53 protein-coding genes (1 of these 53 cut by a window edge) are annotated in these 56,148 nt (G+C 62.5%); 26 read left to right on the plus strand and 27 right to left on the minus strand.

The genetic code is table 11. The annotated features are described in order from the left end of the window. Window positions 1–260, minus strand: the beginning of a protein-coding gene (locus ACKLNI_RS05365; RefSeq protein ID WP_413718014.1) for a rod shape-determining protein. 775 nt of this gene lie to the left of the window's left edge; 260 of the gene's 1,035 nt are visible here — the first part of the coding sequence; the start codon lies at window positions 258–260; the stop codon falls past the left edge of the window. 290 nt (window positions 261–550) lie between these two features. Here ACKLNI_RS05365 and ACKLNI_RS05370 point away from each other — a divergent pair, with 290 nt between their 5' ends. From ACKLNI_RS05370 to ACKLNI_RS05385, 4 genes are all read left to right on the plus strand, one after another. Then, window positions 551–2,413, plus strand: coding sequence for a sensor histidine kinase (locus tag ACKLNI_RS05370; protein ID WP_413718015.1), 1,863 nt, complete (start codon window positions 551–553; stop codon window positions 2,411–2,413). Then, window positions 2,410–3,759: a sigma-54-dependent transcriptional regulator gene (locus ACKLNI_RS05375; protein WP_413718016.1), complete on the plus strand. Its 1,350-nt coding sequence runs from the start codon at window positions 2,410–2,412 to the stop codon at window positions 3,757–3,759. The genes ACKLNI_RS05370 and ACKLNI_RS05375 overlap by 4 nt, the downstream gene beginning before the upstream one ends. A gap of 223 nt (window positions 3,760–3,982) precedes the next feature. Next, window positions 3,983–4,969, plus strand: a complete 987-nt coding sequence (locus ACKLNI_RS05380; protein WP_413718017.1) for a TAXI family TRAP transporter solute-binding subunit — start codon at window positions 3,983–3,985, stop codon at window positions 4,967–4,969. Window positions 4,970–5,110: 141 nt separating this feature from the next. Next, on the plus strand, window positions 5,111–7,375 hold the full coding sequence (locus ACKLNI_RS05385) for a TRAP transporter permease (protein ID WP_413718018.1): 2,265 nt from the start codon (window positions 5,111–5,113) through the stop codon (window positions 7,373–7,375). Window positions 7,376–7,400: 25 nt separating this feature from the next. Here the strand turns inward: ACKLNI_RS05385 and ACKLNI_RS05390 are convergent, their stop codons facing one another. The 8 genes from ACKLNI_RS05390 to ACKLNI_RS05425 form a co-directional block, all read right to left on the minus strand. Continuing rightward, on the minus strand, window positions 7,401–8,210 hold the full coding sequence (locus ACKLNI_RS05390; RefSeq protein ID WP_413718019.1) for a hypothetical protein: 810 nt from the start codon (window positions 8,208–8,210) through the stop codon (window positions 7,401–7,403). A 15-nt stretch (window positions 8,211–8,225) separates the two neighbouring features. Continuing rightward, entirely contained in the window at window positions 8,226–8,615 is a 390-nt protein-coding gene (locus ACKLNI_RS05395) for a hypothetical protein (RefSeq protein ID WP_413718020.1), read from the minus strand. A gap of 107 nt (window positions 8,616–8,722) precedes the next feature. Further along, a complete protein-coding gene (locus tag ACKLNI_RS05400; RefSeq protein ID WP_413718021.1) occupies window positions 8,723–9,694 on the minus strand; it encodes a dynamin family protein in 972 nt (323 codons plus the stop codon). A 20-nt stretch (window positions 9,695–9,714) separates the two neighbouring features. Continuing rightward, complete coding sequence (locus ACKLNI_RS05405; RefSeq protein WP_413718022.1) at window positions 9,715–11,784, minus strand: dynamin family protein; 2,070 nt, start codon at window positions 11,782–11,784, stop codon at window positions 9,715–9,717. A 150-nt stretch (window positions 11,785–11,934) separates the two neighbouring features. Then, window positions 11,935–13,233, minus strand: a complete 1,299-nt coding sequence (locus ACKLNI_RS05410; protein WP_413718023.1) for a hypothetical protein — start codon at window positions 13,231–13,233, stop codon at window positions 11,935–11,937. Next, window positions 13,230–14,282 (minus strand): PP2C family protein-serine/threonine phosphatase, encoded by a 1,053-nt coding sequence (locus ACKLNI_RS05415; protein ID WP_413718024.1) that lies wholly within the window; start codon window positions 14,280–14,282, stop codon window positions 13,230–13,232. The genes ACKLNI_RS05410 and ACKLNI_RS05415 overlap by 4 nt, the downstream gene beginning before the upstream one ends. Continuing rightward, the gene (locus ACKLNI_RS05420) at window positions 14,275–16,092 is read right to left on the minus strand and encodes an FHA domain-containing protein (protein WP_413718025.1); all 1,818 of its coding nucleotides are present in this window, start codon (window positions 16,090–16,092) and stop codon (window positions 14,275–14,277) included. Before ACKLNI_RS05420 ends, ACKLNI_RS05415 begins: the two co-directional genes overlap by 8 nt. Window positions 16,093–16,121: 29 nt before the next feature. Continuing rightward, window positions 16,122–17,471, minus strand: a complete 1,350-nt coding sequence (locus ACKLNI_RS05425) for a serine/threonine protein kinase (protein ID WP_413718026.1) — start codon at window positions 17,469–17,471, stop codon at window positions 16,122–16,124. Window positions 17,472–17,822: 351 nt separating this feature from the next. Between ACKLNI_RS05425 and ACKLNI_RS05430 the strand changes: the two genes are divergently transcribed. The 5 genes from ACKLNI_RS05430 to ACKLNI_RS05450 all read left to right on the plus strand — a co-directional run bounded on the left by ACKLNI_RS05430 (window position 17,823) and on the right by ACKLNI_RS05450 (window position 23,391). Beyond that, complete coding sequence (locus ACKLNI_RS05430) at window positions 17,823–18,305, plus strand: (2Fe-2S)-binding protein (RefSeq protein WP_413718027.1); 483 nt, start codon at window positions 17,823–17,825, stop codon at window positions 18,303–18,305. A 13-nt stretch (window positions 18,306–18,318) separates the two neighbouring features. Next, window positions 18,319–20,688 carry a xanthine dehydrogenase family protein molybdopterin-binding subunit gene (locus ACKLNI_RS05435; RefSeq protein ID WP_413718028.1) on the plus strand — a complete coding sequence of 790 codons (2,370 nt, stop codon included), beginning with the start codon at window positions 18,319–18,321 and terminating at the stop codon, window positions 20,686–20,688. A gap of 10 nt (window positions 20,689–20,698) precedes the next feature. Next, the gene (locus tag ACKLNI_RS05440; RefSeq protein ID WP_413718029.1) at window positions 20,699–21,487 is read left to right on the plus strand and encodes an FAD binding domain-containing protein; all 789 of its coding nucleotides are present in this window, start codon (window positions 20,699–20,701) and stop codon (window positions 21,485–21,487) included. A gap of 183 nt (window positions 21,488–21,670) precedes the next feature. Further along, the gene (locus tag ACKLNI_RS05445; RefSeq protein ID WP_413718030.1) at window positions 21,671–22,258 is read left to right on the plus strand and encodes a thymidine kinase; all 588 of its coding nucleotides are present in this window, start codon (window positions 21,671–21,673) and stop codon (window positions 22,256–22,258) included. Then, on the plus strand, window positions 22,255–23,391 hold the full coding sequence (locus ACKLNI_RS05450; protein WP_413718031.1) for an MFS transporter: 1,137 nt from the start codon (window positions 22,255–22,257) through the stop codon (window positions 23,389–23,391). Before ACKLNI_RS05445 ends, ACKLNI_RS05450 begins: the two co-directional genes overlap by 4 nt. On the opposite strand, the gene ACKLNI_RS05455 is transcribed toward ACKLNI_RS05450, so the two are convergent. From ACKLNI_RS05455 to ACKLNI_RS05470, 4 genes are all read right to left on the minus strand, one after another. Next, a complete protein-coding gene (locus ACKLNI_RS05455) occupies window positions 23,388–24,344 on the minus strand; it encodes a 2-hydroxyacid dehydrogenase (protein ID WP_413718032.1) in 957 nt (318 codons plus the stop codon). The genes ACKLNI_RS05450 and ACKLNI_RS05455 overlap by 4 nt on opposite strands. Then, entirely contained in the window at window positions 24,344–24,679 is a 336-nt protein-coding gene (locus tag ACKLNI_RS05460; RefSeq protein ID WP_413718033.1) for a tRNA-binding protein, read from the minus strand. Before ACKLNI_RS05460 ends, ACKLNI_RS05455 begins: the two co-directional genes overlap by 1 nt. Further along, complete coding sequence (gene proC, locus ACKLNI_RS05465) at window positions 24,676–25,488, minus strand: pyrroline-5-carboxylate reductase (protein ID WP_413718034.1); 813 nt, start codon at window positions 25,486–25,488, stop codon at window positions 24,676–24,678. Before proC ends, ACKLNI_RS05460 begins: the two co-directional genes overlap by 4 nt. A gap of 63 nt (window positions 25,489–25,551) precedes the next feature. Then, on the minus strand, window positions 25,552–26,007 hold the full coding sequence (locus ACKLNI_RS05470; RefSeq protein WP_413718035.1) for an Lrp/AsnC family transcriptional regulator: 456 nt from the start codon (window positions 26,005–26,007) through the stop codon (window positions 25,552–25,554). 150 nt (window positions 26,008–26,157) lie between these two features. Here ACKLNI_RS05470 and ACKLNI_RS05475 point away from each other — a divergent pair, with 150 nt between their 5' ends. Both ACKLNI_RS05475 and ACKLNI_RS05480 read left to right on the plus strand, forming a co-directional pair. Next, window positions 26,158–26,592, plus strand: a complete 435-nt coding sequence (locus tag ACKLNI_RS05475) for a universal stress protein (protein WP_413718036.1) — start codon at window positions 26,158–26,160, stop codon at window positions 26,590–26,592. 26 nt (window positions 26,593–26,618) lie between these two features. Then, window positions 26,619–28,166, plus strand: a complete 1,548-nt coding sequence (locus ACKLNI_RS05480; RefSeq protein WP_413718037.1) for an alanine/glycine:cation symporter family protein — start codon at window positions 26,619–26,621, stop codon at window positions 28,164–28,166. A 254-nt stretch (window positions 28,167–28,420) separates the two neighbouring features. Here ACKLNI_RS05480 and ACKLNI_RS05485 read toward each other — a convergent pair whose 3' ends face one another. Both ACKLNI_RS05485 and ACKLNI_RS05490 read right to left on the minus strand, forming a co-directional pair. Next, entirely contained in the window at window positions 28,421–28,924 is a 504-nt protein-coding gene (locus ACKLNI_RS05485) for a type III secretion system chaperone family protein (protein ID WP_413718038.1), read from the minus strand. Window positions 28,925–29,146: 222 nt separating this feature from the next. After that, the gene (locus ACKLNI_RS05490; protein ID WP_413718039.1) at window positions 29,147–29,401 is read right to left on the minus strand and encodes an accessory factor UbiK family protein; all 255 of its coding nucleotides are present in this window, start codon (window positions 29,399–29,401) and stop codon (window positions 29,147–29,149) included. Window positions 29,402–29,495: 94 nt separating this feature from the next. On the opposite strand from ACKLNI_RS05490, the gene lgt reads away from it, so the two are divergent. From lgt to ACKLNI_RS05510, 4 genes are all read left to right on the plus strand, one after another. After that, on the plus strand, window positions 29,496–30,383 hold the full coding sequence (gene lgt, locus ACKLNI_RS05495; RefSeq protein WP_413718040.1) for a prolipoprotein diacylglyceryl transferase: 888 nt from the start codon (window positions 29,496–29,498) through the stop codon (window positions 30,381–30,383). Then, complete coding sequence (locus tag ACKLNI_RS05500) at window positions 30,383–31,441, plus strand: class I SAM-dependent methyltransferase (protein WP_413718041.1); 1,059 nt, start codon at window positions 30,383–30,385, stop codon at window positions 31,439–31,441. Before lgt ends, ACKLNI_RS05500 begins: the two co-directional genes overlap by 1 nt. Next, complete coding sequence (gene pgeF / locus ACKLNI_RS05505) at window positions 31,438–32,196, plus strand: peptidoglycan editing factor PgeF (protein WP_413718042.1); 759 nt, start codon at window positions 31,438–31,440, stop codon at window positions 32,194–32,196. Before ACKLNI_RS05500 ends, pgeF begins: the two co-directional genes overlap by 4 nt. A 386-nt stretch (window positions 32,197–32,582) precedes the next feature. After that, a complete protein-coding gene (locus tag ACKLNI_RS05510; RefSeq protein ID WP_413718043.1) occupies window positions 32,583–33,383 on the plus strand; it encodes a Hint domain-containing protein in 801 nt (266 codons plus the stop codon). A gap of 6 nt (window positions 33,384–33,389) precedes the next feature. Here ACKLNI_RS05510 and ACKLNI_RS05515 read toward each other — a convergent pair whose 3' ends face one another. After that, window positions 33,390–33,890 (minus strand): Lrp/AsnC family transcriptional regulator, encoded by a 501-nt coding sequence (locus ACKLNI_RS05515; RefSeq protein ID WP_413718044.1) that lies wholly within the window; start codon window positions 33,888–33,890, stop codon window positions 33,390–33,392. A gap of 121 nt (window positions 33,891–34,011) precedes the next feature. Next, the gene (locus ACKLNI_RS05520; RefSeq protein WP_413718045.1) at window positions 34,012–35,073 is read right to left on the minus strand and encodes a transporter substrate-binding domain-containing protein; all 1,062 of its coding nucleotides are present in this window, start codon (window positions 35,071–35,073) and stop codon (window positions 34,012–34,014) included. A gap of 137 nt (window positions 35,074–35,210) precedes the next feature. Between ACKLNI_RS05520 and trxB the strand changes: the two genes are divergently transcribed. The 3 genes from trxB (at window position 35,211) to ACKLNI_RS05535 (ending at window position 38,834) form a co-directional block, all read left to right on the plus strand. After that, a complete protein-coding gene (gene trxB / locus ACKLNI_RS05525) occupies window positions 35,211–36,182 on the plus strand; it encodes a thioredoxin-disulfide reductase (RefSeq protein ID WP_413718046.1) in 972 nt (323 codons plus the stop codon). Beyond that, the gene (locus ACKLNI_RS05530; protein ID WP_413718047.1) at window positions 36,179–36,919 is read left to right on the plus strand and encodes an FkbM family methyltransferase; all 741 of its coding nucleotides are present in this window, start codon (window positions 36,179–36,181) and stop codon (window positions 36,917–36,919) included. The genes trxB and ACKLNI_RS05530 overlap by 4 nt, the downstream gene beginning before the upstream one ends. Window positions 36,920–37,127: 208 nt before the next feature. Next, on the plus strand, window positions 37,128–38,834 hold the full coding sequence (locus ACKLNI_RS05535) for a bifunctional sulfate adenylyltransferase/adenylylsulfate kinase (protein ID WP_413718048.1): 1,707 nt from the start codon (window positions 37,128–37,130) through the stop codon (window positions 38,832–38,834). A 275-nt stretch (window positions 38,835–39,109) separates the two neighbouring features. Here ACKLNI_RS05535 and ACKLNI_RS05540 read toward each other — a convergent pair whose 3' ends face one another. Together ACKLNI_RS05540 and ACKLNI_RS05545 are read right to left on the minus strand one after the other, a co-directional pair. Next, the gene (locus tag ACKLNI_RS05540) at window positions 39,110–40,429 is read right to left on the minus strand and encodes an ammonium transporter (protein WP_413718070.1); all 1,320 of its coding nucleotides are present in this window, start codon (window positions 40,427–40,429) and stop codon (window positions 39,110–39,112) included. A gap of 25 nt (window positions 40,430–40,454) precedes the next feature. After that, on the minus strand, window positions 40,455–40,793 hold the full coding sequence (locus ACKLNI_RS05545; RefSeq protein ID WP_413718049.1) for a P-II family nitrogen regulator: 339 nt from the start codon (window positions 40,791–40,793) through the stop codon (window positions 40,455–40,457). Window positions 40,794–41,059: 266 nt separating this feature from the next. On the opposite strand from ACKLNI_RS05545, the gene ACKLNI_RS05550 reads away from it, so the two are divergent. Further along, a complete protein-coding gene (locus ACKLNI_RS05550; RefSeq protein WP_413718050.1) occupies window positions 41,060–43,210 on the plus strand; it encodes a transglycosylase domain-containing protein in 2,151 nt (716 codons plus the stop codon). Window positions 43,211–43,215: 5 nt separating this feature from the next. On the opposite strand, the gene ACKLNI_RS05555 is transcribed toward ACKLNI_RS05550, so the two are convergent. The 4 genes from ACKLNI_RS05555 to ACKLNI_RS05570 all read right to left on the minus strand — a co-directional run bounded on the left by ACKLNI_RS05555 (window position 43,216) and on the right by ACKLNI_RS05570 (window position 45,581). Further along, on the minus strand, window positions 43,216–43,869 hold the full coding sequence (locus ACKLNI_RS05555) for a phosphoribosylanthranilate isomerase (protein WP_413718051.1): 654 nt from the start codon (window positions 43,867–43,869) through the stop codon (window positions 43,216–43,218). 21 nt (window positions 43,870–43,890) lie between these two features. After that, window positions 43,891–44,238, minus strand: coding sequence for a lipopolysaccharide assembly protein LapA domain-containing protein (locus ACKLNI_RS05560; protein WP_413718052.1), 348 nt, complete (start codon window positions 44,236–44,238; stop codon window positions 43,891–43,893). Between the two features lie 6 nt (window positions 44,239–44,244). Then, window positions 44,245–44,532 carry an integration host factor subunit beta gene (gene ihfB, locus ACKLNI_RS05565; protein ID WP_413718053.1) on the minus strand — a complete coding sequence of 96 codons (288 nt, stop codon included), beginning with the start codon at window positions 44,530–44,532 and terminating at the stop codon, window positions 44,245–44,247. Window positions 44,533–44,777: 245 nt separating this feature from the next. After that, window positions 44,778–45,581, minus strand: a complete 804-nt coding sequence (locus ACKLNI_RS05570) for a sulfotransferase family protein (RefSeq protein ID WP_413718054.1) — start codon at window positions 45,579–45,581, stop codon at window positions 44,778–44,780. A 145-nt stretch (window positions 45,582–45,726) separates the two neighbouring features. Here ACKLNI_RS05570 and ACKLNI_RS05575 point away from each other — a divergent pair, with 145 nt between their 5' ends. The 4 genes from ACKLNI_RS05575 to ACKLNI_RS05590 all read left to right on the plus strand — a co-directional run bounded on the left by ACKLNI_RS05575 (window position 45,727) and on the right by ACKLNI_RS05590 (window position 48,767). After that, the gene (locus ACKLNI_RS05575; RefSeq protein ID WP_413718055.1) at window positions 45,727–47,301 is read left to right on the plus strand and encodes a DUF5928 domain-containing protein; all 1,575 of its coding nucleotides are present in this window, start codon (window positions 45,727–45,729) and stop codon (window positions 47,299–47,301) included. Window positions 47,302–47,309: 8 nt separating this feature from the next. Continuing rightward, a complete protein-coding gene (locus ACKLNI_RS05580) occupies window positions 47,310–47,690 on the plus strand; it encodes a histidine triad nucleotide-binding protein (RefSeq protein WP_413718056.1) in 381 nt (126 codons plus the stop codon). Between the two features lie 100 nt (window positions 47,691–47,790). After that, entirely contained in the window at window positions 47,791–47,988 is a 198-nt protein-coding gene (locus tag ACKLNI_RS05585) for a zinc-finger domain-containing protein (RefSeq protein ID WP_413718057.1), read from the plus strand. Between the two features lie 212 nt (window positions 47,989–48,200). Further along, window positions 48,201–48,767 (plus strand): GAF domain-containing protein, encoded by a 567-nt coding sequence (locus ACKLNI_RS05590; protein ID WP_413718058.1) that lies wholly within the window; start codon window positions 48,201–48,203, stop codon window positions 48,765–48,767. Window positions 48,768–48,775: 8 nt separating this feature from the next. On the opposite strand, the gene ACKLNI_RS05595 is transcribed toward ACKLNI_RS05590, so the two are convergent. The 4 genes from ACKLNI_RS05595 to ilvD all read right to left on the minus strand — a co-directional run bounded on the left by ACKLNI_RS05595 (window position 48,776) and on the right by ilvD (window position 52,333). Further along, the gene (locus tag ACKLNI_RS05595; protein ID WP_413718059.1) at window positions 48,776–49,147 is read right to left on the minus strand and encodes a hypothetical protein; all 372 of its coding nucleotides are present in this window, start codon (window positions 49,145–49,147) and stop codon (window positions 48,776–48,778) included. Between the two features lie 11 nt (window positions 49,148–49,158). Beyond that, complete coding sequence (locus ACKLNI_RS05600; RefSeq protein ID WP_413718060.1) at window positions 49,159–49,890, minus strand: DUF6478 family protein; 732 nt, start codon at window positions 49,888–49,890, stop codon at window positions 49,159–49,161. 108 nt (window positions 49,891–49,998) lie between these two features. Next, window positions 49,999–50,628, minus strand: coding sequence for a hypothetical protein (locus ACKLNI_RS05605; RefSeq protein ID WP_413718061.1), 630 nt, complete (start codon window positions 50,626–50,628; stop codon window positions 49,999–50,001). Further along, complete coding sequence (ilvD, locus tag ACKLNI_RS05610) at window positions 50,609–52,333, minus strand: dihydroxy-acid dehydratase (RefSeq protein ID WP_413718062.1); 1,725 nt, start codon at window positions 52,331–52,333, stop codon at window positions 50,609–50,611. The genes ACKLNI_RS05605 and ilvD overlap by 20 nt, the downstream gene beginning before the upstream one ends. 149 nt (window positions 52,334–52,482) lie before the next feature. On the opposite strand from ilvD, the gene ACKLNI_RS05615 reads away from it, so the two are divergent. The 3 genes from ACKLNI_RS05615 to ACKLNI_RS05625 are packed head-to-tail and all read left to right on the plus strand — an operon-like array spanning window position 52,483 to window position 55,685. Continuing rightward, the gene (locus ACKLNI_RS05615; RefSeq protein ID WP_413718063.1) at window positions 52,483–53,373 is read left to right on the plus strand and encodes a CPBP family intramembrane glutamic endopeptidase; all 891 of its coding nucleotides are present in this window, start codon (window positions 52,483–52,485) and stop codon (window positions 53,371–53,373) included. A 59-nt stretch (window positions 53,374–53,432) separates the two neighbouring features. After that, window positions 53,433–54,371 (plus strand): acetyl-CoA carboxylase, carboxyltransferase subunit beta, encoded by a 939-nt coding sequence (accD, locus tag ACKLNI_RS05620; RefSeq protein ID WP_413718064.1) that lies wholly within the window; start codon window positions 53,433–53,435, stop codon window positions 54,369–54,371. Window positions 54,372–54,407: 36 nt separating this feature from the next. Continuing rightward, window positions 54,408–55,685 (plus strand): bifunctional folylpolyglutamate synthase/dihydrofolate synthase, encoded by a 1,278-nt coding sequence (locus ACKLNI_RS05625; protein ID WP_413718065.1) that lies wholly within the window; start codon window positions 54,408–54,410, stop codon window positions 55,683–55,685. Window positions 55,686–56,148 lie beyond the last annotated feature (463 nt).

Raw genomic sequence — 56,148 nt, forward strand, 5'->3', positions numbered from 1 at the left:
ATCATGGCCTCGGCCACGTCGAAGTCGGCAATCACGCCTTCGCGCATGGGCCGAATCGCCTGGATGCTTCCGGGCGTGCGGCCCAGCATCAGCTTGGCATCCTCGCCCACGGCCAGAACCTTCTTCTGGCCGTCTTTCACGTGATAGGCCACGACCGAAGGCTCGTTCAGGATGATTCCCTTGCCTTTTACGTAGACGAGCGTGTTCGCCGTCCCGAGGTCGATCGCCATATCTGTAGAGAACAATCCGCCGAAGGCCATTTTCTGTCGCCCCAATCTCACTTCGGGTCCGCCAAACCTGCCCAAGACGAACCAGTTGTCTATATATGCCTCCGCCGCGCGGTCCGAAAGAGACGTCGCCACGGAATCAGGCGCTATTCTGCCGTAGTTGCGCAAAGGCATTAACTACGATTCTCTATCAAACCCTAAAACACGGCGTCATTGTGGCCTAATAGGGAACAATAGGCGGCCCTGAGGCAAATCCGCATCCGATGCTTGAGCAACGCCTTCCCTCTGGGCAAGATAAGGAAAACCCGTCATTGGGTGGTGGCATGACGCTCGAAGGCCGAAAAACCCCCTTCTTTCACAGCATCCTTTTCAGGGTCGCGCTGGCTTGCGCGGTGATTTTTGGGCTGGGCCTCGCAGTCAAACCCTCGATTGAACGCATCTTCCTGGAACGGATCGCCGAAGACGGCAATTCCACCCTGAACATCGCGGTGAAGGGTCTGGACAGCACTCTGGACCGGTTCGAGCCGCTGGCAAAGCTGATCGCGGAACGACCGATTCTCACGCAGCTTCTCAGGGACCCGGGGAACCAGGGCATTCTGCCATTCGTGAACGAACAACTCAGGCTGACGGCGCTGACGCTGGGTGTTTCGGACGTCTATCTGATGGATATCGGCGGCACGACCATCGCCGCCAGCAATTACCGCAAAGATACGTCCTTCGTCGGCCAGAACTACAGCTACCGCCCCTATTTCCAGCAGGCGCTGGAGGGTGGCCTCGGCCGGTATTTCGCGCGCGGAACGACAACCGGGCAGCGCGGATACTTCTTCGCCGCCCCGGTGCTGGACGGGACGCGGATTGTCGGTGTGCTGGCGGTCAAGTTCCTTGTCGACCCGTTCGAACTGTCGTGGCAGGGCGGAACGAGCGAGATCATCGTCTCCGACCTGAACGGCGTCATCTTCATGTCAAGCCGTCCGGACTGGCATTTCCGCACTCTCTTGCCGTTACCTCGGGAGGCGACGGACAAGGTCGCGGCGACGCAGCAATACCCGCTGGACAGGTTGATCCCGCTTGAGGTCGAAACGCCGGCGTCCGACGCATCGCAGACCCTGATGTCGGTCGAAGGACACGACTATGTGCTGAACTCGGCGTTCCTGCCGGAAGTGGGCTGGACGGTCCAGCTGCTTTCACCCGCGGGTCCCGCACGCACACAGACGCTCACCGTTCTCCTTGCCATGGGCCTGTTCGCTCTGCTCCTGGCATTGGCCGCGGCGATCCTCCTGCAAAGACAGACACGGGCGCGCGAGCGCGACGAGGAACGGCGCCTCGCGCAAGAGGAACTTGAGCGCGAGGTCAGGCTGCGGACAAGCGACCTGAACGCCGCCAACAAGCGGCTGACGCTGGAAATCGAGGAGCGCCGCTCGACGGAAAAGCGCCTGCGCAATACGCAGAAGGAGCTTGTACAGGCCGGCAAACTGGCCGCGCTTGGCCAGATGTCGGCGGCCCTGAGCCATGAGATCAACCAGCCGCTGGCCGCTGTGAAGGGCTTTGCCGAGAACGCTGCCGCCTACATCGACCGAAAGCGCTTCTCGGAAGCCCGCGAAAACGTGACCCGCATCAGCCACATGGCCGACCGGATGGCTACGCTTTCAGGACACTTGCGCAATTTCGCGCGTCGCCCGCAGGAAACCATAGGCTCGGTCGACCTCAGCCTTGTGCTCGACGACGCCCTGGAACTGATGGGGCCGCGACTGACCAAGGCGGGGGCCGTGGTGGAGCGCAGCGCTGATACGACCGAGCCACTTTGGGTCACGGGCGGCCGGGTCCGGCTGCAGCAGGTCTTCGTCAACCTCATCAGCAACGCGCTCGACGCGATGGAGCACGAGGATACGCCGAAGATCGTCATCACCAGAACAAGTCAGGGAAGTGGCCGCGTCTGCATCCGTGTCAGCGATCGCGGCCCCGGTCTGGAGACGGACACCGCGGGCCGGGTCTTCGATCCGTTTTTCACGACGAAATCGCCGGGCAAGGGATTGGGGCTTGGACTCTCGATCTCGTACAACATCGTCGAGGACTTCGGCGGGCACCTGTCGGCGGAGAACAACCCCGATGGTCCCGGTGCGTGTTTCAGCGTCGATCTGGCTCTGGCCAATCCAGCTGACGGCCACAAGGACGTCGCGGCGGAATGAGCGAACCCGGTATTCTTTTCGTGGACGATGAAGAGCATCTGCGCCTTGCCGCGGCGCAGACGCTTGAGCTAGCGGATCTGCCAGTGACCTGCCTTGCCGACGGCGAGGCCGCACTGGCGCAAGTCAGCCGCAATTTTCCCGGCGTTCTGGTCACCGATATCCGCATGCCAGGGATCGACGGGATCGAACTGATGCGCCGCGCACTGGAAATCGACCCGGAATTTCCTGTCATCCTCATTACCGGTCACGGCGATGTGGAGATGGCCGTGCAGTCCATGCGCGACGGGGCTTACGACTTTCTCGAAAAGCCCTATGCGCCCGTTCGGATGGTCGAGACGGTACGCCGGGCATTGGACAAGCGGCGGCTGACGATCGAAAACCGGGCGCTGCGCAGGCAGGTGGGAGGGCGCGATGCGATCGAATCCCGCCTTACTGGCCGCTCGCCGGTCATGACGGCGCTGCGCGAGCAAATCCGTGCGGTCGCAATCACCGATGCCGACGTGCTGATCACCGGCGCGACAGGCACCGGCAAGGAAGTTGCCGCCCGCGCCATCCACCGGGCAAGCCCGCGCTCGGAAAAGCCGTTCGTTCACATCAACTGCGCCGCCCTTCCGCCCGACCTGGTTGAAAGTGAGCTGTTCGGCCACGAAGCCGGTGCCTTCGCGGGCGCGACCCGCGCGCGGTACGGCAAGTTCGAACACGCCCGCGGCGGCACGGTCTTTCTCGACGAGATCGACAGCCTCGATCTCAAGCTGCAGGCCAAGTTGCTGCTGGCCGTTCAGGACCGCGTCGTCACCCGTCTGGGATCGAACGATCCGATCGAACTGGATGTCCGCTTCATCGCCGCCTCGAAACGCGACCTGGAAGAGGCCGCTGCACAGGGGGCGTTCCGCAGCGATCTCCTGTACCGCCTGAATGTCGTGACGATACGGATGCCGGACCTGTCGCAGCGCCGGGAGGATATTCCCAAGCTCTTCCTGCACCTCGTCGACGAGGCCGCCGCGCGCTACAAGCGAACCGCGCCCGAAGTGCCCGGAGCGGTTCTGTCGACAATCGCGGCGCGCAACTGGCCGGGGAACGTGCGGGAACTCAGGAATGCCGCCGAGCGCTTCGCCCTGGGTCTCGATCTTGAAATCGCAAACACGGAACCGCCGGACGAGGGCGACACGACCAGCCTTTCGGCCCAGATGGCACGTCACGAGAAAAGCCTGATCGCCGCTGCCATCGCAGCGAACCGCGGCAGCCTGAAAGCCACCTACGAAGCGCTTGGACTGTCGCGGAAGTCTCTCTACGAAAAGATGCAGAAATACGGATTGTCCCGCGCGGATTTCCAGGACGACGAGTAACGACCCCGAAGATGGGTGGATTCTCACACTCAATTTCAATGGCCCGTGTCGGAATCCACCCCGCCAGCATAGAAAAAAAGCTGATTGCGCAAACATTGGGCAAGTCACGATTGCTCTTGAAATCCTCACGGTGGCACTAGCTGCACGTCGCGTGGCCTTCCCGGGCCATTGGATCGTCGCTTTGATTGGCCGGCCTGTCGCCGGCTCTCTTTGGGAGGAAGATATGAAACATGTAACGATGACGGCCGTCGCCGTCGTGCTTTCGGCTGGCGTGGCGTCTGCCGGCAGCCACCTGGACAAGACCGGTTGGCCGGAAAGCTTCACCGTCGGAACCGCCTCGCAGGGCGGAACCTTCTTCGCCTATGGGTCCGGCTGGGCTAACCTTGTGGCCGAAGAGCTTGGCATTTCTGGCGGCGCCGAAGTTACCGGCGGCCCGATGCAGAACATGGCGCTGGTTCACACCGGTGACGCCCAGTTCGGCATGACCACGATGGGCCCTGCAGCGGAATCGCTGGCCGGCACCAACCCGATCGCGCCCGGCCTTCAGATGACCGGCGCCTGCGCGATGTTCCCGATGTACCAGACGCCGTTCAGCGTGACCGCGCTGGCGTCCTCGGGCATCAAGTCGATTGCCGACATTCCTGCCGGCGCCAAGATCGGCTTCGGCCCGGCCGGGTCCACTTCGGACACCTACTTCCCGCGCATGATGGAAACGCTTGGCGTCGAGTTCGAGCGTCGCAACGGCGGCTGGTCCGACCTGGGCGGCCAGTTGCAGGACGGCCTTCTGGACGTCATCGCCTTCGCCGCCGGCGTGCCGGTTCCGGCCGTCAGCCAGCTGGAGGTCCAGACCGAGGTGAACATCATCGAGTTCACCGAAGAGGAGCAGGCCAAGATCATCGAAGCCTTCCCGGTCTCCGCATTCCAAATCGCTGCGAGCACCTACACCACGCTTGAGGCCGACGCGCGCTCCGTGTCGATGTGGAACTTCGCTATCGCCAACTGCGATCTGCCGGAGAGCTTTGTCGAGGCCGTCGTCGATGTCGTGATGTCGGACAACGCCCGGATGGTGAATATCCACAAGGCGGCACGCTCCACGACCCCGGAGAACTGGGACAAGAACGGCGTGCTCAAGTGGCACCCGGGCGCGGCCAAGTGGTTCAAAGAGAACGCTGGCGCCGATATCCCGGACAACATGATCCACGGCATGTAAGGCCGGTTATCGCCCCGCGCTGGCGGGGCGATCCGCCGGGGGGCTTTGCCCCCCGGCCGCTTCAAAGTACCTTCATCGGTAATAATCGAAATGAATCCGCCTGACGCTCCCGTATGCGTCAGGGAGCGGGAGGGGACAGCCATGACCGAAGCCGAAGCAAAACAGGACGACGACCACCTGATCGCAGAGGGCGTCGATGACGAACCTGTCGAGGCCAACCGCCGCGACTTCACCGGCTGGCGTTTTGGTCTGATCGCGGCACTGGCCGCAATCTATGCCGCCTTCCACATGGCCGCGCTGAACGGTGTGTCGATCTCGGAATGGACCGGGATCACGATCCCGCTGCTGCCGAGCTTTCCCATGGAAACCTGGAACTTCCGGATCGTCCACGTTGCAGGCGCTTTGTTCCTTGGCTTCCTTATCTTCGGCGCGCACCTGAGCTTCCCAGAAAACCGCGAGAAAGAGACCCCGATCTTCACCTACGCCGCCTATGCGCTGCTGTTTCCCGCATTTCTGGCCTGCGGTACGGCTGTCAGCTTCGCGATGCGGATTTCGAACGGAGAGATGTGGAACGGGATCGCGCCCGAGTTCGCCAACCCGGAAAAATGGTGGTTCGGATTGCCGCTTTTGGTCGCGACGTTCGGCGGCATCCTTCTTGGCTGGCTGAACAAGCGCCAGAGGTCGGGTTTCTCGGCGCCTGACCTTGTGCTGGGCATCTGCGGAATTGCCGTCGCGATCTACCTGATCACGATCTACGGCACATTGATGCGCAATTCGACCGGGACGCCCTTCGCGCCGATCGGCATCTCGCTGGCCGCCGTCGCGGGCACCGCGTTGATCATGGAACTTACACGCCGCGTCGCCGGTCTGGCGCTGATCATCATTGCGGGCATCTTCCTGGTCTATGTCTTCGTCGGCCACCTGATGCCAGGCTTCCTGAACTCGCCCAAGATCGACTGGGCGCGCTTCTTCAGCCAAGTCTACACCGACGCCGGCATTCTCGGGCCGACCACCGCCGTCTCCTCGACCTACATCATTCTGTTCATCATCTTCGCCGCCTTCTTGCAGGCCTCCAAGGTGGGAGACTACTTCGTGAACTTCGCGTTCGCGGCAGCAGGCCGCGCGCGCGGTGGCCCGGCCAAGGTGGCGATCTTCGCCTCCGGCCTGATGGGCATGATCAACGGCACCAGCGCCGGCAACGTCGTGGCCACGGGCTCGCTCACGATCCCCCTGATGAAGAAGGTCGGCTATCACCGCCGCACCGCCGGCGCCGTCGAGGCCGCCGCCTCGACCGGCGGACAGATCATGCCGCCGATCATGGGCGCGGGCGCCTTCATCATGGCCGAGATCACCGGAGTTCCCTACACCGAGATCGCCATCGCAGCCGTGATCCCCGCCGTCCTCTACTTCGTGTCGGTTTATTTCATGGTCGATTTCGAGGCGGCGAAACTTGGCATGAAGGGGATGCGCGAGGACGAACTGCCCAAGTTCAACAAGATGTTGCGGCAGGTCTACCTGTTCATCCCGATCATCATCCTGATCTACGCCCTCTTCATGGGGTATTCGGTGATCCGCGCCGGTACGCTGGCCACGGTCGCCGCCGCAGTCGTCTCGTGGCTGACGCCCTTCCGCATGGGACCGCGCGCGATAGCCAAGGCCTTCGAACTGGCAGGGATCATGTCGATCCAGATCATCGCGGTCTGCGCCTGCGCGGGCATCATCGTGGGCGTGATCTCCCTGACCGGCGTCGGCGCGCGGTTCTCCTCGCTGCTTCTTGGCATCGCCGGTTCCTCGCAGCTTCTGGCACTGTTCTTCGCCATGTGCATCGCAATCCTGCTGGGGATGGGCATGCCGACAACGGCGGCCTACGCGGTTGCCGGCAGCGTCGTGGCGCCGGGCCTTCAGGGTCTTCTGGCCGATGGCGGCCTGCCCGAGGAAACCGCTCTCCTCGTCGCGCACTTCTTCGTGTTCTACTACGCGGTTCTGTCAGCCATCACGCCACCCGTGGCACTGGCGAGCTATGCCGCCGCCGGCATCTCGGGCGCAAACCCGATGGAAACCAGCGTCACCTCGTTCAAGATCGGCATCGCAGCGTTCATCGTGCCGTTCATGTTCGTCTATAACAGCGCGCTTCTGATGGATGGCGGCTGGTTCGAGGTTGCCCGCGCCGGCGCAACAGCCGTCTTCGGCGTGTTCCTGTTGTCCTCGGGCGTGCAGGGCTGGTTCATGGGCGCGCGGTCGGCCTGGTTCATCCGGGCGATGACGATCGCCGCGGCGCTCTTCATGATCGAGGGAGGCCTCAGCACCGACCTGATCGGTCTCGGGCTTTTCGCTGCGGCCTTCGTGATCCAGCGCGGCTTCCGGCCGAACCCGGACGCACCGATCCCGGTCAGGGGCGCAGACTGAGACTGAGAAAATGGATCGGGGCCGTTCAGGCCCCGGTCAGTTTCTGCCACGCGATGGCAAGTTCGGGCGCGCGCTCGGGCCTGATCGCGAGAAAGGCGGACATCTCGCCAATTTCAAGGAAAAGAAGCCCCTGCCCGTTCGCGCCCACCGGAGCGATGACCGTTGCAAGCGCGAAACTCTCCTCGGGGTAAAGGCTTTCGAGTTTTGCGAAATATCCGTCGAGGAACATCGCGGCCTGGTCGCCAAGGGCTTCGACGACGGCCTTGTCGCCACCCTGATCCGTCACATCCTCGCCCTGGATGCGAAGCCAGGCGATGACATCGTCACCCGCCTGGCTCAAGAAGCGCGATAGAATTTCTTCAGGACCGGCCTCGTCCTCGCCGCGCTCGGCAAGACCCCATGCACGCGCCAGGATATTCGAGGGAACGCCAACATCGGAGGAAAAACCTCCGGCCGTCGGACGCGCGGACTGGATGGAGACCGTCGGCCCATCGGCGAATGCGGCCAGCAAAACCTTCTTCACTTCCTCGACGCCCTCATCCTCGGCGTCGGAGAGAGGACGGTCGGCAAGTTTCGCCGCTGCGACGCCCTTGAGCTTGGGGGCCGGACTGGCAAGCGCCTGCAGGCGCCGGTTGGCCACCGCCAGATGAACCGTCTCTCCGTTCTCGACCGTAAAGCTCAGGCGGCGGGGAAGAATGGTCTCGTCGATCTCGGTAACCACGGCGGCAAGCAGAGCATCGGCCGAGCTGCCACGCAGGCGACGGCCCTCGCCGGAGATCCGCTCTCGCTGGCGCAGTTTGGCTAGCTTGTCTTCAAGGCGGGCGAAATCGCTCAAGTCAGCTCCCCAGCATCAGGTCCCTGATACAATAGTGTCGAGCGCCGAGCGACCGCAATCCACGACTTTGCGCAGGTCTGCTTCCGGAGCGCAGACGCAGACCAGCGCTTCCGCGGCGTCTCCCGGCGCACGCAGGAACACCTTTGCATCGGTTCCGGACAACAGCATGGCGGTACCGGCCCGCCTGTCACCATCACCGTTTTCAAGCACAGGCGCAGCGCCTTCGGCCACGATTCCGTCCAGAACGGTTTGAGCCAGTTCCGAAAGGCTGTCCAATTCCTCCTGGGCCGGTTTGCCCGCGGAGCTGGAACAGAGCACCAGCTTTGAGCCCAGATCCGTGAAAGCGATCAACGAGCAGCCCGGCAACTCCGAGCGCATTGCGTCAAGCGTTTCGGTCACATCCATGTCCAGTCACACCTCGAAGCTGACCCAAAGGTTCGACACCCTTTTGGTAGCCGCGTGCGCGGGAAGCAAGCCCTGCGACAAGGAAAGATGATAAGTATCGCGAAGAGTTACAGGCGCGATGTCGTCGAGGAGAGCGTACGCGAGGTCAGCGGGCGCGGCCGGACGCGGGTGGGCATGACCACGCGCTTCGGCTTCGGCGGCTGCGACATGTCCTCGCCAAGAGACGCCTCGATACCCGGAGCGGCCCGCGAACGGACACGGGACACGGTGCGGCCCGTCTTGCCGCTGGCTACTTCGTCGATCAGGTCGACCATGGCATCCGACAGGTCGGCGGCGCCGCTTTCTTCCCATTTCGACGCGTCCTCGCCGGCTTCAAGCGCCTTGAGCAGCGACACGGGCACGACCCTGCGGAATAGGCCCAGGGTCTCCTTCTCGACGCGGCGGATGACGCGGGAGCGGTCGCGCTCCGACAGGATGCGGTCCATGCGGGTCAGCAGCAGAAGGCTTCGCTGCTGCAGGTCCCTTGGCATGGTCGCCCAGACCGCAGCCTCGCTTTGACGCCAGGCCTGGGTCGCATGCGTGCACCACAGCACGATATCCGCGTGATGGACCATCCGTTGCCAGACATCGGCGGCCATGTTCGGGTCGGAAATTCCAGGCATGTCGATCAGATCGCAGATATCCAGGATCTTGGCATCGCGGAAAATGCGTATGTGGCTGGTATCATCGACGGACACCTCGCCGAGCCGGTTCAGATCGATATCGTATTCCTCGCCATCAAGACCGACACGGTACGGCGCCTCGTCACCCTTGGAGATCCAGACGGGCGGCAATTGGGTCGCGGTGACGTTCACCGGCAGCGCCGCTGCCCCGACAAGGAGGTTCGACAAGGTGCTTTTACCAGCGGAGAATTCCCCCATCAGGACGACGCGCGGTTTTTGCACGGCTTCCGCGACCGGCTTACCGGTCATTTCGTCGGGAACTGCCACAGGCTGAGGGGTGACACGCAGGCTCGGAGTCTCACTCGTCTGTGCAGTGTCGTCGTGCATTCCGGCCGCAAGTTGATCGTAACCACTCATCTCGCTCTTCCTTGCATGTCTCAGGCCGCGAATTCTGTCAGCGTTGCCATTGTTTTCTTGAGCTGCTCGCGTTTGACCGCAGCGCCGTTGTTGTCGAGAAGGGTGCCGATGCCGTCGGGACGCGACTCCGCCTCGTCCGCGATGCGTTCGAGGATGGACCGCTGTTCCTCCATGAACTCGGACAGAACCTGCATCGCGCTGTCGCGTATCGACTCTGCGTGACTGCCTCTCAGCGCATCGACCATCGGGTCGGTCTCGGCCTTGATCATGTCTGCGAAGTCGGTCGCGAAGTTGCGGAAACCACGGCGCTTGTGCCACCAGCGGGTCCACCATGTGCCCTTCATGTCCAGTGCGATCGTCTGTCCAAGAAGAATGGGCGACGGAATGCGCGGAGCGGCGGGCGCCTCGATACCGAAACCCTCGTCCGAGACTTCGAACAGGCGGTAATAAAGACCGGCATAATCCTGGGCGGTCCCCATCAGGACGTCCTTCGTGGCCTTTTGCGCGTTGCGTCCGAACACCTGGTAGGCGGTGCGCAGAAGGATGCGCAGTCCGGTAGGATCGTATTCCCAGACCACATCCGAACCATGCTGATCCAGGTGCTGCAACAGGGACCCGGTCGCGCGCTCAAGGAAACTTCTGTGTGAACGGTCGAGCCGCTTGTTGAAATCCTCGATGACGTCATCGAAGGCTTTGGACATGGCCGAGCGTGCGTCCGCCTCGATCCTGTCCAGCTCTCTGTTGAGGCTTCCAAGCTCGAGAGGCGGCAGGTTCGCATCGGACTCGCGCCGTTCAACGACCTGTTGCGCGGCATTGAGGCCGTTGGCGAGGTTCATCGCCGCCTTGGCCACCCTGTCCAGCATCTCCTGGCCGTTGCCTTCGGCGATCCGTTCGCTGATCGCCGCGTAGACCTGGGGGAGACCCGAGAGTTCCCAAAGCAGGGCTTCGGGCGCCAAGTCTTCGCCGGACTTCAGGATGTCTTCCGACCTGGCCCACTCGACAAGCGAGTCCCGGCTCTTTTCATCCAGCATCTCGGGTTGCCCCAAGAGCGCGGCATTGCCGCAGAAAGCCGACGTGAAGATGATCTCCGCATCCTTCGGACCGTCGTGATCGGTGAGCGTCTTGCGGATGCTCTGGCGGATTTCGGGAATCTGGTTTGTCGGATCGCTCAGCTCGTCGATCCGGTTGACGAGGATGATGACTTCCCGGCTTTTCACGTTGGCGATCATCCGGATCAGCGCCAGGTCGACGGACGACAGCGCCTGATGCGCGGCCAGGACGACAACACAAAGCCGGCTTTCGCGGATGGCCCGGATCGTGATCTGCTCGCGGATCATGAAGGTATCGTTCACGCCCGGCGTGTCGCGGACGCAAAGCGGCATCGGGAATTCGGGACGGTATATGTAAAGCTCGGCCGACTTTGTGATGTCGGCGAAGCGGCCCTGCGCCTGCGATGTCTCGAAATCGTCCTCGAAATCGTCGCCGAGGCAGACGTAGCGCTCGACCAGGTCCTGATCGAAGTAATTGTAGTCGTGCTGCTGACCCAGCAGCAGCTCGAACTTGTCGCCCAGACGCTTGCGGGATTTCTCGCGCATGTCCTCGACCTGTTCGCGGACCTTTTCCAGCTCTTCCTCGGCACCGGCCCGTGCAGCCAGTTCACCGATGCGACCGCCACGATCCAGCAGCCTGCTCCATTCCTCCATGTCGAAGAACCGGAAGCTGGCGCGATTGTCCTCGGGTGCGGTATGCGGGTTCAGGTGAAGCGACGTCACCACGGAGGTCCACGGGTTCACGTCTGCCGGCAGCAAGTCTGGTTGTCCAACCATCGCGTTCACAAGCGACGTCTTTCCCGCCTTGACCTGACCGATCATCGTGATGGACGGCTCGGCGTGTTTCAGCTGGTGATGCAGTTTGCGTGCCGCGCGGCTTGTTGCCTTGTCGCCGATCTTGCCAAGGCGCACCAGGGCCTGGCGCAGTTCAAGCGACTTCTTCAGATAGGGTTGCAGCCCCTCGAAACCCCTGGCCAGGAGCTGTGCGTTTCCATCTGCAGGCAGGGAGCCCTCGGCAGCTATGTTCGTGTCAGCATTCATCGCACACCTGTCAAATCGCACTTACCCAAATCATCACTACGCTTCAGTCTCCTCCGATCACGGAAACCGTGTCTCGGATTTGGATACAATTCATGGCCAACGTGGCCATTTTGTGGCGCATATTCGGTCAATCGGCGGTCACCCGCCCGACTATGCTGCCAGCTTCATCTCAATGTCCCGCCGCAACTGCAGAAGCAGGGTCGCGGCATCGGCCGCCGGACCATCCCCGTCCTCCACCTGCATGAGGACCATCATGTCTGCGGCCTCGGCCAGTTCGTCCATGAAAGCATCGGCCACCGGGCATCCGCTTTCATCCTGACTGAACATGTCGACCAGATATTCGACCGCGTCGACACACTGGTCGATCAGCGGTTTTGCCTTGCCTTCGCCCAGCGAGGCAGCCGTCTCGCCCAGGGTGTCACCGCGACGCTTGAGGAAACGGACGGCATCGGACAGGAGCGTGATGTTCTGCGGACGCTCGCCTGCGTCCGGCATCGCGACGGGCACGGCAACGTCCGTGGCGACAGTTGCCTCTGCCTTCGGGGCGGGCTTCTCAATCTCTTTCGGGGACGGCGCATCCGCCTTGGCGGCCTTGGCGTCCCCCGTCGCCTCCAGAACGATGTCCGGCTTGATCCTGTAGCGCGCAAGGAACATGTGCGCGCCATCGAAATCGGCCCTTCGCCCGCGCTCGGCGTGGCGCAGAATTTCGGCTGCGAGAGCACCGCCGCCAGACGCATGGTGCATGGCCTCGTCGATGGCCCCGCTCGGCCCGTAGGCATTGAGCGCCTGAAGCGTGGCGACGGCGAACAGCGAATGGAATTCCTCGGCAACGATGCTTTCGAGCGCGGCAACCCGCTTCGACAACGTCTTTTCCGCCGAAAGGACATCGGCCTTCGTCAACACGAGGAATGCGTGATCTTTCAGGCTGTCCGGAACTCTGCGCCAGACGGATTGTTCCAGCTCGTCAAAGGATTGCGAGCACCAGAGCGCGATATCCGTTCTGCGGACCGACCAGTCGATCGCGGAGGACAGTTCCAACGCCGTTCCATCTGTCACGACTTCCAGCAGCGATACGCGCTTCAGTATCTTGGCCGGAATTTCCAGCTTAAGAAATGCGGCCTTGCTGCGCGAGATCTTCTCGAGATCGATCTTGTCCTCGGACACGGTTTTTCCGTCGACCCGGGTGATCGTCGCCCGCTCAATCTCGCCGTATACGATCTCGGTTGTCGGCAGTTTTGCGTCCTTGGGCAGAATTCTTCTGCCGAGAAACATGTTGATCAGTTCAGACTTGCCGGAGTGCGGAAGGCCCAGAACCGAGACCCTGACAGGCGATACCAGCCGCCGCAAAAGATGCTCGGCATAGTCCCGGGCCGCGGACGGAATACCGCCTGAGGCAAGTGCGGCTTCCAGGATGGCGATGACATTGTCGTCTGTCGCAGCGTGCTTCATGCCCCACCGTCAGTTGCCAGCCATCGCCGTCTCAGGAAGATCGGCTTGGCCTCGGACCTTTCCTTCTTTGCCCGCCCGTTCATGCCCGCGGCCACCGGCTCGGGCTCTTTCTTATGAGTCATGTGCACGGCCACTGCGTCCTCGTCGTCGTCTTCGGAGGACCGCGCCGGTGTTATCGGACGTGTCGTGACCTGGCGTGGACGATTCGGCGACCGGTCGAACTCGGCGGTGAAAATGTTCGCGCTTTCGGCTGCCTCGTTCCGGAATTCGACACGGATGACAGAGAAGCACACGTTGTCCTGTTCCGGGTCGTCCAGTTCGCGCAACTCGTCGAGCAACGTCTCGGCGATGACCGAGCTTCCTTCCGAAGCATGCTCGCGCACGATTTCGGTGATCTGGCTGTCGCTCAGGAACTGCAATCCGTCGCTGGCCACGATCAGGATGTCGTTGTTTTTCAAACGGAACGGACGGTCCGGGCAATCGATCCGCTCGATCGCTTCGCCGATCAGAACCGAAGTCAGGGCGTTGCGATCCGGGTGATTGCGGCCCACGTCCTCGGACATCATTCCCGAGCGCACCATGTAGTCGATATGCGGTCCCAGAGAATGATCTTCATTCAGCTGCCGCAAACGCCCGTCGCGCATGAGGTAAAGTGGCGAGTCCCCGATCGAGATCCAGAACAGCTGATCCCGCACGAAGACCGGGGCAACCAGCGTCGCGCCCATACCCGCGGTATCGGGATTCGTGGCCGCATGGGCGGCCATGCACTCGTTGGCGGAAATCGCAGCGCTTTTCAGCACCTTGCCGACATTCTCGGTAAATCTTCCAACATCCGATGACTGGAACTTCAGCTCGCTGAACACTTCGGTCACGACGATCTTCGACGCCACGTCCCCGGCCGCGTGTCCGCCCATGCCGTCCGACAGGACGGCATAGCCGAAGTCCGCGCCAAGCGGGAAATCCGTGGCGATCGCATCTTCCTGATAATCGCGGCAACCGCGATTCAGGACCGACGCTACGTCGAACCTTATGTCCGGCGACTTAGACATTCTCGTTGTCTGCTCCTTCGGACGACTTCCAGGTAAAGTTCTCGCCGCACAGCGAGACGAACTTCAGCGTAGTCTCGCCGATACGGATCTCGTCTCCGTTCGACATCTCTTCGGTCGACAGAACCGGACGACCGTTCAGGCGCACCAGGTTCGACTTGCCGCCATGACCAAGGAAGAACTTTCCCTGTTCGTCGTCGTAAGCGACGGCTGCGTGGTTGTTCCGGCTGATCGAGGTGTCGCCGAAATCGAGGCGCACGGCCTGATCTTCGCCACGGCCGATCTGGCTGACGCCGTTGTGCAGCGTGAAGCTTGCGCCACGGCCCGGTCCTGCGACAACGACGATCCAGCCTGCCGGGAAATGCTCTGCCTGCGAGATCGCGGCCTTCTCTGCGGTTTCCTCGAACACGTCCTTCGGGACGTGGGCATCGGGCTGGAAGCCCAGCATGCGGGTCTTGACACGTCCGGCGCTGCGGCCGGCACGCCCGGCCACAACCGGTGCGATATTGACCATCGGCTCGGGATCGGCGACGCGCACGCGTTGCACCTCGGACGCCACCTCGTCGGCTATTTCCCAAATCTTCTTGCGTACTTCGCTCTCGTCCTGCGGTTCTTCCTCATCGTCGGTTGCATTCGCATAGGCAACCGCCGCGGATACCGCCGTGCTTGGACGCGGCGTGAAGTCATCGTCCTCTTCGTCGGCGAACTCGTCTTCGTCATCGAAGTCTGCAGACGCATCGAATGCGTTCAGCTCTTCGTCCTCGAAGTCTTCTTCCGCTTCCTCTTCCGCGGCTGCATCGGATGCAAACCGGCTGTTCGGGAAATCGTCATCTTCATCGCTGTGGGCGCTGCCGAACGGCGTATCATCCGCGAAGTCTTCTTCGCTGAGATCAAGCGGCGCGCGCGCCAGGCGCTCTGCCTCGGCAGCGGCCAGTTCGGCTTCGATCGACGAATCCACCGCGTCTTCGTCTGTCGATGCGGCATACAGCGCGGCATCCTCGTCGCCTTCGCCCTGATCCCAGATAGCGCGCTGAGATTCGGCCTCGGTCACCTGACGGCTGATCGGGCGGCTGGTCGGACGATGCGGACGCACCACCTTCGCGAGATCGTCGCGATAGGGGCTCTGCTCCTCGGGATCGCTCGACGGATCACGGCTGACGACGTGCTTGAGCACTCGGTCGGCCTTGGTCGCGGCGGCAGCGGCTTTCAGGTGCGCCATTGCCGAGCGGCGCCGGCTTGTCTCGCGGTCCGTCATGGCCGTTTCGGTCTTTTCGAGGATCCTGTCCTCGGCGTCGTTGTTGCGAAGCTGGCTGCGGGCGATCGCACGGCGGCCGAACTCTTCGTCATCGGACCAGCGGTTCGAAAAACCATCGCTTTGTTCGAAGGACTTCGACGCCTTCTCGTCAGGCTGCACATGGCTGACGGACCCCATGGCCTCGCGGATCTCGCTGACAAGATGCGCCTTGTCCTGCGAAGCCTTCAGTTCGCGGGCAGGATCATTCTCGTCCAGGTCCTCGTTGCCCCAGTCGTCGTCATCATCCCATTCCTCGTCGTCCCAGTCGGTATCATCCCAACCTTGGGCCACGACCTCGGGTTCCGGGTCTGACAGCGGCTCGATCGGCTTCGATTTCGGACGGATCGGCTTGGAGCGCACGGCAAATGGTGGTTCGTCCATCTCGCTGTTCGTGCGCGACGGGTTGGCCATGTCGACATCATCGGCTTCGGCGTCATCCGCTCGACGCAACGGTTCGAGATCTTCATCGAGGTCGATCTTGCCCAAAGCCGCATCGGGCTGAGGTTTTCTGGTCAACATTCTTGAAAGTATCTTCATCTCGATGCCTCTCAGAGATAATCCGAACGACTACTGCTACGGAACGTTCCGCGCAGCAGGCCGAAGGGAAGGATACGGCTCAGAAGCGTCCGCTTCTTCCGCCGTGTGCCGGTTACTTCATCATGTGCGTTCTGCGCCGATCGGCGTGACGCTGCTTCAAGGGCTCTTTGCTGTTCTTCCTGCCAGACCTGATCATCCAGCATTGCCAGCTCGTCCAAAGTCTTCTTGCGCTGGCGCGCCTGTTCTTCCGCCAGCTTCTGAAGACGCTGGGCTTCTTTCTTCTCGGCCAGCGCCTTTGCCTGCTGAGCCTTGATGTCGGCCTCCACGGCCTTGTTCGTTTCCTGCACCAGCTTCGAGATCGAAAGTTCGATCTGGCGGTCCAGTTCGGCCTGCGCCATCGCGGCGGACCGGCGGCGTTCGGTATCGACGAGTTCGATCCACTCGCGCGCCGACTGGATGCGGTCCGGCGGGAAGACGCTGAGCGCCTTGTCGATCGCGTGAAGGAACGCATCCTCGAACTGCGGAAACTTGCCCGAAACCGGTTTGTAGGGATCGGGACGGTCGGCAGCGATGGCCGAAACCCGGGCCTGGCTGTCCGGCGGCGCCATGCCCGTCAGAACGTGATAGAACGTGGCGCCCAGCGAATAAAGGTCCGACGACGCGTCCTGCGTCGAGCCGGCGATGTAGAACTCGTGCGGGCTGTAGCCGTCTTTCACGACATGGAGAGCGGACAGCGCGCGCGATGCCCGCGTCGCCTCTTCCTTGGCCGCGCCAAAGTCGATCAGCACGGGATTGCCCTTGCCGTCGATCAGGATGTTGTCGGGGCTGATGTCGCGGTGCAGCACGTCATTCGTGTGAATGTAGTGCACGGCCTCGAGACATTTCAGCAGGATGTCTTTCACATCGCGCGGGTGAAGCTTCATCCGCGGGTCTTCGATCGTGTCCAGCAGATCGCGGCCCCGGACAAAGTCCAGTGCCATGTAAGCGGTCATGTTGTCTTCGAAGACCTGGTGAATGCCGACGATGTTCGGGTGCTGCAGCTTGGACAGCCGGCGTGCCTCGGCACCGAAGTGCTTCACGACCGCGTCGAATTCGGCCTGGTGCTGGCGCGAGCGCGCCATGACGTTCCCGTCGTTCCGGCAACACATGGACGAGGGAAAACATTCCTTGATGACGACGATGCGGTCCAGGCTGTCGCGTGCGAGATAGGTCATGCCGAAGCCGCCCGCGTTCAGGAACTTCTCGATCCTGAACTGACCGTGCAAAAGCTCGGTGCCGGGCTTCAGCGCGTCGGCAAACGACTCACTGTGTCCTGCATCAACCTGTTGTTGGCTCGCGTCCATGCGCTTCCTGTCTCTCACTCGCTCTTGAACAGGAGGCCTTCCGGACAACCCTTGATTTCAAGGGTTTTTGTCGTGTCCAACCGCCACCTGACTTGCTGCGACAAAATCGGTCTAAATACAGAATCGGCCAATAATGTGGCGGGACTGGGCCTTTAGGTATTCAATCCTGCGGCTTTTTTGGAATTGTAGATGAAACTCGAAACGGCTTCGCTGTCGGCACATCTTCGCCGATCCCAACGACGCGAAACACGGGCCTCCCAAAAATTTTCGCGGAGGCGTTGACACGCCGCCGGAGAGCAGTACCCAATTTCAGAAAAGATCGCGGGCGATTTTCAGCGCTGCGGCACACTACGTTCTAGGGAGGAACTTATGGCATCGGTATCAATGACCGTGAACGGTCGATCTGTCTCCGCAGAAATCGAAGGGCGTACGCTTCTCGTCGATCTTCTGCGCAATCAGCTAAACCTGACAGGCACCCATGTCGGCTGCGACACGTCGCAATGCGGCGCCTGCGTCGTGCATGTGAACGGCGAGGCCGTAAAGGCCTGCACGATCTTTGCCGCCGACGCTGCCGGGGCCGAGGTCACTACCATCGAGGGCATGGCGGATGGAGACGAGCTGCACCCGATCCAGGCAGCCTTCAAGGAATATCATGGCCTGCAATGCGGTTTCTGCACGCCCGGCATGATCATGTCGGCGGCGGCGCTCCTCAAGGAGAACCCAAAGCCGACCGAGGCCGAGGTGCGTCACTATCTCGAAGGCAATATCTGCCGCTGCACCGGCTATCACAACATCGTCAAGGCGATCCTGGCCGCATCCGGTCAGGACGTGCCCGCCGTGGCCGCGGAATAAGGGAGGAAGGACAATGCCCAAAGACAGCGTTATCGGAACCTCTCCCCGCCGCCGCGAGGACAGAAAATTCATCACCGGCAAGGGCCGCTACACCGACGATATCAACCTCGCCGGCCAGACCTATGCCGTCTTTGCCCGCTCCGAGGTGGCCGCCGGCATCATCAAGAAAATCGACACCTCGAAAGCCGAGAAGATGCCCGGCGTTCTGGCGGTCTTCACCGGCGAGGACTTCAAGGATGTCGGCGGCAACCCCGCCGGCTGGCTGATCAACTCGCGCGACGGCTCGCCGATGAAGGAGCCCAAGCGCCCGGTTCTCGCCCACGGCAAGGTCCGCCACGTCGGTGACGCCTACGCCGCCGTCATCGCGGAAACCGCCCAACAGGCCCGCGACGCGGTCGAGGCCATCGAGGCCGATATCGAGCCGGTGACCGCAGTCGTCGACGCCAGGGCCGCCGCGCACGATTCAAAGAACCTCGTCCATGACGAGATCGGCACCAACATCTGCTTCGACTGGGGCTGGATCGAGGACAATCGCGCGACGACCGACGAAGCGATCCGCAACGCACCCCACGTCACCACTCTGGAACTCAGGAACAACCGCCTGATCCCGAACGCGATGGAGCCCCGCGCCTCGACCGGCGTCTATGACACCGGTTCGGGCGACTACACGCTCTACACCACCAGCCAGAACCCGCACTTGACCCGTCTTCTGGTCTGCGCCTTCGTCCTCGGCATCCCTGAGAACAAGCTGACCGTCATCGCGCCCGACGTGGGCGGCGGCTTCGGGTCCAAGATCTATCACTATGGCGAAGAGGCCCTGGTGCTGGCGGCGGCCAAGAAGATCGGCCGGCCCGTCAAGTGGACTGCCGAGCGCTGGGAAAGCTTCCTGACCGACGCGCATGGCCGTGACCACACGACCAAGATCGAGATCGCCTGCGAGAAGGACGGCACCTTCATCGCCTTCCGCACCGAGACCTATGCCAATGTCGGAGCCTACCTGTCGAACTTCTCGACCGCGACGCCGACCTTCCTGCACGGCACGCTGATGGCGGGGAACTACAAGGTCCCCCACGTCTACGTGAACCTCAAGGCGGTGATGACCAACACGGCCCCCGTCGACGCCTACCGCGGCGCCGGGCGACCCGAGGCGACCTATTCGATCGAACGCGCCATCGACAAATGCGCCCGCGAACTGGGGATCGACCCGATCGAAATCCGGCGGAAGAACTTCATCAAGCCCGACCAGTTCCCCTACACCACCCCTGTCGGCCTGCAGTACGACACCGGCAACTATGACGCGACGATGGATATCCTCGAACGCAATGCCGACCTCGCGCACTTCGGCGACCGCCGCAAGGCAAGCGAGGCAAAGGGCAAGCTCAGGGGGCTCGGCGTGGTCTCGTATATCGAGGCCTGCGGCATCGCGCCCTCGAACCTTATCGGTGTCCTTGGATCGCGTGTCGGCCTCTATGACGCGGCCACCGTCCGCGTGAACGCGACCGGCAACGTGTCGGTCATGGTCGGCGCTCACAGCCACGGCCAAGGCCACGACACCGCCTTCCCGCAGATCGTCGCCGACCGTCTGGGCATCGACCAGGACAAGATCGAGATCGTCCACGGCGACACGTCCAAGATCCCCTTCGGGATGGGCTCGTACGGCTCGCGCAGCCTCGCGGTCTGCGGCTCGGCCGTGGTCAAGGCGACCGACAAGATCATCGCCAAGGCCAAGCTGATCGCGGCGCACATGATGGACGCCACCGGCGAGGACATCCACTTCGAGGACGGCGTCTTCTCGGTGCCCGGCACCAACAAGAACGTCCCCTTCGGCGACGTGGCGCTCAAGGCCTACATCCCGCATGACTTCCCGATCGAGGCGATCGAACCGGGGCTCGAGGAAACGGCCTTCTACGACCCGGCCAACTTCACCTACCCCGCCGGCGCCTATGCCTGCGAGGTCGAAGTCGACCCCGACACCGGAAAGGTCGAGGTCGTGGCCTTCACCGCGGCAGACGATTTCGGCAATGTCATCAACCCGATGATCGTCGAGGGACAGGTCCATGGCGGGCTTACACAGGGGATCGGCCAGGCGCTGGTAGAGAACGCGGTCTACGACGACAGTGGGCAGCTCCTGTCGGGCAGCTACATGGACTACACCATGCCGCGCGCCTCGGACGTACCGATGTTCTCGGTGGACCATTCTTCGGTCACAGCCTGCACGCACAACCCGCTGGGCGTGAAGGGCTGCGGAGAGGCCGGCGCGATCGGGTCGCCCCCGGCGCTCGTCAACGCGGTTATCGACGCGCTGAACTCGGGCGGTCACAAGGTTGATCACATCGACATGCCGACCACGCCAGCGCGCGTCTGGGCGGCAATGAACGGTTGAGGAGAAAGACATGTACAACTTCGAATTCACCAAACCCTCGACCATCGACGAGGCCGTCGCCGCGCTGAAGGGCGACGAGGCCCAGGCCCTGGGTGGCGGCCAGACGCTGATTCCGACGATGAAGCAGCGCCTCGCCTCGCCCGCCACGCTGGTCTCGCTGACCGGCATTCCCGAAATGCAGGGCGTCTGCCGCGACGGCGGCACCCTGTCGATCGGCGGCGCCACACCGCATGCCGTCGTCGCCCGCGAAGCGGCGGCGCATTTCCCGGGGCTGGCGGCGCTTGCCCGCGGTATCGGGGACCCCGCAGTGCGCAACAGGGGGACCCTGGGCGGGTCGCTGGCCAACAACGACCCCTCCGCCTGCTACCCGTCGGCCGTTCTTGGCACGGGCGCGACGGTAAAGACGAATCTCCGGTCGATCGCGGCGGATGATTACTTCCAGGGCATGTTCAGCACTGCGCTCGACGAGGGGGAGATCATCATTTCCGTGGACTTCCCGATCCCCGAGAAATCGGCCTATGCAAAGTTCCTGCAACCGGCCTCGCGTTTTGCTCTGACCGGCGCATTCGTCGCGAAATTCGCCGATGGCGTCCGGGTCGCGATCACGGGAGCCTCGGAAGACGGCGTCTTCCGCTGGACAGAGGCCGAGGAAGCTCTGTCGTCGGAGTTCTCCGCCGATGCCGTCAGGGGCCTGTCGGTCAGTGCCCATGGCATGATCGGCGACATCCACGGCACGCCGGAGTACCGGGCGCACCTCGTGGGCGTCATGACGCGACGCGCGGTCGAAGCTGCCGCCTGATCCGGAAAGGAATGCGAGGGGCTCTCCCCCCCCCGCTCCCCGGAGTATTTCTGAAAACAAGAAACGGATTTGAATCAAAATTTCCCTTCTTCTTTTTGGAAATACTCCGGGGGTCAGGGGGGCAGCGCCCCCCTGGCGACAAGGGATGTTCCATCTCCCGCGCCCATGCGCTAAGCGCCTGCCATGGCAAAGCTCTATTTCCATTATTCGACGATGAACGCCGGCAAATCGACGCTGCTGCTGCAGGCGTCCTACAACTATCGCGAACGCGGAATGCAGACCTATCTGCTGACCGCGGCCATCGACGGGCGCGCGGGTTCGGGCGTGATCGGCAGCCGCATCGGATTGAAGGCCAGCGCCGACATGTTCGACGAAGCCTCGGATCTCTTCGAAATGATTGCGAAGCGTCTGAAGCAGGGACCTTGCGCCTGTGTCTTCGTGGATGAAGCGCAATTCCTGACCAAGTCGCAGGTCTGGCAACTGGCCCGTGCCGTCGACGATCTCGATGTCCCGGTGATGTGCTATGGCCTTCGCGTCGATTTCAGGGGCGAATTGTTCCCCGGCTCGGCGGCGCTCCTGGCGCTTGCCGACGAAATGCGCGAGGCGCGCACGATCTGCTTCTGTGGCAAGAAGGCGACCATGGTCGTCCGGCAGGATGCGGAGGGTCATGCACTTCTCGAGGGAGATCAGGTCCAGATCGGCGGCAATGAAACATATGTCAGTCTTTGCCGCCGTCACTGGCGCGAAGCGGTGGGCGATACCAGCACATGACCCAAGGTCCCCGACTGCAGATCTTTTCGCTTTTTGCCTGCTATGGCGCCGCGGGCATATTCTGGGGTGCGGCGGCGGCGTCCTTTCCCGCGCTGCAGGCCCGGGCCGGCCTTTCCGACGCGGCATTCGGCCTTGCACTGGGTGTCATGGCGCTCGTGGCCCTGCCGGTGATGCGGGTCTTCGGGCGCTATCTCGCCCGCATCGAACCCGTCGCCATTCCATCGGCCATGGCGGCGTTCGCCGTCGGGACGCTGCTCTTGCCGGTTCTGCCCGGTCTTGCCGGCTTGCTGGTCGCCTTCGCGATCACCGGCGGCGCGTCCGGGGCCCTGGATATCTCGCTCAACAACCGCACCGCCCGCGTAGAACGCGACACCGGCGCGCGACTCTTCAACAGGACGCACGCGCTTTTTCCCGCCGCCAGCCTAGCCTCCGCCGCCGTCACCGGCTGGGCACGCGGTCAGGGCGCGTCGCTTGGGCTGATCTTCAGCCTTGTCACCGCCGCACTCGTCCTCGCAGCCCTGCTGGAACTGCGCGCGGGGGGACATGTCGCCCCCGCCCCGAAAGAGGCAAAGCCCGAACCCGCACCGCTTCGGGGCGCGCTTCTGCTTCTTGCGGTCATCGCCGCAGCAGGTGCCTTCAACGAAGCCGCGTCGCAGGGTTGGGCCGCCATCTTCGTGGAACGTGTCCGCGAGGGCACCCCGTTTCTTGCCGGTCTCGCTCCCGCGGCCTTTACGCTTGGCCTTTCCGCCGGACGGCTTCTGGCCCACGCGGTCGAGCACAGCCTGCGCGCGATGCCGACTGTTCGACTGGCGGCGATCGCAGCGGCCGTCGGTTTCGCCGGGATCGCCGCCGGCGGTCCCTTGCCGCTGACGCTTCTGGCGTTCTTCATCGCGGGCGCGGGGGTGGGTCCGGTGGAGCCGGCCGTCTTCCGGGCCGTCGCCACGCGGAACAACGGCCAGGGCAGCGGCCCTGCGCTGGCCGCGGTGACGTCCATCGCCTATCTCGGCTATCTGCTCAGCCCGCCCGTGCTGGGGTTCATCGCCGAGGGGTTCGGCTTTACCGCGCTCTGGCTCTCCTGCATCGCGATCGCCGCGCTGGTCTTCACGCTGTCCGCCCGGGTCTCGGAACGCTAGACCGGGTTTGGCAGGGGCCGGCCCTCTGCCCATGCGACAAGGTTTTCGACCGCCATCAGGCCCATTCCGACCCGTACTTCGTGGCAGGAGGTTCCGAGATGCGGCAGCAGGGTCACGTTCTCCATGGCCCTGAGCGCTATCGGCACGTCGGGCTCGAATTCATAGACATCAAGACCTGCGCCACCAATCCGGTTCCCTTCCAGTGCGGCGATGAGAGCCGTTTGATCCACCACGTCGCCGCGGGCAATGTTCACCAGAACCGCATGCGGCTGCATCTCCGAGAGCACCGCTTCGTCGATGATGTGGTGCGTTTCCGGCGTTGCCGGCACCGCAACGACAAGAATATCGGCGGCACGGCAGACATCTTGGAGGGTGTCCATCTGCTGCGACGCCACGCCCACGTCGTCGACCCAGGACCGGTTGTAGAAGACGACCTTCATGCCAAAGCCCAGCGCGGCGCGGCGGGCGATGGCCTTGCCGATCCGTCCCATGCCCACGATCCCAAGGGTCCTGCCCGTGACGTGCATGCCGAGAAGCTGTGTCGGGTGCCAACCCGTCCACACGCCCGCGCGGACCATACGTTCTCCCTCGCCGGCCCGGCGGCAGGTCATCAGGATCAGCGTCATGGCGATGTCTGCCGTCGCGTCCGTCACGGCGCCCGGCGTGTTGGTGACCGCCATTCCTTTCGCCTTCGCCGCCGCGACATCGATATGATTATATCCCACGCCGAAATTCGCGAGAATTTTGGCCCTGCAGTCGGCAACCCCTGCGAACGTCGCTGCATTCAGCGGATCCCGGAGTGTCGGCAGGACCGCGTCGAACCCCTCCAGAGCTGCCACGCATTCGGACGGAGACATCGGTTCGGTGCTGGGCCTTACGGTTACGGAGAAGTGTCCGCGAGCAGCTTCGACAACCTCGTCCGGCAGCGGGCGGGTGATGAAGAGCGATGGCATCAATACATCCGTCCACCGACAGGGACATCCTTGTCCGGCGTCAGAAGAACGACCTCTCCGTCCTCATCCGGAACGCCAAGAACCAGCACTTCCGACATGAACTTCCCGATCTGGCGGGGTGGAAAGTTGACGACGGCCAGAACCTTACGGCCCGGCAAATCCTCGGGCGAATAGTGCCTGGTGATCTGGGCCGAACTCTTCTTCTCCCCGATCTCCGGCCCGAAATCGACCCAGACCTTGATCGCGGGCTTGCGGGCCTCGGGGAAGGGTTCCGCCCGCAGGATCCGGCCCACCCGGATGTCGACCTTGAGAAACTCGTCGAACGATAGCGTCATTTTCCAAGCTCCCTGCCCCTCTCCGCCGCCGCGTGAACGGCGCGCTTCAGCAGGGTCGGAAAGCCTTCATTCTCGTCCATCAACACGCGCAGCGCCGCTTCGGTCGTGCCCTTGGGGCTGGTGACATTGATCCGCAGCTGCGTCGGGCTGTCAGCGGAAGCCTCCGCCAGGGCGCCGGCCCCGGAAACGGTCGTCAGCGCCAGCTCCATGGCCAGGTCCCGGGGCAGCCCTTCGGCCTCGCCCGCTGCCGCAAGCGTCTCGATCAGGTGGAAAACGTAGGCTGGACCCGATCCGGAAACAGCGGTGACGGCGTCCATCTGGTCTTCGCGTTCCAGACGTACGGTCTTGCCCACCGCGCCCAGCAGGGTCTCGGCCAGAGCTAGGCGATCCTCGTTGACATTATCGTTCCCGATCAGCGCGGTGATGCCGCGTCCGACAGCGGCCGGGGTGTTCGGCATGGCACGGATGACAGGTGTGCCCGCGCCGAAAGCAGCTTCGAACGTGGCGATCGTGGTACCTGCGGCGATCGACAGAACCACCGTCGCGCCTCCACCCTTTGCTGTGACCTGCGGCAGCGCGTCGCCCATCATCTGCGGCTTCACTGCGACGATCATGATCGCAGGATCTTCCGGCAGCGTTTCGTTCAGATGCACGCCCTGCGACCTGACCCAGTCCGACGGAACCGGATCGATCACCCAGACCGCAGAGGGGGAAAGCCCGCCCTTCAGCCAGCCTTCCAGCATGGCGCTTCCCATCTTGCCGCAACCCAGCAAAGCCAGACCGCGCGTGGTGATATCTCCGAAATCCATGGCAGGGCCTCCCTTTCGCGGATGCTTAACCGATCACATTCCCGGACGCGAGGGCACCGGCCCTCAGTCCACGTGAAATCCCCGGAATTCCTTGACGGTCCCAAGGGTCAGCAAGGTCTTCATCTGCGAAATCGACGGGATCTGCGACAGGCGCTCGCGATAGAGTTTCTCGTAATGCTCCGTGTTGCGTGCCGCGACACGAAGAAGATAAGCGAACTCGCCCGAAATCAGGTGGCATTCCAGAACTTCCGGCATCTCCCTGATCGCCGCTTCGAAAGCCTCCATGTCGTCACGCCGCTCACTGACAAGTTTGACCTCGATGAAGACCTGCAATTCGAGACCGAGGGCCTTTCTGTTGAGACGTGCGGCATAGTTCTGGATGACCCCGTCGGTTTCGAGAATCTTGACCCTTCGATGGCAGGCCGACACTGAAAGACCGACCACTTCCGACAGGCGCGCCATCGAGATCGCGCCATCGGTTTGAAGGACAGAAAGAATCTTTCGATCTACGTTATCCATCGGATTTTTTCCTGATCAAATGCCAATTTACCCAATTAATTTCAGAAATTTTCCGAAAATCAAGGAAATGAAGAAGCCTTTCCATCCGATCGCACGTTACGATTGAGTTGCACCGAGAGAGTGCAAACAACACGGAAAGGGTAGACAATCATGTCCCAAACAATCGTCGTCGGCTTCGACGCGAGCGACAGCGGCAATCGCGCGCTGGACTTCGCGATCGGGGAAGCGAAGGCCAAGGGAGCACGCGTTCTCGTGGCCCACGTTCTCGAGTGGTCGCCTTATACATTCCTGACGCCGGAAGAGATCGAAGAACGGCACAAGCGCCGGACCGAGGAGCTTGCGCGCGCCGAAACCGCGATCCTTTCGCCCGTGCTCGAACGGGTCCGGGCTGCCGGGGTCGAAGCATCGACTGCGCTCAAGTATGGCCATATCGGCGAGACGCTCTGCGCCATCGCCAAAGACCACGGCGCGTCTCAGATCGTGATCGGACGCACCGGTCATTCCGAACTGGCTTCAAGGCTCTTCGGCTCGGTCGCAGGCACCTTGGCACAGGCCTCGCCTGTCCCGGTGACGATCGTTCCATAACAATAATGAAAATCAGGGATAGAGATATGTTCGCAAATCAGAAAACAGCGGCCGTGGCCGCGCTGGCGCTTGCCGCGTCAACGCTCCCCGCAGCGGCGCAAACCATCGATGAGCGGGTGAACGAGATCTTCGCCAATTCCACCGGCTGGTTCGTCAGCTTCATCTTCAGCCCGTTCCCCGGCACCTCGTTTCCATGGATCGTGGCATGGCTTGTCGTCGCGGCGACCATCTTCACGCTATATTTCGGTTTCATCCAGTTCCGCGCGTTTCCACATTCCATCTCGCTCGTGAAGGGCGATTACTCCGACCCCAACGACGCCGGTGAGGTCAGCCATTTCCAGGCTCTCGCAACGGCGCTTTCGGGCACGGTCGGCCTTGGTAATATCGCCGGCGTGGCCGTGGCCGTCGGCATCGGCGGACCGGGCGCCACGTTCTGGATGATCCTGGCCGGCCTGATGGGCATGGCCTCGAAATTCACGGAATGTACGCTGGGCGTGAAATATCGGAACGAGTACGAAGACGGCACGGTCTCGGGCGGTCCGATGTACTACATGACCAAGGGCTTCGAAGAACGCGGCATTCCGGCCGGCAAGTTCATGGCCATCCTGTTCTCGGTGTTCTGTATTCTGGGCGCTCTCGGCGGCGGCAACATGTTCCAGGCCAACCAGGCGCACGCCCAGATCTCGAACGTGGTCGGCGACTATCCCGGCTGGATCACCGGCATCGTTTTTGCCGCGATCGTCTTCGCCGTGATCGTCGGAGGCCTGAAGTCCATCGCGCGGGTCACGGAGAAGGTCGTCCCCTTCATGGGCATCCTTTACGTGGTCACGGCACTCATCATCATTCTGATGAACGCCGATATGATCGGCTGGGCTTTCGGTCAGATCTTCGCTGGCGCCTTCACCGGGCTGGGAGTCGCGGGCGGCATGGTCGGCGCGCTCATCCAGGGCTTCAAGCGTGCAGCGTTCTCCAACGAAGCCGGCGTCGGATCGGCGGCGATCGCACACTCCGCTGTCCGCACCAAGGAGCCGATCACCGAAGGCTTCGTCTCGCTTCTGGAACCGTTCATCGATACGGTTGTGATCTGCACCATGACGGCGCTCGTGATCATCATCACGGGTCAGCTGGTGTCCGATCCGGCCACGGGTCTCTACCTGCTGGACGAAGGCGGCGCGACCATCCAGACCGTCGATGGCAACAAGGGCGTGGCGCTGACCTCGGCAGCGTTCTCCTCGGCCTTCGGCTGGTTCCAGTACGTGCTGGCTATCGCGGTGATCCTGTTCGCCTTCTCGACGATGATCTCCTGGTCCTATTACGGGCTCAAGGCATGGACCTTCCTATTTGGCGAAGGCCAGTCGAAGGAAATCGTCTTCAAGGTGATCTTCTGCGTCTTCGTCGTCATCGGCGCCTCGGCCAACCTTGGCCCGGTGATCGACTTCTCGGATGCGGCGATCTTCGCGATGGCGGTCGTCAACATCGTGGCGCTCTACGTGCTGATGCCGATCGTCAAGGAAGAGATGAACAGCTACCTGTCGCGCCTGAAGTCCGGTGAGATCAGGAAGTTCGCCGGATAAGGAGCAGCCTGCTCCAAAGGACTGCCGAGCGGGGGCGCGTCACGCGCCCCCGCTTCCTTTTCAGGCAATCGATCGAGCCAAGGCCGCGCGGCTCACCTCCAAAGGCGAACGCGGTACGGCGTCGGATCGACATAAAGATATCACCGCAGGGAAACCCCAAAATGAAACCGGGCCGCCCCAGGGCGACCCGGTCCGTTCACATCCGCTGGCCGGGGGGATGGCCGTTACGCGCGGATGGTGGGAAACATCGGGCCTCAGGCCCGTCCGTAGGCCTCGGCCATGGCGATCTCCATCGCCTTTTCCGGTGCCTCGTTACCCCAGCACACCAACTGGAACGCCGGATAGAACCTCTCCGCCGACAACACCGCCGCGCGGATCATGGTGTCGATCTGTTCGGGGCCGGCCGATTGTCCACCTGCAAGGACAAGGCCATAGCGCCACACCATGAGCTTCTGCGCCTGCCAATAGGCAAAGGCACCCGCCCAACACATGTCATTCGAGGCGTTCAGCGTTTCATAAAGAGCGTCCAACCGATCTCTCGGGGGCTCCATCTCGAAGGTGCAGATAAGGCGAAGGGTTTCGTCGTGCTGGGACCATGCAAGCGTGATCGAATAGGTCCGCCACTGGCCCTCCACAGCCATCGCGATCTGGTCGTCCGCAACCCTGTCGAAATCCCATTCATGGTGCTCGGCCAGGTGCTCGACGATGTCGATGGGGTGAAGATCTTCGGTCGTGAAGTACTGCTCTGAAAGCGACATGCGCGGCCTCGTCTCGTTATTTGCTGGGCAGCTCTTGCGGCCACCACAGCTTGGTGCCTGCTCTAGGTCCGGTGGATTTTCCCTCCGTCCTTACGAGATATGGTGTGCGACTTGGGACTCTCTGTAAAGCAGAAAGTTGGGGATAACCCAGATTTACGCGAAAAAAGAAAAGGCGGTCTTAAGGACCGCCCATTCTTGAATCAAATGTGACAGCGTGCGCCCTCAGGCGTCTTTCTTGCCACCCTGCTCCAGCGCATCGAGCCGAGCCTTCAGAGCCTCGTTTTCCTCTCGCGCCTTCTGTGCCATGGCGCGCACGGCATCGAATTCCTCGCGCGTGACAAAGTCGCGGTCGGCCAGCCAGCGGTCGATCATGCCCTTCATCGCGGTCTCGGCCTCGTCCTTGGCGCCCTGCGCCACACCCATCGCGTTGGTCATCAGCTGCGAGATGTCGTCAAAAATCTTGTTGCGGGTCTGCATCGGGCCACCTTTCGTCTCGGTCCCCCTCTATATGGCGGTCGAAACCCGCTGCGCAAGGTTGACGCCGCCGCGGCACACTGCCACGACAAGCGCGATGCTGTTCGCGATCCCATTCCCCGATATCTCGCCGACACTGGTCGAGATCCCGCTGGGCTTCACCACCCTGCCGATCCGCTGGTATGCGCTGGCGTATATCGTCGGCATCTATATTGGCTACCTGCTGATCCGCCGCGCCATCAGTCGTCCTTCCCTCTGGAGAAACGACGCCGCACCGATGAACCGCGACACGCTCGACGACCTGCTGACCTGGATGATCATCGGCGTCATTCTCGGCGGGCGCATGGGCTATGTCCTTTTCTATGGGCAGGGCAGTTTCTGGGACGACCCCATCGCGATCCTGCGGGTCTGGGAAGGCGGGATGTCCTTCCATGGCGGCTTCCTTGGCGTCGTGGTCACGGGCCTCATCTTCGCATGGCGCAGAGCCATCCCCATCGGCTCGCTGGCGGACGCCCTCGCGCTGGCCACCCCTCCCGGACTGATGCTCGGGCGAGTGGCCAATTTCATAAACGCCGAATTGTGGGGCCGCCCGACCGATGTGCCATGGGGCGTGATCTTCCCCGGCGCCCGCGCCCAGGACTGCCCGGGTGTCGAGGGCCTGTGCGCCCGCCATCCGTCGCAGCTTTACGAAGCTGGCCTCGAAGGACTGGTTCTGGGTATTCTGCTGATCTGGCTGGCCTTCGCGCGCGGATGGCTGCGAAGCCCCGGAGCCATCTGCGGCACCTTCCTCGCCGGCTATGGGCTATCCCGCTTCATCGTCGAGTTCTACCGCCAGGCCGATGCGCAGTTCATTTCGGCCGAAAACCCCTTCGGCCATGTGATCCGCTTCGGAGAGTGGGGCCTGCAACAGGGCCAGCTTCTGTCCCTGCCCATGCTGGTCGTCGGCGTCGCGCTCCTTGTCGTCGCCAGACGGCGGTCGGGCTGATGCCGTTGACGGAAGAACTCGCGGCGCGCATCGGCGCCAACGGACCTCTGACCGTTGCCGATTACATGGCCGAGTGCCTCACCCATCCACGATACGGCTATTACACGACCCGTGACCCTCTGGGACAGAGCGGTGATTTCACCACCGCGCCCGAAATCAGCCAGATGTTCGGAGAGCTTGCAGGCCTTTTTCTCGCGCAGTGCTGGATCGATCTCGGATCACCCATCCCCTTCCGTCTGGTCGAGCTGGGACCGGGTCGCGGGACGCTGATGGCCGACCTCCTGCGGGCGACCGCAGGCGTGCCGGGGTTCCACGCCGGGCTCGATCTGCACCTGGTCGAGGCCTCTCCCGTGCTTCGTCAACGCCAACAGCAGACCACCGGCTGTGCGCTCACCCACCATGACTCGTTCGACACGGTGCCGGATGGACCGCTGTTTCTGATCGCCAACGAGTTCTTAGACGCCTTGCCGATCCGGCAGTTCCAACGCGACGACGAAGGCTGGCGGGAACGCGTTATCGGGCTTCGCGACAAAGAGCTGACGCTGGGCCTGTCTGCCCCGCTCCACCCGCCTTTCGCAGAGGACCGGGCCGACGACACGCGACCCGGAGACATCGTCGAGCATTGCGCTGCCGCGCTGAGCGTGGCTGCCGCGATCGGCCAGCGGATCGCCGCCTTCGGTGGCGTGGCGCTGATCGTCGACTATGGCGACTGGCGTTCACTGGGCGATACGCTTCAGGCCGTACGCGATCACGGGGCGGTTCCCGTTCTGGAGGACCCCGGCAGCGCGGACCTGACCGCGCATGTGGATTTCGAGGCGCTGGCGCGGGCCGCTTCCCCGGCCCTCGCAACGCGGCTCACTCCTCAGGGCGTGTTTCTTGAACGCCTCGGGATCACTCAGCGCGCCCAGTCCCTCGCGCGTTCCCTGTCGGGCGATGCGCTGGAAAACCACGTCGCCGCGCACCGCCGCTTGACGCACCCCGATGAAATGGGAACCCTGTTCAAGGCCATGGCACTTCATCAAAAGGATTCGCCTCTGCCCCCGGGCTTCGCACCATGACACTGGAAATCCTGACATCGGAGCTTCTATCACCTGTCCGCCACGGGTTCTTCACGCGGCGCGGAGGTGCATCGTCTGGCGTGTTCCATGGGCTCAACTGCGGGCTTGGCTCGTCCGACCAGTCCGAGATCGTCAGGATCAACCGCCACCGCGTCGCCGACGCGATGGATGTTTCGCCCGAGGATCTCGCGACGATCTACCAGGTTCATTCCGCGGATGCGCTGACGCTGGACTCTCCGCCCGAACCGGGCACTGTGAAAGCCGATGCCATGGTAACGGCGACACCCGGTCTCGCGCTTGGCGTTCTGACGGCTGACTGTCAGCCGGTCCTGTTCTCGGATCCCGAGGCCGGAGTCATCGGAGCCGCACACGCCGGCTGGAAAGGCGCTCTGGGCGGCGTGCTCGAAGCGACGTTGGAACGGATGGAAGAACTCGGCGCCGACCGCGCGCGGATCGTTGCCGCCATAGGTCCGACGATCAGCCAGCAGGCCTATGAGGTCGGGCCCGAATTCCTGGAGACCTTTCTGGCCGAAGACCCCGAAAGCGCCCGTTTCTTTGCCAACGGAACCGGCGACCGGTATCACTTCGACCTGGTCGGCTATAGCCTGAACCGCCTGAGAACGGCCGGGATCGCCGATGTGGAATGGATCAGGCGCTGCACGTATTCGGAACCCGAACGCTTCTATTCATATCGACGCAGCGTCCACAACAAGGAGGCCGATTACGGTCGCCTGATCTCCGTGATCCGCCTTTGAATTGACACCACTCGGCGAGAACTTGGTCGCGAAAGCGGTCCGACATTTCCCCGAATCCGTCATGCCCTCGCCCCAAAGATTGATCATTCTCTGATCACCGGGGACAGAAACCGCCCCGGTTTGCGAGAAGGGATGTTCGCCATGAAGCAGAAGCCACGATGGATGCAAAGCGTCATCAAGGCGGCCATGCAGGAACGCGGCCCACTGCCGTTTGGGCGGCAGATGACTGCTACAGGCAAAGCGAAAACGCGGTCGGAAAAACCCGTCTCCGTGCGAGCTTGAATTCGTTGGCCTGCCTCATCGGAGCGGAGGCACGCAAGTACCAGTAACCAAGAGGCCGTCCTGATGCGTCGGGATCGTCCTCTGCAGTAAAGAAGGTAAGACGCATGAACTTTTCTTCGCCGAACCTACCCAGCTATTCCCGCGCAACATCCACCGGCCTTCGCACGGAACAGCCCTGGACCGTCCGCCGAGCCAGCCGTCCGGCACCGCAGCTTCAGTCCGCGCGCCTGACGCGCCGCTTCGAAGTCGAGTGGCTCGAAGGCAATGCGGTCATGGACGCCACGCATGTGGCTCCTGCACTTCCCGTTTTCGAAAAAGCGTTCGGCGCTTTCACTCATGGCGTGCTGATCCAGACCACCGAAGGTCCGGTCGCCGTCGAAGACCTTGTACCCGGCATGCACCTGGAATGCGCCAACGGCCGCGTTTCGCAGCTGCTCTGGAAGGGCTCGATCATGATCGTCCCGAACGGCCCCACGCTTGGCGACGAGCCTGACCGCCTCTATCGCGTCATGCCCGATGCCTTTGGACTTGGACGCCCTGTTCAGGATCAGACCTTCGGCCCCCACGCCCGCCGCCTCGATCGCGATCCGAAGGTTCGCGCAAGCCTTGGCACGGACGCGGCCCTGATCCCGCTTTCGGCGCTTGCCGACGGTCACTCGGTAATCGAGGTCACCCCTGTCTCCGCGACACGCGTCTATCATCTGGCGTGCGAAGATCACGCCACGATCCTCGCGGCAGGTCTCGAAGTGGAAACCTATCACCCCGGCCCGGAAACGCCGCTGTCACTATCGGAAGAAATGATGGCGCATTTCCTCAGCTTCTTCCCGCATATCTCGACGATCCGGGATTTCGGCCGGCTGTCGGCACCGCGTCTCACGCGCGACGACGTCTACGCCATGTACTGAGGCCGGTCAGGCGGTCGCGTCCAGACGCGCCTCCAGCACATCGAAGGGGACGCCGGGCTCATCCTTGGCGCCCCTGATCACAAGCGAGGTCTTTACGCCGACCACGTTCGGCGCGGCTGTCAGTTCCTCAGTCAGGAATCGCTGGAAGGTCGACAAGTCGGGCGCCACGCATTTCAGAATGAAATCCACCTCACCGTTCAGCATGTGGCACTCGCGCACAAGCGGCCACGCGCGGCACTTGGCCTCGAACGCCGACAGGTCCACCTCGGCCTGGCTCTGCAGCCCGACCATGGCGAAGACCTGCACCTCGAACCCCAGCGACCGGGCATTGACCGAGGCGTGATACCCCTTGATATAGCCCTGCTCTTCCAGCGTGCGCACGCGGCGCAAACAAGGCGGCGCCGAGATGCCCACGCGACTGGCCAACTCCACGTTCGTCATCCGTCCGTCGGCCTGCAATTCGGCCAGGATCTTCCGGTCGATCGCATCCAGCTTGTGGCTTGGCATTCGTCGCTCCCTGTTTGATTTTTTCTAATCTTATTTTGAAGCAAAAGTGCGCGCAAGAATATTGCACGAATGCGCAACAAAAGAAAACGTCGGGCGTCTCACGGATGGGCTTCGGGGTGCGTCAGTAGTCGGCTCCGAACCACTTGACGACCAGTTGCTCATAGGTCCCTTCCTCGCGCAACTGCAGGATCGTCTGGTTCAGTTCTTCCTTGGCCCGGTGCCCCGCGATCATCGCGATTCCGTATTTCTCGGGCTTGAAGATGCGCCCCGCCAGTTCGAACCGCCCATTCCCGTCATGGGCCGCGTAATAGGCCAGGATCGGCGCGTCATGGACGACCGCGTCCAGCTCACCCGCCTCCAGAGCCCCGAACATCTCTTTCAGTGTGGGATAGCCGATATAGGCTATCCGCACCTCGTCCAGGAACTGCGCCGAGGTCGAGCCGCCCGTGGTGCCCACCCGCTTGCCGTGGAGATCGTTGTATCCGTCCACCTGCGACGACAGCTCGCTGACGGTCAGCGATGCGGTGATCTGCGCCACGAAGGCTGAAACGGCGAACAGCCCGGTCAGGATCAGCGAAAAGGCTAGAAGCCGCCCGCTGCGGGTCTTGGGAGATGAAATCTCGAACCCCGCCTGCGTCACCACGTTGACGGCCCACCAGATGCCCTCGCCCACGCTGCCGATCTTCCCGTCGTCGTAGTCGTGATCTTCGACATGGTCCCGCCGACCTTCGAACCGCGAGATCAGCGCGCCCGCACCCAAAAGCAACAGGATCGCGCCACCGACCCACAACAAGAGATCGCGACTGAACAGAATCGAAAAGATGTTCGCCCCTCCGCCGATCGGCGTCAGCACGATCAGGCCCGCATCAAAGATCGGCTGCGAGAAATCCATGTCCATCTCGCGCGCCGACGTGATCGAGATATTGGCCGCGGCCATATCGGCCTGAAGCCCGCGAACCGAGTCCAGCAGGCTGACGAACGTGTCGTGCTCGACGTAGTTGTATTCCCAACCCATGCGCGCGCCGACCTCTGCCAGAAGGTCGATGCTGAAACCGGCCCAGCCCGTTTCTGTCTTGAAACTGAACGGCTTTCGCTCGATCGTGCTGACGGTGAAGGTATCCTGCGCGATCGCAGACCAGGGCAGCGCCAGGAATATGGCGCAGAGCAAAGTTCTCAAATTCATTTGGTTCGCCCTATCGGACCGGCAATCACCCGGTCTCTAGAACATTGCATGACCTGCCGGCAAGCAACTCCGAACAGGGTCTTTCGATCCCTCGCCTATCGGCATATATGAAAAGCGAATGAACCGAGGGGGATTACATGGCCGAGACCAGGCACGTGAAAGTATTGATCATCGGCTCCGGCCCCGCCGGATATACAGCCGCCGTTTATGCCAGCCGCGCCATGCTGGAACCCGTCCTCGTTCAGGGCATTCAGCCGGGCGGCCAGTTGACCATCACCACCGAGGTCGAGAACTGGCCCGGCGACATCGAAGTGCAGGGCCCCGACCTGATGGCCCGAATGGAAGCCCATGCGCGCAGTGTCGGCACCGAGATCATCTCCGACCACATCCAGACGCTCGACCTGTCGAAGCGGCCGTTCACCGCCCAGGGCGACTCGGGCACCGTCTATACTTGCGATGCGCTGATCCTCGCGACCGGCGCGCAGGCCAAGTGGCTCGGCTTGCCGTCCGAAGAGAAATTCAAGGGCTTCGGCGTCTCGGCCTGCGCCACCTGTGACGGCTTCTTCTATCGCGGCCAGGAGGTCGTCGTGATCGGCGGCGGCAACACCGCGGTCGAAGAGGCGCTGTTCCTGACCAACTTCGCCTCCAAGGTCACCCTGATCCATCGTCGCGACGAACTACGCGCCGAAAAGATCCTTCAGCACAGGCTGTTCAACAACCCCAAGGTCGAGATCATGTGGGATCATGCGGTCGAGGAAGTGATCGGCGCGGAAAACCCGCTTGGCGTAGAAGGCGTGCGCGCCAAGAACGTAAAGACGGGCGAAATCACCGAGGTTCCCTGCAAGGGCTTCTTCGTCGCCATCGGTCACGCACCCGCCTCCGAACTGGTGAAGGATCAGCTGGAACTGCACCACGGCGGATATGTGGTGACAAAGCCCGATTCCACCGCCACCTCGATCCCCGGTGTGTTTGCCGCCGGCGACATCACCGATCACGTCTACCGGCAGGCGGTTACATCGGCGGGCATGGGTTGCATGGCAGCACTCGAAGCCGAGCGTTTTCTGGCCGAACAGGATGCCGGAGACGTGACGGCCGACGCCGCCGAATGACGCCGGACGTCCAGAACATTCTGGACAAGCTGGATCGCGGAGAGCCGCTGGAAACGAGGCAGATCGATCTGATCGCATGCCAGATCGCGGGGAAACACGTGACCTTCTGCGTCGATTTCGAGAGAGATCCGATCCAGCGGCATCACAGGCGCGGGAAGTTCTACGAAAGACCTGAGCTGGAACACCTGCGCGGGGTGGTGAAACCGAAAGCCGTGATATTGGACATCGGCGCGAACACCGGAAACCACACGCTGTTCTTTGCCATGCATCTCGATGCAGCGCGTGTCATTCCAATCGAACCCAATCCGCAGGTCTACAGGCTTCTGATCGCCAACGTGCTGGTCAACGGTCTTCGGGAGTTGGTCGAACTCGGCTTCCTCGGCGTCGGTCTGTCCGACGCGGCTGCAGAGGGATTCGCGATGGAACAGCGGCGGGCCAATCTTGGTGCCGCCCGGATGATCCCCGATCAGGGCGACATTGCCACCCATACGGGGGACGCGCTCTTTGCCGGGATTGCGCCGGATTTCATCAAGATCGATGTCGAGGGCATGGAAATGCAGGTGCTTTCAGGGCTTGAGACAATCATTGCCGCCCATCAACCAGTTTTGCTGGTGGAAGTGGACAAGGCGAACGACACCCTCTTCAAAGCCTGGGCGGAATCCAGGGGCTACGGAATCGACCAGACCTGGAGCCGCTACGAGGCGAACAACAACTACCTTCTGAGCAAGCGCATGTGACAGACAGAAAATCAGGCAAATTTCCCGGCTTTTTCATGTTCCTTGATGCCTTGGTCTTGCTCCAACAGGGTCCTAAGTTAATTTTCGCAATAGTCACAGCTACTATGAGAAATCGTTCCAAGACATTCCCCGAACCGGCCTTGCAAATTGCAGGCTGCAGGTCTATGCGCCGAAAATTCTTGTAACCCTGAGAAATCGTCGACTGTCCATGCAGATTCCCAATCACGTCCCCGTTCCCGAACTGTTCGTTTCCTACGAAAGCGCGCAGAAACTCAAGGCCGAGGCCGGCGACCTCCCTTCCTGGGATCTCTCGCAACGCCAGATATGTGATCTTGAACTGCTGATGAATGGCGGCTTCTTCCCGCTGAAGGGCTTTCACAGCGAAGCGGACTACAATGGCGTCGTGGAAAACATGCGCCTTTCGGACGGCTCCCTCTGGCCGATCCCGGTGACCCTGGACGTGTCCGAGGCCTTCGCCGACGGTCTGGAACTGGGTCAGGATATCGCGCTCCGCGATCAGGAAGGCGTTATCCTCGCCACGATGACGGTCACCGACCGCTGGACGCCCGACAAGGCGCGCGAGGCCGAAAAGGTCTTCGGAGCGGACGACAGTGCGCACCCTGCGGTGAACTACCTGCACAACGTGGCAGGCAAGGTGTATCTCGGCGGCCCGGTGACCGGCATCCAGCAGCCGGTGCACTATGATTTCAAGATGCGCCGCGACACGCCGAACGAGTTGCGCGCGTATTTCCGCAAGCTTGGCTGGCGCCGCGTCGTCGCCTTCCAGACACGGAATCCGCTGCACCGCGCGCACCAGGAATTGACCTTCCGCGCCGCGAAGGAAGCCGAGGCCAACCTTCTGATCCATCCCGTCGTCGGGCTGACGAAACCCGGCGATGTCGATCACTTCACCCGGGTGCGCTGCTATGAGGCGGTTCTGGACAAGTACCCGGCCGCAACAACCACAATGAGCCTTCTGAACCTGGCGATGCGCATGGCCGGCCCCCGTGAGGCCGTCTGGCACGGGATCATCCGCCGCAACCACGGCTGCACCCACATGATCGTCGGCCGCGACCACGCCGGCCCCGGCAAGAATTCCATGGGCGAGGATTTCTACGGCCCCTACGATGCCCAGGAGCTCTTCGCGCAGCATCAGGACGAGATCGGCATCGAGATGGTCGATTTCAAACAGATGGTCTATGTGCAGGAACGCGCGCAATACGAGCCTGCCGACGAGGTAATCGACGGTGCGACCGTTCTGAACATTTCGGGAACCGAACTGCGCCGCCGCCTGCGCGAGGGTCTGGAGATTCCCGAGTGGTTCTCCTTCCCCGAGGTCGTATCGGAACTGCGCCGCCGGTATCCGCCACGCTCGCAGCAGGGCTTCACGGTATTCTTCACCGGCTTGTCGGGCTCGGGAAAATCGACGATCGCAAACGCGCTGATGACCAAGCTGATGGAATTGGGCGACCGTCCGGTCACGCTGCTGGACGGCGACATCGTCCGCAAGAACCTCTCCTCGGAACTTGGGTTCTCGAAAGAGCACCGCGACCTGAACATCCGCCGGATCGGCTATGTGGCGTCCGAGATCACGAAGAACGGCGGCATCGCGATCTGCGCGCCCATCGCGCCCTATGCCGTGACGCGCCGCGCGGTCCGAGAAGAGATCGAGGCCTACGGTGCCTTTGTCGAGGTTCACGTCGCGACCTCGCTGGAGGAATGCGAACGCCGCGACCGAAAGGGGCTCTACAGGCTTGCGCGGGAAGGCAAGATCAAGGAGTTCACCGGAATCTCCGACCCCTACGACGTGCCCGAGAGCCCGGAGATCCGTCTCGACACCGAGAATGTCGAGGTAGATCACTGCGCCCACCAGGTGCTTCTGAAACTGGAACAGATGGGGCTGGTGGCCGGCTGAGCCATCGCCGCCTTCGGCGTCGACCAGCCGGGGGAGCGCTGCTCCCCCGGACCCCCTGGGGATATTTTCGGGCCAACAATAACCTTCGGTTAACTTTGCCGGAACACAAGCTATCCGGCGGTGCAGGCTGGGAAGCCGATGACCGCGGCCGGCAATGACCGGGCGGCCCGCCTTCGATCGAGGCGGGCCGCGTCTTTTTCTGCATGTCGCACAAAAGAAAAAACCCGGGCGTTTCCGCCCGGGCCAGGTTTTTCGAAGACTGACAGGAAGGGACGTCAGCCTTTCGAGAAGTCCGGATAGGCCTCCATGCCCAGCTCCGAGGTGTCGAGACCGTTGATCTCGGCTTCCTCGCTGACGCGGATACCCATCACGCCTTTCAGGACAATCCAGACCACCAGCGATATCACGAAGGTGAAGATGCCATAGGCGAGGATACCGGTGATTTGCGCCCCAAGCGTCGCGCTACCCGAGAAGGCGACCGCGATGGTGCCCCAGATACCCGCGAAGAGGTGAACCGGGATAGCGCCCACGACATCATCGATCTTGAGCTTGTCAAGAAGCGGAACCGTGAAGACAACGATCACACCGCCGACGCCGCCGATCAGAAGCGAGCCGAAGAGCGACGGTGCGAGCGGCTCGGCGGTAATCGACACGAGGCCGGCCAGCGCGCCGTTCAGCACCATGGTCAGGTCGACCTTCTTGTAGAGGACCTGCGTCAGGATCAGCGCCGCGATCGAACCCGAGGCTGCCGCCATGTTCGTGTTGGCGAAGATGCGGCTGACATCGGTGATGTCGCCCACGGTGCCGGCCGCCAGCTGCGAGCCACCGTTGAAGCCGAACCAGCCCAGCCAGAGGATGAACGTACCCAGCGTTGCGAGGGCCAGGTTCGAACCCGGCATCGGGTGAACCCGTCCGTCCTTGTACTTGCCGATACGCGGCCCGAGGATCAGAGCGCCCGCGAGAGCCGCCCAGCCGCCGACCGAATGAACGATGGTCGAGCCGGCGAAATCCGAGAAACCGGCTTCGGACAGCCAGCCGCCACCCCACTGCCATGAGCCCGAGATCGGGTACATGACACCGGTCAAAATGACGACGAAGATCAGGAATGGCCACAGCTTGATGCGCTCGGCCAGGGCGCCCGACACGATCGACGCGGTGGCCGCGACGAACATCAGCTGGAAGAAGAAGTCCGAGCCGACAGAGGCATAGTCAAGCGACGCATCCGCGGCGGCGAGGCCGACGGGCTCCAGCGACGTGGGCGAGAAGAAAGGCCCAAGCCATCCGGCGATCGACCAGGCGTCGCCCGGATACATCAGGTTGAAGCCGATCAGCCAGTACATGACGGACGCAATCGAGAACAGCGCAATGTTCTTGGTCAGCTGCATCGTGACGTTCTTGGAGCGCACGAGTCCGGCTTCGAGCATCGCAAAGCCGGCGGCCATCCAGAACACCAGGAAACCGCCCACCAGGAACAGGAGGGTGGTCATGATATAGGGCCCGATTTCGTCGAAACCCGGAGCGGCGTCCTGCGCCAGTACGAAGGTCGGAAGTGCCGTCAGGGCACCGGCGACCGAAAGTGTCTTCATGAATTTCATCTGTCTTGTGTCCCCTTGTGGCACGTCAGATCGCGTCGTCATTGGTTTCGCCGGTACGCACGCGCAGCGCGTTTTCGACATCGAGAACGAAAATCTTGCCGTCACCGATCTTGTCGGTCTTGGCTGTGCTTGCGATGGTCTCGACCACCTGGTCGGCCATCGAGTCTGCGACGACGATTTCCAGCTTCACCTTTGGCACGAAGTTCACGGCGTATTCCGCGCCGCGGTAGATTTCCGTATGTCCCGACTGCGAGCCGAAGCCCTTGATTTCGGTGACCATCATGCCGCGCACTCCGATAGAGGTCAGCGCTTCGCGCACCTCTTCGAGCTTGAACGGCTTGATCGCTGCGATGATGAGTTTCATAGCTCCCCTTCCGCTTTCACGGCGTCCCGTCACGCCGTGCTTCACGGGGTGGAAAAGAGCGGGAGAGTCGGAGATGGACAAGAATTGAGAGGGGTTAAAACAGGGCAGATTCCCGGAAGTTTGCACATTTTTTGCACAAAAATATGTTAATGCACACTTTTTAATCACTTAGCGAAAGGTCAGAGATACAGACCTGATCCAAAGTTACTCCACATCCTCCACTGAACGTCGTATGGTTCCGGAGGGCAGGAACATGAGTAGGTAGTATGAGCGGCTCGAACAGCAGGCGGCCGCCGCTTGTGGCCGACAAGCGGCCGTCGAAATCGAAGAAGACTTCGGCGACACGGAAAACCACCGGCAGCCGGCGCAAGGCTGCTCCGGCGCGTCGGCGTTCGCGGAACCCTCTTGTCTGGCTGGTCTCCGGCGTCTTCAGGTTGTTCTGGGGCATAGGCTGGCGGGTCACGGCGCTGGTTGCGCTTGCGGTTGCGGGCGCGGTTCTGTTCTACGCCGCGACGCTGCCGCCGGTCGGCAATCTTCTGGATGCCCGCGCCCGGGGCTCGGTCACGTTGCTGGACCGCGACGGACAGGTCTTCGCATGGCGCGGAGAACAGTTCGGCGGCCAGATCACCGCCGACACCGTCTCACCTCACCTCAAGAACGCTGTCGTCGCCACCGAGGACAAGCGATTCTACGGGCATTTCGGACTTTCTCCGCGCGGCATCGCCAGTGCCGTGCGGATCAACCTCAGCGAAGGACGCGGTCCGCTCTCGGGCCACGGCGGCTCGACCATCACCCAGCAGACCGCCAAGCTTCTTTGCCTCGGAACCGAGTACGACCCCGCCTCGGGCATGAGCGAAGCCGAGTTCGAGGCCGACTGCCGGCGCAGCACGCTGACGCGCAAACTCAAGGAAGCCGTCTACGCGATGGCAATGGAACTGCGCTATTCCAAGGACGATATCCTCACCATCTATCTCAACCGGGCCTACCTCGGCGCGGGCGCGCGTGGCTTCGAGGCCGCCGCCCAGCGCTATTTCGGGCGCTCGGCCAACGAGCTTCTGCCGGCAGAGGCCGCCATGCTCGCCGGTCTCCTCGTCGCGCCGACACGCTATGCTCCTACGGCCAACCTGCAACGCAGTCAGGACCGCGCCAACCTGATCGTCGGATTGATGGAGGAACAGGGCTATCTGACGGCCGCGCAGGCCGCGGATGCCCGGCAGAACCCGGCGCGCCTCTCCGCGGCAGCCGAAGCGAGGGCCGGCGGCTATTTCGCCGATTGGGTTATGGATGCGGGCCCCTCCTTCCTGACCGACGAGACCACCGAAGACGTGATCATTCGCACCACTCTCGATCAGAAAATCCAGCAATCGGCCGAAGACGCCCTGCAATGGGTCTTCGAGAACAAGGTGCGTGAGGGCTCCGAGGCGCAGGCGGCGATCGTCATCATGAGCGCCGACGGCGCCGTCCGCGCCATGGTGGGCGGGCGCAAGTTCCGCGGCGTGGCCGGACAGTTCAACCGCGCCATCCAGGCCAAACGCCAGACAGGCTCATCGTTCAAGCCCTTCGTCTATGGCGCTGCCTTGGACCTCGGATATTCGCCGAATGACACCGTCATCGACGAACCCTACTGTCTCGACGTTCCCGGCTCGGGCCGGTGGTGCCCGTCGAACTACGACAACACCTTTGCCGGACGCGTGACGCTGACCGACGCCCTCGCCCGCTCACTGAACATTCCGGCCGTCAAGGTCTTCGAGCGCGTAGGCCGGGAGGCCGTGGTCAACATCGCCACGGATTTCGGGATCGAAAGCGACATGGCCGTCGGCCCTGCCCTTGCCCTCGGAACATCCGAATCCACCCTGCTCGAAATGACTGGCGCCTATGCCGGGATACTGAACGGCGGCTCCTCGGTCGAGCCTTACGGGTTGGTCGAACTGACGCTCAAGGGCGACAGCGACCCTCTTCTCACGCAGGAGGGCGGCATCGGAGAGCGGGTCATCTCGCCTCAAGCCGCACAGCAACTCGTCTACATGATGAGCCAGGTGATTGAACGCGGTACCGGAACCCGCGCCCAGCTTCCGGGCCGACCCGCCGCAGGCAAGTCAGGCACGACCCAGGCCGCCCGTGACGCCTGGTTCATCGGCTTCACCGCCGATTACGTGACCGGCGTCTGGATGGGCTACGACGACAACACGCCGCTGACCGGCGTCACCGGGGGCGGACTGCCCGCGGAGATCTGGAAAGAGACGATGGTAAGGGTCCACGAAGGCCTGCCGGTCCGCCCCCTGCCAATGATCGCCCCCGAGCCGCCGCGGCAGGTCTCGACCGAGCGCAGCCAGCGCAACCAGCGCAGCAGGTCAGGTGAAAGCGCCGTAGACCGAGTGATCCTGAACGTGCTGAACGAGCTCTTTGGCCGCCGGTGACGCGCCTAGCGCGCGAGGGCCATCGCATTTTGCAGAAAGGCGCAGATCATCCCGGCGTCCTTGACGCCCGGAGCGGATTCCACACCCGACGACACATCCACCTGCCGCGCCCCGGTCAGAGCGATGGCCTCGCCCACATTCTCCGCCGTCAGCCCGCCGGCCAGCATCCAGGGCACCGACCAGCGCCGATTGGCGATCAGGCGCCAGTCGAATGACAACCCGTTTCCACCAGGCAGGACCGCGTGTCGCGGCGGCTTGGCGTCGATCAGCAACTGATCCGCCACGGGCGAGTAGAGATCGATCTTGGCGATGTCGTCTTCGTCGGCAATCCCGACAGCCTTCATGACCGGAAGGCCAATGCGCCTCCGCACCTCGGCGACGCGCTCGGGCGATTCGCTGCCGTGCAACTGGATCATATCCAGAGGCACGCGCGCCAGGATGTCATCCAGGAACGCATCGTCCGCATCCACCACTAGCCCGACCTTGGCCACTCCGGGCGGCACTTCGACCGCAAGGTTACGCGCCTGTTCGATGCTCACGTTCCGGGGCGATTTGGCGAAAAAGACAAATCCAACATAGGCCGCACCGCAATCGACAGCTGCGGCGACGCTTTCGGGGGCTGAAAGCCCGCAAATCTTGACGCGTGTTCCCGAACTCATGGGGCGGATGTAACGCCCTTGTCAGCGGCTCTCAAGGAGGGCAAGCACATCGTCGCCCTTTTCCTGGCGCGGAGGGGCGGTCTTCTTGACCTCGCGCTCCAACCGCTCGCGCTCCTTGCGCTCATACACGGCCTCCGCCCGATAGCGGTGCTCGCGGATCCACTCCCAGACAAAACCAAGCAGAACGCCGACCAGAACAGCCGCCAGCAGGACAAGGAAAGCAGGAAACGTCACTTGCCACGACAGTCCGAACAGCCCTTCAAGCTCTTCGGGCAGCAACCGGACAGTCAGCGGGCCGCGATTGGCGACGGCAACGGTAATCAGGACGATCGCGATCACGCCCAGAACTGAATACCGGAAATATCGCATGAACGATCAGCCCTCTTTACCGTTCAGCCGGTCCCTGAGCAGCTTGCCGGTCTTGAAGAAGGGAACGGCCTTCTCATCGACCTCGACGCTTTCCCCGGTCCGCGGATTGCGCCCGACGCGCGCATCGCGCTTCTTCACGGAAAACGCCCCGAAGCCGCGAAGCTCCACACGGTCACCGCGCGCCATGGCTTCAATGATCTCGTCGAATATGGTGGACACAATACGTTCGACGTCACGCTGGTACAGGTGCGGGTTTTCGTCAGAGATCTTTTGAACCAGCTCGGATCTGATCATGTGTCCCCCCAGGGAAATGCATTTCGGGCAGCCGCCATTCGGGCGATCTTTATCAAGCCAGACTATAGGCTGAAATACTCTGCGACGGAACATCTCTTGACTTAGAAAATTGCGGAATCAGGCGACTAATGTGCTGAATCTTGACGCTAAATGTTGCGTTTGATCATCTCGGCATCCGCGTTTCCGCCACCGAAGGCCATGCTGCGCTGCGGCTTTGCACCACGATTCGGCAGCGCAACCGCAAGTTATCCAGCCAGCTTCCGGTGCACTTCCTCGAGATCGATATCACCCGTCGGACGCGAATTGCCCGGGTTCTCGAAATCGTATCGGAACAATTCGAAGTCCCGCTTGTAGATCTCGTAGACCAGATGCATCGACAGGTCGTCGAAGAAATCCTCGATCGGATAGGCCCGCTTTGGCGCGTGCCCCTCGCTTTCGTTGAATCGCGGTATGGCGCCCAGATCGACCGGATGGCGCAGGTCGACATGATCGAGCACGTCCTGCATCCCCTCGTTGAAGGCCTCGGTCCAGAATATCCGGTCATACCGCCCGCCATTCGCAATGAAGGTCGAGATATGCCCCGACATCGACGACCAGTGAATGTCCGGATCCATGGGCTTGCGGAACCGGATGGTATCCCGCGCGAACAGCAGAAAGCGCCGGAACATCGCGATCTGGTCGAAGTCACCGTCAACCTCGATCCCGTAATTCTGCGCCAGCTGCGGAATCAGGTTGCCGCGATACCGCTGCCCGTTCCGCTGAATGCCGCAAATCTTGTCGAAGAACGACGACAGAATACGCGTGTACGGATTGCGCACGCAGGTGAAGGAATAGCTTTTGTGGCCCAGCACATTCGCCTCGATCACGGGCTGGCTGTCTTCCTGCGCCCATTTGTGAAGCCCTTCCCGCGCATCATGGATATCGCCGTCGAAGAAAACGCCGTGATCCGAGTAGAACATGATCTGGCCAATGGTCGAGCAAGCGCATTTCGGCACCACGCGATAGACCATGCTCTCGCTGATCGTCATCCATGTACCGGGAAAGCCCATCCAGCCGAAGTCTCCACCTCTGCAATCGCCGCGATACTGACGATGCCTCGGGGGAAAAAAGCAAAATTCCAAGGTTCCTTCAATCCGTCGAATTGCGCTAGAACGTGGCAACCGAAGGCAAGCGGCAAAAACGACCGGGGGGCAGGTGGCCGAGATCGCCTATATTCTGCTGTGCCACAAGGACGTGGACGCGGTCGTGGCCAAGGCTCAAAGCCTGACGGCTGCGGGCGACTCGATTTCCATACACCTCGACGCAAACGCCTCGCGCGGCGATTTCGAAACACTGAGGTCGGCCCTTGCATCGAACCCCCGGGTGGTCCTGGCCCCGCGAAAGCGATGCGGTTGGGGCGAGTGGAGCCTTGTGGACGCAACCCTCTCGGCCGTCCGCGCCGCTGCCAGTGCCTTTCCGCGCGCGACGCATTTCTACCTGCTGTCCGGCGACTGCATGCCGATCAAGACGGCCGAGTACGTTCACGACGTCCTAAACGCCAGCGACAAAGACTACATCGAAAGCTTCGATTTCTTCCGGTCCGGCTGGATCAAGACGGGCTTCCGTGAGGAACGGCTGATCTACCGCCACTGGTTCAACGAACGCACGCAGGCGCGCCGCTTCTACGCGTCCTTCAACCTGCAAAGACGTCTTGGCTTGAAGCGCATCATCCCCAGGGATCTGAAGATGATGATCGGCAGCCAGTGGTGGTGCCTCAGGCGGCGGACCATCGAGGCGATACTCGATTTCATGGGCTCCCGACCGGATGTCGCGCGCTTCTTCAGGACAACCTGGATCCCCGATGAGACCTTCTTCCAGACGCTCGTCAGGCACCTTGTCCCGGATGCCGAGATCGAGAACCGCTCGCTGACTTTCCTGATGTTCTCCGACTACGGGATGCCGGTGACGTTCTACAACGATCACTACGACATGCTGATTTCCCAGGACTACCTTTTCGCTCGAAAGATCAGCCTCGAAGCGGACGACCTGAAAAGCCGGCTCGGATCGCTCTACAATGCAACCGGTGTCGAGTTCCGTATCTCCAACGAAGGCCAGAAACTCTATTCCTTTCTAACCCGCCGCGGTCGCTCGGGCGAGCGCTTCGCGCCGCGCTTCTGGGAGGCGGAATCGACCGTCGGGCGCGAACGCACCCTCCTCGTTGTCACCTGTAAGAAATGGCACGTGGCCAAGCGCCTTCTGGAGCGTATCGGTCACAAGTCCAATATTCACGCCATCGAGTATCTGTTCGACGAAGAGGCAACCGCCCTGCCCGATCTCGGTGGAATCCAGGCCTCGCTGGAAAAGCGCACGCGCCACCGCCGCGCGCTGATGCGGATGCTGTTCGACTATTACGAAACCGACCGCATCATCATCTGCCTCGATCCGTCCAACTTCGACCTGTTCGAGGACTTCTACGCGGACCGGAACGAAACCCGCCTGCTGGAAATCGAATGCCAGTACAGCGACGCCTATCTCGAAGGCCACGCCATGCGCGTGGGCCTTGCCGGGCCCAACAGCACCGAAGACACCTTCCGCCGCCTGCTTCCGGCGATCCGGAATGATGTCTACCGGGAAAGCGAACGCATCCGGGATCAGAACTTCCCCGAGTTCTATCGCCTCCGCGAAAGGAACACGCCCGAAGAAAACGCGGTCGCACTCTCTGGATTTCTGCGCATCGATCAGGATAAAGCGCTGGAAATCGCTTCCACCAACTACCTCTTCGACGACTGAGGACCCTCATGGCATATACCTACGACGACCAGAATATTTTCGCGAAGATCCTGCGCGGTGAGATCCCGAATACTACCGTTCGCGAAACCGAGCATACCCTCGCCTTCAGGGATATCGCGCCACAGGCCCCAGAGCACATTCTCGTCATTCCCAAGGGTACCTACGTGACAGCCGATCACTTCGCCACCGAAGCCAGCGATGCCGAGATCGCGGATTTCTGGCGCACGCTGGGCGAAATCACCCGCGAACTCGGGGTGGCGGCCGACATTGGAAACGGATACCGGCTGATCGCGAATTCCGGGATCGACGGCGTGCAGGACGTGCCACATTTCCACATGCACATCCTTGCCGGACGAAAGCTTGGACCGATGCTCATGCGTCGCGACTGAGCGCTGAAGAGCCTCGCTAAACTTTCGCTTTCCACCTCTTGCCGCCTTTTCCTGCGCGACTTAGAACAGACGAGCCTCGAGTTTTTGATGGAGCTGCAGGATGTCGACCAAAACGAACGAAAAGACCACGGCTCATCCTCCGCCGGAAACCGAAACGGTCACCGCTCACCGTATCGCCTGCGACGGCGGTGAAGGCGCCCTCGGGCATCCCCGCGTGTGGCTTTCGATCGATCCCGAAAAAGGCTGGGTCGAATGCGGCTATTGCGACAAGCGCTACGTTTACGCCGCCGACGCCTGAACGGCGGCCTTACGACCCCGGTCGGATCGTTCCCGAAGGCGGGTTGATTGCACCCGAACAGCAGACGGATCGTGCCAGCGAACCGCATCTTCTTCGCTTTTGAGCGACATCATCTCATTTTTTTCCGCTTTTCGCAGGGCAACGAAGGCGCTACCATCGCTGCATTTCATGACAGGGCTCCATTTTTTGCCCGCTGACATAGGAGATGCGGCTTGGGTGTAGAGTCGCCACCTTCAAGGGGATCATTCGGCCTCGAGGAACTTGGTCTCTTCGACACCACGCCTCTTAAGCCACTGGATACGATCGTCGATCTGTGCGCCGAGGCGATCGATGCGCCTGTCGTCGCCTTCCTGGTCTTCGATGACAATGCCGCATCCATGGTGATCAAGTCGATCATCGGCGGCGCAGACGTCCGTCCAGGTCCCATTGGCGTACAGGCCGAGCGCTCTGCCTGTGACCTCGTCAGGCGAGAGGCCTGCGCGATCGGCATCGGCAATCTTTCTGCCCGCACCGAAACGGCACAGGTGTTCGAGCGCCGGAAACTTGGCGCGATCGGCTTCCTTGCCGCGCCAGTACACGGCCCGGACGGAGCGATCATCGGTGTCCTCGCGGCCATGACTCCGTCCGAGCATCACTGGACCAGGCACGAGAAAAAGCTGATCGAAAATTACGCCTATCTGCTTTCCGAGCAGGTGATGTTTCGCGCCGCGCTGCAGACGGTCAAGATTTTGTCCCGGGAATTCTCGCCATTCGGAAAACCGGTGCGGCTCCGGAACTGATCGCGGTCTCAGGTCGTCTCGCTGCAATGCCGCCGAAAGGCACGCTTCAGCAGATCCAGTTCGGCCTTCAAAAGCGCCAGTTCGGCCCGCAGATCGCCCGAAACCTCGTCACCCGCGATGACCGTCTCGTGCGCCAGCGCCTCGCCCGTCCGGGCGTCCTCGATGACGAAGGTCTGTACACCGTCCGACAACCGGTCAAGCGGCAAATGGAACCTGACCGTCCAGCCGTCGCGGTCTTGCGCCGGAGAGGTCTCGGGCTCGCCCACCAGATCGTCCCTGTGCCGGATACGCAGCTTCGGCGGATGCGGCTCACGCCCCGACAAAAGTCCTTCCCAGACCCCGTTGACCAGTCTCATGCGTGTCAAGGTCGCTCCGGACACGGCGATCTCCCCTAGAACTCGGCGCGCGGTCGGCGCGACATCGTCAAATCCGAAATCCGGAAGCGGTTCATGGCCGGCCGCTCGAAGATCAGGTCGATCCATGCCGCCGAGACCCGTTCCTCATCCAATTCCGCCGTCGCAAGATCGAGATCGACATGATCCGCCTCGCCGAAGGCCGCAACAACCTGCGCCACGTTGGGTCCGTGGCGGACGTTCAGACGGCCGAAACAGGACACCGGATGGTCCATTGTCAGATCCAGACCAATCCGCAGGATATGCGCGCGCGACATGCCCCGCACCGCCGCCTCGGGCAAGTCGATGGCCACGCTCAGGAAAGCCCCATCGAAATGGAAAACCTCGATATCCGTGGCAAAGGCCGGGACACCGCCGGTAACCCGGGACTGACGGACAAGATATTCACCCCGCGGACAGTCGTGAAAGAACTTCGCCTCGCCACCGAAGCCGGCACCGTTCTCCGGCGACACCAGTCCGGCCGGCGTGACGGGAGCCGACCAAAGCTCCGGCCTCCAGGCCCAGTCCGCATGCAAAGGACGAGGCAGAGCCGCCTTGGGCAAAAGCCGCAGTTCAGCCGTGTGCGTCACGCGCTGGAGCTGCAGGGAAAGATGCCTTGCCCGCTTGCCGAGGCTTCGAAGCAAGGCCGGATCGATATGCTCGGCCTCAAGGGCCACGCGGCTCCACCGCCGCATGATCCCCTGTTCCAGAATCCTATCGATAAATGCCATAGCCATCCAGAAGCCACACGATCCTGTGGTCAACTTAACGCGCACCACTAAATCGTGGCAACAGCACCGATAACAGAAGGCGTTAACTTTTTGTGGATAAATGCCGGATCAGCGCGTGTTGGTCGTGCGGATGCGCTCCACCTGGGCTGTAAGAGTCTGAAATCCCTCGGGCACCTCGATTGGCCGCCCGTCAAGTTCAACGAGAGAAACCGTCACGAAGCGGCCTCCAAGGCCGAAAATTGCCCGCCAGTAATCTTGCGAGACACCCGGGACCGGGCGAATGCTGCGGTCTTCGAGGTGCAGGAGCAACAGGTCATCGCCCCGCCGCGCCTCGAGAATCTGCACCGAACCGGCGCTGCCGTCGCGCGCAAGCGCTGCCTTGCCGCTCTCGGAAGTCAGGAACTCCTGCAGAACCTCGGCAGGCGGCAGATCTCCGCCCCGGTTTTCAACCGAAACGGTCACCACGCCGGGAACCTCGGGACGCGGCGCAAAGGCGTTCTGTGCGATGGCCGCGCAACTTCCCAGCACCACAACAGACGTTTCGCCATCCGTGCGGGTGGTTCTTGTGTCCACGCACCATCCACGGGTGCCGGAGACGACAAGGCCATCGGGCAACTCGATACGCTCCGGTGCCGAGCGGGTTACATTGAACCCCTCGAAACCGCTTAAACCACCGTCGCAGGCGGCCAGTCCGAAGACGGCCGCCAGCAGAAAAAGCTTAGAGATCGGCGTAGACATGCTTTTCTTCTCGCGCGCCGGGATGCGTGACGGCGCCCAGACGGGTCGAGCCGACAAGCTGCGCATATTTCCAGAGAGCGCCCGAGGAATAGATCGTCTCGCGCGGGATGTATTCGCGCGCCTTCAGTTCCTCGTCGGTCAGGTCGACGCTGATCTCACCCTTGATCGCGTCGATCGTGATCATGTCGCCATCGCGCAGTTTGCCAATGGGACCGCCCATCGCCGATTCCGGTCCGACATGGCCAACGCAAAAGCCCCGCGTCGCGCCCGAGAACCGGCCATCGGTGATCAGCGCCACCTTCTTGCCCATGCCCTGGCCCGACAGCGCCGCCGTCGTCGCCAGCATTTCGCGCATGCCGGGGCCGCTCCTCGGTCCCTCGTTGCGGATGACCAGAACCTCGCCTTCCTTGTAGGTCCGCGCTTTCACGGCTTCGAAGGCGTCCTCCTCGCACTCGAACACGCGCGCCGGGCCGGTGAATACCTGCTCGGCTTCGCTCATCCCCGCGACCTTCACGATCGCTCCTTCGGGCGCCAGATTGCCCTTCAGCCCAACGACGCCGCCGGTCTTCGTGATCGGCGTCTCGATCGGATAGATTACGCGGCCATCGGCCACGCCCTCTATCTTGTCCAAGGCCTCGCCGATGGTCTCGCCACTCGCGGTCATGCAGTCCTCGTGAAGCAGGCCGGCCTTGCGAAGTTCCTTCATGACGACCGGCACGCCGCCCACCTCGTAAAGGTCCTTGGCCACGTATTTGCCGCCCGGCTTCAGGTCGACGAAATACGGCGTGTCGCGGAAGATGTCGCAGACATCGAACAGGTCGAAATCGATCCCGGCCTCATGCGCGATCGCGGGTAAGTGCAGGCCCGCATTGGTCGAACCGCCGGTGCAGGCCACGACGCGCGCGGCGTTTTCAAGCGACTTGCGGGTCACGACGTCACGGGCACGGATGTTCTTCTCCAGAAGGTTCATCACGGCCAGGCCGGAGGCCGTCGCATAGGCGTCACGGCTCTCGTAAGGAGCGGGCGCGCCGGACGAATTCAGAAGTGCAAGGCCGATAGCCTCGGAGACGCAGGCCATCGTGTTCGCGGTGAACTGGCCGCCGCATGCGCCAGCCGAAGGGCAGGCGACCTTTTCCAGCGCGCGCAGTTCCTCGTCCGAGTTCTGGCCCGCCTGGTGACGGCCCACGGCCTCGAAAACGTCCTGCACGGTGACGTCTTGGCCCTTGTACCGGCCCGGCATGATCGACCCGCCGTAGATGAACACCGACGGCACGTTCAGGCGCACCATCGCCATCATCATCCCCGGCAGCGACTTGTCACAGCCAGCCAGCCCCACGATCGCGTCATAGCAGTGCCCGCGCATCGTCAGCTCGACGGTATCGGCAATCGCCTCGCGCGACGCCAGCGACGAGCGCATGCCCTCGTGCCCCATCGCGATACCGTCGGTCACGGTGATCGTAGTGAATTCACGTGGCGTGCCGAAACCTTCCTTTACGCCCAGCTTCACCGCCTGAGCCTGCCGGTTCAGCGCGATGTTGCAGGGCGCGGCCTCGTTCCAGCAGGTGGCGACACCTATGAAGGGCTGCGCGATCTCTTCCTCGCTGATCCCCATCGCGTAGTAATACGACCGGTGCGGCGCCCGCGCCGGACCTTCCGTGACGTGACGGCTGGGCAGTTTGGATTTGTCGAACTTCTTCTTCAGCATGGGCTCCCTCCCGCGTGTATCGCGCCGACGAGGCTTAGACCCTGCAAGCCCGCTGGGCAAGCGCGAGACGCGGAATTTCGCTGGTGAAATCGCGCGTCCCGCATGAAAAACCGATTGACCCTACCCGACACTGCCATAGCCTCGCGACGATGAACCTTTCCCGCTACACCCCGATGATCGAGGACGCTCGGCAGCGCCCGGCTCTCTGGCGGTTGCTTCTCGGGCTCGGGACGGTGTTTTCGGTTCTGGTGCTCTGGTTCGCCGCCCTGATCGCGTTCCGAGCCCTGACGACCGGGGCGCAATTCGTCGATGCGGGCGCCGAGTTGATCACGCTTGGCGCGGACCACCCCGGCCAGGCCGTGCTGTTCCTGATGATCGTGGCGGGACTGGGGCTCGGCACCTGTGCCGCCGCGGCGGTCTGGCAACGCCGCTCGCCGCGCTCGCTCATCGGACCGGGCGCGAGAACCCTGCGCCAGGGGTTCATCGCCGCCGCAGTCACCTTCGGATTCCTCGGTGCGCTCAGCCTCGTCTCCCTGCCGCTTTCGGAATTGCCGATCCCCAACCAGCCGCTGCACACGTGGCTGGCGTGGCTCCCGCTTGGCGTCCTCGCGCTGATCTTCCAGACCGGAAGCGAGGAGATCCTGTTCCGCGGCTACCTGCAAAGCCAGTTCGCCGCGCGGTTCCGCAGCTTGGCGGTCGCCATCGCCGTTCCCTCCGTCATGTTCGGCTTCGCGCATTTCGTTCCGGTCTTTCCCACCCTCGCGGCGATGACCTACGTTCTGATCGCGGCGCTGTTCGGCGTCCTGGCCGCCGACCTGACCATACGCACCGGCAGCATCGGCGCAGCCTGGGGGTTTCACTTTGCCAACAACGCGCTCGCCATCCTTTTCGTGGCGCCTTCAGGCTCGATCACCGGCCTCGCGCTCTGGCGCACGGCCGAGGAATTCGGCCCCGAGACATTCGCCTCCCCGCTCGCCACGCTCGAGGTTCTGGTGCTGCTGGCCAGCTGGTTCCTGATCCGCCGCGCCCTGCGCGTCTGATTGCATTTCCCGTCGCACCGCCTTAACTGGGGCCTGAGACAGGGGAACAGGTCACATCGATGAACTGGATTTCGAACTACGTCAGGCCAAAGATCAACTCGCTCTTCTCGCGCCGGGAAGTGCCGGAGAACCTGTGGAGCAAGTGCCCCGAATGCGGCACCATGCTGTTCCACCGCGAACTGGCCGAGAACCTGAACGTCTGCCCGAACTGCGACCATCACATGGCGATCACCCCGCGGGAGAGGTTCGCCGCGCTCTTCGATCAGAGCGTTTTCACCGAGATCGACGTGCCGCAACCCACGGCTGACCCTCTGCATTTCCGCGATCAGAAGAAATACCCTGAACGCCTGAAGGCCGCCCAGAAACAGACCGGCGAAAAGGAAGCCATGCTGGTTGCCGAAGGCGAAATCGGCCGCACTCCGATCATCGCGGCGGCGCAGGACTTCAGCTTCATGGGCGGCTCCATGGGGATGTATGTGGGCAACGCCATAATTGCGGCCGCCGAACGCGCGGTCACGCTCAAGCGCCCGCTGATCCTGTTTTCCGCCGCCGGGGGCGCGCGCATGCAGGAAGGCATCCTGTCGCTGATGCAGATGCCCCGCTCCACCGTCGCCGTGGAAATGGTCAAGGAAGCGGGACTTCCCTATATCGTCGTTCTCACGCATCCGACGACCGGAGGGGTCACCGCCTCCTACGCGATGCTGGGTGACGTGCACATCGCCGAGCCGAACGCGCTGATCTGTTTTGCCGGCCCCCGCGTGATCGAGCAAACCATCCGCGAAAAACTGCCGGAAGGCTTCCAGCGCGCCGAATATCTGCTGGACCACGGCATGCTGGACCGCGTGACGCACCGCCGCGACATGAAGTCCGAGCTGGTGACGATCACCCGCATGCTCATGGGCCTGCCCCCTGCAATTGCCGGCGATCTTCCGGCGCCGATCCGGTCCGAAGAGCCTTCCCTTCCCGCTACAAAGGACGCCAAGGCCAAGGCCGGCTGATCCGTCCAACCTCACTTGCCGCCGGGATGCACGCCGATGACCAAGCCGTCCTCCTCCGACGCAATTCTTCAGCGCATGATGGCGCTGCATCCGAAGGTTATCGACCTGACGCTTGACCGCATGGGCCGCTGCCTCGACGCGGTTGGCAAGCCTCACGAACACCTGCCCCCTGTGATCCATGTCGCAGGGACCAATGGAAAGGGCTCGACCCAGGCCATGATCCGCGCCGGGCTGGAAGCCGCGGGTCAGACGGTTCATGCCTATACGTCGCCCCATCTGGCCTGGTTTCACGAGCGCATCCGCGTCGCCGGCGAAATCATCTCCGAAGAAAAGCTGACCGCCATCCTGGACGAGGTCTATCAGGCCAATGGCGGCCACCAGATCACCTATTTCGAGATCACCACGGTCGCCGCCTTCCTCGCCTTCGTCCGCGAGACGGCCGACTGGACCTTGCTCGAAGTCGGGCTCGGCGGGCGCCACGACGCCACCAATGTCGTGGATCATCCCCGGCTGACGATCATCACCACCGTGGACCTCGATCACCAGCAGTTCCTCGGCGAAACATTAGGCGAAATCGCCTACCAGAAGGCCGGGATCATCAAGCGCGGCGTGCCCGTGGTGATCGGTCCCCAGCACGAGGAAAGCCTCGAGGTGATCGAGGCCGAAGCGGCCAAATACAGCGCGCCCTGCCTCACCCATGGCCAGCACTGGCACGCCTGGGAGGAACGCGGGCGGCTGATCTACCAGGACGAGACCGGCCTTCTCGACCTGCCGCTGCCGAACCTGCGCGGTCCGCACCAGATCGGTAACGCGGGCATGGCCATCGCGGCGCTCCGCCACCTCGGCTTCGGCGAAGCCGCCTGCGAAGGCGCCGTCACGAACGCCTACTGGCCCGCCCGCATGCAGCGACTCCACCACGGCCCGCTGGTCGAGGCCGCGCCCTGGGCCGAGCTCTGGCTCGACGGCGGCCACAACCCGGCCGCGGGCGAGGCGCTGGCTGCCACGCTCGCCGAAATGCCCCGGCGCCCGACCTACATGATCTGCGGCATGCTCTCGACCAAGGATGTCGCCGGTTACCTGCGCCCCCTTGCAGCCCAGGCCGACAGCCTCCACGCGGTCGCCATCCCCGGCGAGACCGCCACGCTCCCCGCCGAAGACACCGCCGCCGCCGCCGAAAGCGTCGGCCTCCCCGCGATCGTCGCCACGTCGGTCGGAGAGGCGCTGGCCGATATCGTAGGCCGGGACCCGACAGCGCGGGTGCTGATTTGCGGCTCGCTCTACCTTGCCGGATCGGTGCTCAGGGAGAACGGGTAAGGGGTGACGAGAGGGGCCTTGATGTGCCGCGCGGCGTCCGACCGCGGAGGGACCTGAAACAGTCTCGGTCGTCGCTTTATGGTCTCACGTGCCTCCAGCGGTTGTACGGTCTGCACCGTCGAAAAGCGTCCGCCCGGGGGGCGGTATTCGTCGGGCGAACCGTCTACTGTTCGGTCCGCTGATCCTCCTGATCGCTGCGTGGCGGCGCGCAAAGGCGCGCCTTGATTCCGCGCGACAGGCACCACCCGGACCTCCGGCCGAGCACTGAGGCCAGAAACTCTGGGTGTCCGGAAGGCGGGACGGAACTGCCGTTTGACGTATCAAGGTGAGATCAATACCTCTCCCTCAATCTCCATGGCAAAGCCAAGCGGCAATCCCGGCACTCCAATCGCGGATCTCGCATGTCGACCTATGGTCGAACCGAATACATCGATGATGAGATCGCTAAATCCATTCACGACAA

The organism is Silicimonas lutimaris (genome assembly GCF_047314965.1).
Lineage (GTDB): Bacteria > Pseudomonadota > Alphaproteobacteria > Rhodobacterales > Rhodobacteraceae > JAVJUV01.

Coding starts and splice junctions, on each gene's coding strand:
- ACKLNI_RS05370 (WP_413718015.1), top strand. CDS start 551: ATGACGCTCGAAGGCCGAAAAACCCCCTTCTTTCACAGCATCCTTTTC.
- ACKLNI_RS05375 (WP_413718016.1), top strand. CDS start 2,410: ATGAGCGAACCCGGTATTCTTTTCGTGGACGATGAAGAGCATCTGCGC.
- ACKLNI_RS05380 (WP_413718017.1), top strand. CDS start 3,983: ATGAAACATGTAACGATGACGGCCGTCGCCGTCGTGCTTTCGGCTGGC.
- ACKLNI_RS05385 (WP_413718018.1), top strand. CDS start 5,111: ATGACCGAAGCCGAAGCAAAACAGGACGACGACCACCTGATCGCAGAG.
- ACKLNI_RS05395 (WP_413718020.1), bottom strand. CDS start 8,615: ATGGATGTGACCGAAACGCTTGACGCAATGCGCTCGGAGTTGCCGGGC.
- ACKLNI_RS05400 (WP_413718021.1), bottom strand. CDS start 9,694: ATGAGTGGTTACGATCAACTTGCGGCCGGAATGCACGACGACACTGCA.
- ACKLNI_RS05405 (WP_413718022.1), bottom strand. CDS start 11,784: ATGAATGCTGACACGAACATAGCTGCCGAGGGCTCCCTGCCTGCAGAT.
- ACKLNI_RS05410 (WP_413718023.1), bottom strand. CDS start 13,233: ATGAAGCACGCTGCGACAGACGACAATGTCATCGCCATCCTGGAAGCC.
- ACKLNI_RS05415 (WP_413718024.1), bottom strand. CDS start 14,282: ATGTCTAAGTCGCCGGACATAAGGTTCGACGTAGCGTCGGTCCTGAAT.
- ACKLNI_RS05420 (WP_413718025.1), bottom strand. CDS start 16,092: ATGTTGACCAGAAAACCTCAGCCCGATGCGGCTTTGGGCAAGATCGAC.
- ACKLNI_RS05430 (WP_413718027.1), top strand. CDS start 17,823: ATGGCATCGGTATCAATGACCGTGAACGGTCGATCTGTCTCCGCAGAA.
- ACKLNI_RS05435 (WP_413718028.1), top strand. CDS start 18,319: ATGCCCAAAGACAGCGTTATCGGAACCTCTCCCCGCCGCCGCGAGGAC.
- ACKLNI_RS05440 (WP_413718029.1), top strand. CDS start 20,699: ATGTACAACTTCGAATTCACCAAACCCTCGACCATCGACGAGGCCGTC.
- ACKLNI_RS05445 (WP_413718030.1), top strand. CDS start 21,671: ATGGCAAAGCTCTATTTCCATTATTCGACGATGAACGCCGGCAAATCG.
- ACKLNI_RS05450 (WP_413718031.1), top strand. CDS start 22,255: ATGACCCAAGGTCCCCGACTGCAGATCTTTTCGCTTTTTGCCTGCTAT.
- ACKLNI_RS05455 (WP_413718032.1), bottom strand. CDS start 24,344: ATGCCATCGCTCTTCATCACCCGCCCGCTGCCGGACGAGGTTGTCGAA.
- ACKLNI_RS05460 (WP_413718033.1), bottom strand. CDS start 24,679: ATGACGCTATCGTTCGACGAGTTTCTCAAGGTCGACATCCGGGTGGGC.
- proC (WP_413718034.1), bottom strand. CDS start 25,488: ATGGATTTCGGAGATATCACCACGCGCGGTCTGGCTTTGCTGGGTTGC.
- ACKLNI_RS05470 (WP_413718035.1), bottom strand. CDS start 26,007: ATGGATAACGTAGATCGAAAGATTCTTTCTGTCCTTCAAACCGATGGC.
- ACKLNI_RS05475 (WP_413718036.1), top strand. CDS start 26,158: ATGTCCCAAACAATCGTCGTCGGCTTCGACGCGAGCGACAGCGGCAAT.
- ACKLNI_RS05480 (WP_413718037.1), top strand. CDS start 26,619: ATGTTCGCAAATCAGAAAACAGCGGCCGTGGCCGCGCTGGCGCTTGCC.
- ACKLNI_RS05485 (WP_413718038.1), bottom strand. CDS start 28,924: ATGTCGCTTTCAGAGCAGTACTTCACGACCGAAGATCTTCACCCCATC.
- ACKLNI_RS05490 (WP_413718039.1), bottom strand. CDS start 29,401: ATGCAGACCCGCAACAAGATTTTTGACGACATCTCGCAGCTGATGACC.
- lgt (WP_413718040.1), top strand. CDS start 29,496: ATGCTGTTCGCGATCCCATTCCCCGATATCTCGCCGACACTGGTCGAG.
- ACKLNI_RS05500 (WP_413718041.1), top strand. CDS start 30,383: ATGCCGTTGACGGAAGAACTCGCGGCGCGCATCGGCGCCAACGGACCT.
- pgeF (WP_413718042.1), top strand. CDS start 31,438: ATGACACTGGAAATCCTGACATCGGAGCTTCTATCACCTGTCCGCCAC.
- ACKLNI_RS05510 (WP_413718043.1), top strand. CDS start 32,583: ATGAACTTTTCTTCGCCGAACCTACCCAGCTATTCCCGCGCAACATCC.
- ACKLNI_RS05515 (WP_413718044.1), bottom strand. CDS start 33,890: ATGCCAAGCCACAAGCTGGATGCGATCGACCGGAAGATCCTGGCCGAA.
- ACKLNI_RS05520 (WP_413718045.1), bottom strand. CDS start 35,073: ATGAATTTGAGAACTTTGCTCTGCGCCATATTCCTGGCGCTGCCCTGG.
- trxB (WP_413718046.1), top strand. CDS start 35,211: ATGGCCGAGACCAGGCACGTGAAAGTATTGATCATCGGCTCCGGCCCC.
- ACKLNI_RS05530 (WP_413718047.1), top strand. CDS start 36,179: ATGACGCCGGACGTCCAGAACATTCTGGACAAGCTGGATCGCGGAGAG.
- ACKLNI_RS05535 (WP_413718048.1), top strand. CDS start 37,128: ATGCAGATTCCCAATCACGTCCCCGTTCCCGAACTGTTCGTTTCCTAC.
- ACKLNI_RS05540 (WP_413718070.1), bottom strand. CDS start 40,429: ATGAAATTCATGAAGACACTTTCGGTCGCCGGTGCCCTGACGGCACTT.
- ACKLNI_RS05545 (WP_413718049.1), bottom strand. CDS start 40,793: ATGAAACTCATCATCGCAGCGATCAAGCCGTTCAAGCTCGAAGAGGTG.
- ACKLNI_RS05550 (WP_413718050.1), top strand. CDS start 41,060: ATGAGCGGCTCGAACAGCAGGCGGCCGCCGCTTGTGGCCGACAAGCGG.
- ACKLNI_RS05555 (WP_413718051.1), bottom strand. CDS start 43,869: ATGAGTTCGGGAACACGCGTCAAGATTTGCGGGCTTTCAGCCCCCGAA.
- ACKLNI_RS05560 (WP_413718052.1), bottom strand. CDS start 44,238: ATGCGATATTTCCGGTATTCAGTTCTGGGCGTGATCGCGATCGTCCTG.
- ihfB (WP_413718053.1), bottom strand. CDS start 44,532: ATGATCAGATCCGAGCTGGTTCAAAAGATCTCTGACGAAAACCCGCAC.
- ACKLNI_RS05570 (WP_413718054.1), bottom strand. CDS start 45,581: ATGGGCTTTCCCGGTACATGGATGACGATCAGCGAGAGCATGGTCTAT.
- ACKLNI_RS05580 (WP_413718056.1), top strand. CDS start 47,310: ATGGCATATACCTACGACGACCAGAATATTTTCGCGAAGATCCTGCGC.
- ACKLNI_RS05585 (WP_413718057.1), top strand. CDS start 47,791: ATGTCGACCAAAACGAACGAAAAGACCACGGCTCATCCTCCGCCGGAA.
- ACKLNI_RS05600 (WP_413718060.1), bottom strand. CDS start 49,890: ATGGCATTTATCGATAGGATTCTGGAACAGGGGATCATGCGGCGGTGG.
- ACKLNI_RS05605 (WP_413718061.1), bottom strand. CDS start 50,628: ATGTCTACGCCGATCTCTAAGCTTTTTCTGCTGGCGGCCGTCTTCGGA.
- ilvD (WP_413718062.1), bottom strand. CDS start 52,333: ATGCTGAAGAAGAAGTTCGACAAATCCAAACTGCCCAGCCGTCACGTC.
- ACKLNI_RS05615 (WP_413718063.1), top strand. CDS start 52,483: ATGAACCTTTCCCGCTACACCCCGATGATCGAGGACGCTCGGCAGCGC.
- accD (WP_413718064.1), top strand. CDS start 53,433: ATGAACTGGATTTCGAACTACGTCAGGCCAAAGATCAACTCGCTCTTC.
- ACKLNI_RS05625 (WP_413718065.1), top strand. CDS start 54,408: ATGACCAAGCCGTCCTCCTCCGACGCAATTCTTCAGCGCATGATGGCG.